We start from the raw sequence: 56364 nt of genomic DNA on the forward strand, positions 1-56364 counted from the left end.
GGGCGGGGCCGCCCGAAGGAAGCTGGGCGAGCTGGCCGGCGTCATAGGCCTTGCTCGTGGGCAGCACGGCCTGCGCGAACTCGCGGGACACGAGGCAGCGCCAGAAGCACAGCCAGGCGAGCCAGAAGCGGGCGAAGAACGACAGGGAGGCGGGCTGGTCGGTCATCGGCACCGGATAACAAAGCCCGGATGCTTTGCAATTCGGCAGTTCACCGGGATGCCCCAAATGCAAAGGGCCTCACGGTTTCCCGTGAGGCCCTTCGTTTGTTGCATGGTGGAGGTGGACGGGATCGAACCGACGACCTTCGCATTGCGAACGCGACGCTCTCCCAACTGAGCTACACCCCCACAACTGGACTGCCTGCTGCGCCTCCGCGGTTTGGGGCCGCCGAAGTGGGATGGGCTAGTACCGGAGGCCCTTCACCGTGTCAAGCGCAAGCTGCGAACATGGATTCCGGCGATTGACGTGCTGCGTACCGGGTGCCATAAAAACCCCCCTTGTCAGGCGTATCCTTCCCGCCCGTTTAGCTGCCCCCCGTTAATGTCTATCTCCTCTTCGAAGACGTTGAGCCCGGCCGAGCTCGCGAAGCTTGAACACGCCTTTGCTTCCGACCCTTCGTCGGCGGCCTACAAGCCTCTCGCAGAAGCGTACCTGAGCATGGGCCGCTTCATGGAGGCGATGGTCGTCTGCAAGAAGGGGGTGAAGGCCCACCCGAATGCGGCGGACCCCCGCCTCCTGCTTGCCCGCGTCTATGCGGAGCAGGGCAAGGACAAGAAGGCGCTGGAGGAGGCGCTCGGCGCCCTCCAGGTGCAGCCTGAGGACAAGGCCGCGCTGCGCATGGCCGGCGCGCTTCAGCTGAAGACCGGCGAAGCGGAGCCCGGCAAGGCGAACCTCCTCAAGGCCTACACCGCGGACCCGGGCGACCCGGACACCGTCACGCTGCTCCAGCAGCACAAGATTGAGCCGCCGCGGCCCGCCGCGCCGGCTCCGGTCGCCGCGCCAGCTGCTCCGGTTGCGCCCGCGACGCCGGGTCCGTCCGCCACCCAGCAGTCCGCCGCCGCGCTCTCCAGCGTCGCGGCGACGGCGGGGACGGAAGCGCCCGCTGCGAAGCCCGCCGCCACCCAGAGCGCGAAGCCCGCGCCCACCGCGCGCGCGGAGGCTCCCGCGCCGCGTCCCGCCCCTCAGCCGCGCCGGCCCCAGGTCGTCGTGGAAGAGGTGGATGAGGACGAGGACGACGAGCCGGTGTCCCGCCGCCCCCCCTCCTCGGGCAGCAAGGGCAGCAAGATGGTGACGCTAGGCCTGCTGGTCGCCATCCCGCTGTTCGCCATCGGCTATGGCTGGTACTCGGCCAACGCCCGCACGAAGTCCCGCGAGCTGAAGAAGAGCCTGGATGCGGCCAGCGAGCTGCTCAAGCGCGACTCCTTCGACAGCTACAAGAAGGCCGTCGAGGCGGCGGACCAGGCGCTGGAGGTGGACTCCGACTCCGCCGTGGCGCACGGCTACCTCGCCTACGCCTGGGCCATCCGTTGGGGTGAGCACGGCGGTGGTGACGATGCGCGCCGCCAGGCCGAGGAGCATCTGGCCGTGGGCAAGAAGAGCGGCGACCTCAGCTCGCACCTCATCGCGTCCGAGGCGCTCATCCATACCTACGGCGGCAAGGGCAAGGACGCGCTGGGGCAGCTGGAGGAGAAGGTGAAGGACCTGGACGCGCAGGGCCGCTCCAGCTCGCTGCTGTACCTCACGCTGGGCCTCATCCAGATGAACGCGGGCGACCTGGAGCGCGGCCGCGACAGCCTGGACCGCGCGCAGGTGCTGTCTCCGGATGATCCTCGCACCTACGCGAGCCTGGGCGCGGTGTACCGCCGCATGGGGCAGGACGCCGCCGCCTGGCGGAACTACGACTCCGCCCTCCGGTACGCGAAGGACCACCCGGAGTCGCTGCTGGGACGCTCCCTGCTGATGCTGGAGCAGGACTCGCCCAACTTCGAGCTGGCCCACACCATGCTCAAGAAGCTGCTGGAGTCCGACCCGCCGCCGTCTCCGCGGCAGCTGGCCGCGGCGCACCTGGCGCGCTCGCTGCTCATCAGCCGCGTGTCCACGGCCATGGTGGACCTGAAGCCGGACATGCAGCAGAAGCTGGCCGAGGCGACCGCTGTCCCTCAGGACAAGGACAAGGCCCGCTCGGAGATGCTCAAGAGCGAGGAGACCGGCTTCTCGCTCGACAAGCAGAACCCGGAGCTGCACCTCATCAAGGGGCGCCGCCTGCTGGCGGAGGGCAACTACGACGCGGCGGCGGAGGAGATTCGCAAGGCCATCCGCATGGACGCCTCGCGCGCCCAGTTCTACGTCGAGCTGGCCAAGTCGCTCATGGGCAAGCAGGGCGGCGAGAAGGACGCCGCCGACGCGCTGCAGACGGCCCTGAAGACGATGGGCGACAGCCCGAAGCTGGTGGTGATGCTGGGCAACGCGTACCGCCGTCAGGGCAAGCTGGATGAGGCCCTGGCCCAGTACCAGCGCGCGGTGAAGGACCCGAAGGCCAAGAACCCGGAGGCCCGGCTGGCCATGGGCGCCATCTACCGCGAGCGGTCCAAGTGGGACCTGGCGCAGGAGCAGCTGGAGAAGGCGAGCCAGGAGTTCCTGGGGCAGTCGGACCGCGCGGCCATCGCGCTCACCGAGCTGGGGCGCGTGTTCCAGAGCAAGGGCGACACGGCGAAGGCGGACGAGACCTACCAGCGCGCCCTCAACGCGGACGAGGCGTACTCGCCGGCCTACTACTTCTACGCCACGCTGCTCTCGAAGGACTCGAAGCAGGGCGCGAAGGCGAAGATGCTGGCCCAGGAGTACCTGAAGCGCGACCCGAGCGGCGAGCACGCGTCCGCGGCCCGTTCGCTGGCGGGCGGCTGAAACACCACGGCGGCCTTCCAGGCGCCGGACAAGCGGGGCTGATGCGCGCGGGCAGTTGAACGCGCGGTCAGCCCCGTTGTCGTGGTTGCTGCCCCCGCGCCCTGACGCTATGCCCGGGTCGTTTGTCTTCCCCCGACGCGCCTGGGTGGGTGGCGGGAGTCCGGTGTCGCCCTGGTGTCTCACGTGGGCCAGCCGGGCGTCCGTCCGCCGGAGTCTCCCGGGGGCGCCGTGTCCTTGCCCACCCCCGGGTGGTGCCTGTATGGGGAAGGCCGTTACCGCGCCGGCAGCGTGTCTGTCGTGCCTACCTCTGGAGTCTGTGTGAACGCGCGTGCCGAGTCCTTGCCGACAATCGCGTCCGACCTGATCTCCCTCACCAAGCCGCGCCTCTCCTCCCTGGTGCTCGTCACCGCGGCGGGGGGCATGTGGCTGGCGCCCGGCCACATGGGCGCCGTCAACGCGCTGGTGACGCTGCTGGCCACGGCGGGAACCGTGGGCGCGGCCAATGCCCTCAACTGCTACTGGGAGCGGCACAGCGACCAGTTCATGGACCGCACCCGCAACCGGCCGCTGCCCTCCGGGCGCATGGAGCCGGCGGTGGCGCTGTGGTTCGGCATCTCCCTGGCGGCCGTGTCGCTTCCGGCGCTGGCCCTGGGCGCCAACGTGCTCACCGCCGCGCTGGGGCTGGTGGCGCTGCTGAGCTACGTGCTGGCCTACACGCCGCTGAAGGCGCGCACGTCCGCGGCCATGCTGGTGGGTGGGGTGCCCGGCGCACTGCCTCCGCTGATGGGCTGGACGGCGGTGACCAACCAGATGGACGTGGGGGGCTTCTCGCTCTTCGCCATCATGTTCCTCTGGCAGATGCCGCACTTCATCGCCATCGCGCTCTTCCGCAAGGAGGAGTACCGGGCGGCGGGCCTCACGTCGGTCCCCCTGGAGCGGGGTGACGAGTCCAGCCGCGCGCAGGTGGTGCTCTACCTGGTGGCGCTGATTCCGATGACGCTCCTGCCCTTCCAACTCCACATCGCCGGCGCGTGGTACCTGGCCGCGGCGGTGCTCCTGGGGCTGAGCTTCCTCGGGCTGGGGGCGTGGGGCTTCTTCCGGCGGCTGGGAAACACCTGGGCCCGCCAGACGTTCTTCTTCTCACTCATCTACCTCACCGGCCTGTTCGCCGCGCTGGCGCTGGACCGAGTTCCTCGCGAATAGCGTCCGGGGCGAACGGGGGACGCCCGCTCATGCCCGAAGTCCTGCTTTCCACTGCCACCTCTCAACCGCTGCTCCAGTTGGAGGGGCTCACGCGTCGCTTCAAGGGGCGCACAGCCGTGGATGGCCTGTCCCTGTCGGTGCGGCCGGGGGAGATTCTGGGCCTGCTGGGCCCCAACGGTGCGGGCAAGTCCACCACGTTCCAGGTGCTGGCCGGGCTGCTGTCCCCCGATGCGGGCCTCGTTCGCTTCGAGGGCCGGGAGCTGTCGCTGAGCGACCCGTCGCTGCGCCGGCAGATGGGCATCATCTTCCAGCGCAGCAGCCTGGATGACCTGCTGACCGCGCGGGAGAACCTGATGCTCGGCGCCCGGCTGTATGGCCTGGGCGGAGAGCGGGCCCGCGAGCGGGTGGAGGCGATGTTGTCGCTCATCGGCTTGGCTGACCGTGGCGACGAACGGGTGTCCACGTGGTCCGGTGGCATGCGCCGGCGCCTGGAGCTGGCGCGGGCCCTGGTGCACCAGCCGCGCGTCCTGCTCATGGACGAGCCCACGCAGGGCCTGGACGAGGCGGCCTTCCGTACCTTCTGGGCGCACCTGAAGCGCCTGCGCGACAGCGAGGGCCTCACGGTGCTGCTCACCACGCACCGCGCGGACGAGGCCGACGTCTGCGACCGGCTGGCGGTGTTGGACGCCGGCAGGCTGGTGGCGTGTGACACGCCGCAGGCGCTGGCCTCGCGCATGGGCGGGGACATCCTCTCCGTGGAGGCGCCCGAGCCGGAGGCGCTGGCGGCCGAGCTGCGCGAGCGGCTGGGGCTGGACGCGAAGGTGGTGGAGGGGCGGGTGCAGGTGGAGGCGCCGCAGGGGCACGCGCTGGTGCCCCGGTTGGTGGAGGCCTTCCCCGCCGGGCGGCTGACCTCCGTGGCGCTGCGCCGGCCGACGCTGGCGGACGTGTTCCTCCAATTGACGGGGCGCGCGCTGGGCGCGGACGTGCCCACCGCTGAATCCGCGCCGAGGAGACGTCGATGAGCGCCGAGCTGTCCGCCGCCCCCGAACCGATGAACACCGGGGCTCCGGCCGTGTCGTCGCCGCCCGGAACGCTCGCGCTCCAGTGGGCGACGGTGCGGGTGCTGATGATGCGCGATATCGTCCGCTTCTTCCGCCAGCCCTCCCGGGTGGTGGGGGCGCTCGCGCAGCCCGTCCTCTTCTGGTTCGTCATCGGCTCCGGCTTCGCGGGCTCCTTCCGCGTGGAGGGCGCGCAGGGCCTGGGCTACCAGCAGTTCTTCTTCCCGGGCGTCGTCACCATGGTGCTGCTGTTCAGCGCCATCTTCGCGACGATTACCGTCATCGAGGACCGCAAGGAGGGCTTCCTCCAGGCGGTGCTCGCCGGGCCAGGCTCGCGGCTGGCGGTGGTGCTGGGCAAGGCGCTGGGCTCGTCCGCCATCGCGCTGCTGCAGGCGTCGCTGTTCCTGTTGCTGGCGCCGCTGGCGGGGGTGAGCGCGGCCACGCTGAACGTGCCGCTGCTGCTGTCCGTCATGGTGCTGTCGGCGCTGGCGCTGACGGGCATGGGCATGTCGCTGGCGTGGTGGGTGCGCTCCAGTGCGGGCTACCACGCGGTGATGAGCATCGTCATGCTGCCCATGTGGGTGTTGTCCGGCGCCGTGTTCCCGCTCAAGGGCGCGGACACCTGGCTGGCCTGGGTGATGCGGCTCAACCCGATGCGCTACTCCGTGGAGGGCGTGCGGCGGGCGCTGCACGGCGCGGAGGCGTCGGTGGCGCTGGGCGCGTCGTCGTCCTCGGCGGGGTTGGAAGTGCCGGTGCTGGTGGCGTTCGCCGCGGTGTTCATCGGGCTGGCGGCCTTCAGCGTCAGCCGCCGGGAGTAGACCGCAGTCGTTCGCGGTGTCCCGGTGGGTTGGACATGCGCTGCCCCTTTCGCTACGAGGTGGGCAGACGCATCACCTGACTTCCCGAGGAGACTGCACGATGACGCTGCGCACGCTCGGCTTGACGCTGCTGGGGACCGCGGGGCTGCTGACCTTTTCCGCCTGTAAGAAGGAGGAGCCGGCCGCCGCGCCGCCCGCTGCCGCTCCCGCCGCGAAGAAGGAGCCTCACGCGGCCTCGCCCATCCAGGCGCCGGAAGGTGCCGCCGCCGCGCCCGTGGCTCCAGCGGGCAAGGGCGTGGTGAAGGGCACGGTGAAGTTCACTGGCATGCCGCCCGAGGCCGCGGACATCCCCGCGAGCAATGACCCGGCGTGCGAGGGCATGGCGACGAAGGATGCGTCCGTCCTGGTGAAGGACGGCAACCTCCAGAACGTGCTGGTGCGCGTGAAGGGCAAGGTGCCCGGCGTGCCTCCCGCGCCTGCCACGCCGGTGGTGGTGGACCAGTCGAAGTGCACCTACGTCCCGCGCGTGCAGGGCGCGATGGCGGGGCAACAGGTGGCGTTCAAGAACAGCGACGGCACGCTGCACAACGTGCGAGGCGTCGCGGGCACGAAGCCTGTGTTCAACGTCGCGCAGCCTCCGTCCGGCGCCCCGGTGGAGCGCCCGCTGCCCGCGGACGCGGACGTGCTGAAGCTCAAGTGTGACGTGCACCCGTGGATGTCCGCCTTCGTCGTCAGCAACGAGAACCCGTACTTCGCGACGACGGGCGCGGACGGTGCCTTCGCACTCGAAGGACTGCCCGCGGGCACGTACACGGTGGAGGCCTGGCACGAGACGCTCGGCACGAAGACGGCCGAAGTCACGGTGAAGGATGACGCGCCGGCCGAGGCCGCGTTCTCCTTCTCCGCGGAGGACGCGTCCGCCCAGAAGTGACGAACGCGCTACGCGGCGGGGCGGCTCTCTGACGTCGGAGGGCCGTTCTTCCGCACGGTGAAGCCCACCCGTGCGCCGCCGCCGGGGCGGTTCTCCGCGAAGACTTCTCCGCCGTGGACGTGCGCGATGCGCTGGACCAGCGCCAGACCCAGGCCCAGGGAGCCCGCCTCGCGCGCTTCGGTGCCTTGGTCCCTGCGGTAGAAGGGCCGGAAGATGCGCTCGTCCTCGCCGGGCTGCAGCCCGGGGCCCCGGTCTTCCACGCAGAAGGCCAGGTGTTCGCCTCGCTCCTGGATGCGCAGTGCCTCGGCGCCGGCGCCGTGCTTGCGCGCATTCTCCAGGAGGTTGGCCAGGGCGCGGCCCAGCAGCGTCGCGTCTCCCACGAGCCCGGCGCGCTCAACCTCCATGCCCAGCAGGGAGTTCGCCAGCCCCGCGCGCTCCAGTGCCTGCGTGGCCAGCGTCTGGCCATCGAGGACACGCGGGGTGAGCTGGCCGAAGTCCAGCCGGGAGCTGGCCAGCAGCTCCCCCACCAGCGCATCCAGCTCCACCACCTCACGGTCCACCTGGTCCAGTGTCTTCGGGTTGCCGCCTCCGTCGCGGAGCAGCTCCGTCAGCACGCGCAGCCGGGCCAGCGGGGTGCGCAGCTCGTGGGACACGGCGGCGAGCAGCTCGCGCTGGTCCGCCACCTGTTTCTCGATGCGCCCCGCCATGTCGTTGAAGGCATCCGCCAGCACGGCGAACTCCCCGGTGACATGGGGCGCGACGTCCGCGCGCGAGTCCAGCCGACCCGAGCCCAGCGCTCGCGTGGCCCGCACCAGCTCATCCATGGGCCGTGCGAGCCGACGCGCGAGCTTCCCCGCGGCCATCCACAGCACCATGCACGACAGCGCCAGCGGCAGCACCATCCGCAGCGGGCTCTTCGGACGGAAGCTGGCGTAGCAGGCGCGCACCGAGCCCAGGGTGACGCCATCGCGAATCACGGGCAGGTTGAACTCGGGCCGCCGGCACGGCACCTGGGTCTGCGTCAGCATCGCGCCGGATGCGTCCCGCAGCTCCACGCCCACCTGCAAGTCCTTCTCGATGGACGCCACCAGCGCGTCCCGCCGGGCGGGCTCGTCCCAGACCTCCTCGAAGCGGTGGCCCACGAAGGCGCGCACGCGGTCGCTTTCCTGTCTCCAGGTGCCTCCGCCCACCAGACTCATCACGGTGGCCACCACGGCGCCGGTGGCGAGGATGGACAGGCCGAACCACATGAACAGGCGCCGGTGCAGGCGTGCGCGCACGAAGCCGCCCAGGCGGCCCATATGCCAGTAGCCGTGCGGCGGATGCCGGTGTCCCCAGGGGCCGCATTCGTGCGGCTCGCCCCACGCGTCCCAGCCGCGCTTGTGGGCCTGGGGCCTGCCGCGTTTCACGGGCCCTCCTTGGCGAACACGTAGCCCACGCCGCGCACTGTCTTGATGAGGCGGGTGCCCACGTCTCCGAGCTTCTGTCGCAGGTGGGAGATGTGCACGTCGACGGTGCGCTCGCCCACCACCGTGTCACTGCGGCCCGCCTCGCCCAGCAGGGCGTCGCGCGGAACGACGCGTCCGGCCCTGCGCACCAGCGCGACGAGCAAATCGAACTCCAGGCCCGTCAACTCCACGGTGCGCTCCTCCACGCGTACCTCGCGCCCGGCCACGTCGATGGACACGCCGCCCGACTCCAGCCGGTCCGCGACCGCCGAGGGTTGCGAGCGGCGGAGCACGGCCCGCAGCCGCGCCAGCAGTTCGCGGGGACTGAAGGGTTTGGGGAGGTAGTCGTCCGCGCCCAGCTCCAGGCCCACCACGCGGTCCGTCTCGTCGCCCTTCGCGGTGAGCATGATGACGGGGATGCGGCTCCTGGCGCGGATGCGCTTGCAGACCTCCAGGCCGTCCATGCCGGGCATCATCACGTCGAGCAGCACCGCGTCGAAGGCGCTGGCCTCCAGCGCCGCCAGCCCCCGCCCGCCATCCGCCGCGTGGGTGACGCTGAGGCCGTTCTGCCCGAGGTACTGCGCGAGCAATTCGTACATCCGGGTGTCGTCGTCGATGAGCAGGACGCGCGTGGACATGAACCGCCTTCTACTTCAGGGGGAGGCCGCGTGGATGGACACGCGAGTCGCCGGCGGGGGAGTCACCCCTCGCTGGCCGGAAGGCTCCCACCTGCCGTGGGGGCTCCATCCGTGTTCCCAGGCGCCGTGGTGACAGTGGCGCAGGTGATGGCGGTGGCGGGCCACGCTGGCGAAGCCGGACGCATAGCCTCCAACGGTGCCCAGGGCGAGCAGGACGATGAGCAGACGGCGGCGCATGGAGTCTCTCCTTTAAAGGACGACGAGAGGGGGCGTTGGTTCGAGGCTCACACCCCACGCGCGTCATCGCGACCCCAAGGGCCATGGCCGTCTTCGTGGCGATGGCCGCCGTGGCCGAATGCGCCGCCTCGCCAGCCGCCGTGGCCGCCACAGCGGCGATGCCAGCCGCAATGGCCGCCGCGCCAGCCGTGGGCGGAGCCGAAGCCGTGCTCGAGGAGGTCCGCGAGCTCACGGCGCTGGCGCGGGTCCAGCGCCTCGTGGACCTGGGCGAGCGACCCCTGCACCGTGCGGCGCACATTGTCGATGGCGACATCGTGACGGGCGAAGAGCTCGCGCAGCGCGGCGCCGTCGAAGTGCTCACCGCGCAGCGCGGCGCCCAGGGCGGTGCGGCTGGGGCCTGCCTCATCACGGGCCTTGGCGAAGGACTCCAGGACATCGTCAGCGGCCTTGAGGAGGACCTTCTCCTGGCCGGGCGATGTATCCAGCCGCTCGAAGAGCCAGCGGAGGCGTCCGCGCGAACTCCAGCGGCCTCCGCGGCGATACCCGTGGCGTCCGCCACGGACCGTGTAGATGAGCCCGGCGAGACAGGCGGTTCCGAAGAGAAACCCGAACATGGCTCCACGCTCCCAATGAGGCCGTCCCCTGGGGGCGGCGCTGGTGGTGACGAGCGGGAAGGTAGAGGGCGGGTGTGAAGGCCACGCCCGCGCGCGGTGAAGAAGTGTGAAGACGGCCCCGGGAGAGGGGAGGGGGAATGAGGGGAAGAAGACGGCTTGCCGCCCTGGCGGGAGGGGCGGGGGGAAGTCGAGTGTCCGGTGGCGGACGGCTGCTTGCCCGGGAGGCGGTTGCCCGGTGGACAGGCGCCGCCAGGAAGTTTGTCGTTAGGGGGCCGGGGCGGTGTCCGCTCCGCACACGTCGATCGGGCAGCCCTTGGCGGCGGCCTCGAAGCAGAAGGAAGAAGGTCACATGGCAATCGGTACCGTGAAGTGGTTCAACGACGCCAAGGGGTTCGGCTTCATCGCGCAGGACAACGGTGAGGACGTGTTCTGCCACCACACTGCCATCAACATGGATGGCTTCCGCACCCTCCAGGAGGGGCAGCAGGTGGAGTTCGAGGTCACGCGTGGCCCCAAGGGCCTGCAGGCGCAGAACGTCCGCGCCGTCTGACGCACCCGCAGGCCACTTCTGAGTGAGCCCGAGGCCCGGCCTCCCAGCAGGGAGGCGGGGCCTTCGCATGTCCGGCTCCTGGCGCGCCGGGCTGGCGGCCCGCGCCGAGTGCCCGTCGGCACCTGGATGCCTTCCTTACCTTTTCCGGCAGACGCGCGGCACATCCGCCGCCATCCAACGGAGACGAAGGCATGGGCGACACCAGCGTGAAGAAGGTGGAGAGTCGGCACTCTCCCAAGGGCGAAATGGGGCAGAAGTACCTGGCGTCTGGCGTCCGCCTGTCGATGCGGCTGTGGGAGGACGAACCGCCCGGAGAGGCGGCGCCCGCCACCGCGAGGGACTACGAAACGGTGGGCTTCGTCCTGAAGGGCCGCGCGGAGCTGCGCATCGAGGGACAGGTCATCCTGCTCAACCCTGGTGACTCCTGGCTGGTGCCTCGTGGCTCCAGTCACACGTACAAGGTGCTGGAGACCTTCTCCGCCGTCGAAGCCACCAGTCCGCCCGCGGCCGTGCATGGCCGGGATGAGGGCAAGGACGCGGGGACGAAGCCGCCCGCGAAGGCGTGAGCCCGGAGGCTCGGCGCTTTCGTCCGGAGGGCGCCGGTGCTCATTCCGCCTGCGTTGGGTTCGGGTCCTTCTGGACGGTGCAGGTGTACCTGGACGCGTGCCCTGCTTCGGGCCGGCAGACCAGCAGCGGGGAGGTCTGCGCGTTCTCTGGGAGGGGAACGCGGGGGCCGGTGAAGGTGCAATGGGCCCGGTCGGGGGTTCGCCAGTGGCACTGGACCGCGGCGAGTGCTTCCGGTGGCTCCCACTTCGACGTGCACTTCTTGTTTTCTTCGCACGGCTCGCCAGGCCCGGACTCGCGCTGGACCGCGGCCGGAATGGAAGGGAGCTTCCCCGTGGTGAGCCAGACCCACTCCGCATCCTCCAGTGAGGGCATCGGCCGGGTGCGGGAGCAGTGCCAGATCAACCTGGGGTTATTGGGTTCGGCGTAGATGAGATACATCGCGTCGCCCTGGTACCGGACACGGCAATCGCCACCGCCCCCCTGGGGGAGAATGAACTTCTCGCCCGTGACGACAGGGCCCTTGATGACCTCCAGGACCTCGACATTCACGGTTCCCAAGTAGGGGCCAACGGGAGCCGGGACGACGCGAGCTCGATAGATGGCGCTCGCACGCTCCCGTGCCACCTTGAGGTCGTGGTGAAGGTTGCCCCCGCCCGCGACGCAAACACACGCCTGCGCTGTCGTTGGCCACAGGTAGAGCGTGATTGCCGCGGTGAGAATGATGAAGAGGATTCTCATTCTCGGCAGTCTATCGGGAATGAGCAGCGTGTTGGGGTGGGGGCAGGGGTTGGCGCTGTGCCATGCTCAGGTCAGTCTGCTCAATCCACTGCACCCAGGTGTCCCAGGGCGGCCCATTTTCGGCATCGAAGTACCCGTGAGAGGACAGCTCCGCTGCTCGGCAAGCGCCTGCTGGAACCCAGCAAGAGCCAAAGTGCAGTCGGGGGCGCTACGAACAAGCGACCTGCCATTCGCATCTCGCGCGTACTCTCGCCATGTGGCTCCGCGTTACTTCCGCCCGCCGGACCACGCCATGTTCATGTACTTCGTCCCGCCGGCCAGTTCATCCAGCATCTGGTCGAGCCGCTTCTGCCTCGTCGGCTCGAGCTTGGCCCTCGCAATCCACCCGAGATAGTCGTTCTGCTGGTATGGCGGACGCGCCTTGTACGCGTCCATGAGCCCGCGCTGGACCAACGCCGCCCGGACATTCGCGGGCATCGGGTTGACGGCGCGCTTGAGCGTGGGTCGCTTCGCCGTGGCCATGGTCATGTCCCAGCCTTCACCGGTGCCAGTCGCTCGAACATGAGCGAGGGCTCTCCCTTGTAGTGCCCCTGTCCCGTCTGCCGGAAGCCGCACTTGTCGGCGACTCGGATGGACGCTGCATTCTCGGGCGCGATGATGCACACCACGCGCTCGGGGCTGAGCTGGGCATCCGCCCAGGCCAGCGCCGCGCGTACCGCCTCTGTGGCGTAACCCTTGCCGTGGAAGCCGGGGGCCAGGATCCAGCCGGCCTCGGGGCCGGCGCCCGGGGACGGTTCCATGTCGCGGTGGAAGTCGCCCAGGCCCACTTCGCCCACGAGGCGGCCCGTTGCCTTCTCACGCACCACCCAGAACCCAAAGCCCAGCAGGTTCCAATGGCCCACGTAACGCAGGAGCCGGGACCACATCTCTTCGCGTGTGGACGGCTTGCCGCTGATGTAGCGGACCACCGTGGGGTCGCTCCACAGCGCGAGGCACTCCTCGTAGTCCTCGAGGCTGTGACCCTTCATGACGAGGCGCTCGGTCTCGATGGTGGGGATGGTCGCTGCGGGCACGGACGCTCCTCCTGGGGCCTGGAGCCCCGCCGCGCCTGCCACACGATGCGGTGGCGCGGATGTTCCGATTCAACCGCTCCCGGGCCTCTCATGCCAGAGGACAACGGTCCATGTCCGGGAGCGGGGGCCCGGGCGGTCAATTTGCGCGGCGCGGCGTGGAAGGAGCGTTCATTCCACGGACGGCCCCAGCCTTCACAGGTTCCGCTGCAAGCGCTCCTGAGCCTTGACGATGGCGGCGGTGCGCGTGGTGACGTCCAGCTTGGCGAACACGTTCCGCAGGTGCCACTTGGTCGTGGAGAGCGCGACGTTGGAGCGCTCGCTGATCTCCTGATTGCTCAGCCCCTGTGCGAGCAGCTTGAGCATCTGGAGCTCGCGCTCGGTGAGTGGCTCCAGGGGCGCGGAGGGGGGCGCCGCGAACTCCCGAGGCACGCGGGCTCCCGCGGACAGCAGGTCCTGGTACCGCCTGGCGTACCGGTCCGGAAACGCGTAGCTCAGCTTCCGCTGCCGGGCGGCCGCGATGACGACCTCCTGCAGGCCCGGCGTCTCGTCGAAAACGCTGCGCCCGAAGCCGAAGCGCTGCGCCAGCGCGAAGCCCCGGTTCAAGGCTGCGAATGCGGCCATCGCGTCACCCGCGCGCCAGTGGCACACCGCGATGGTGGCCAGCAGCGCCGTCTCGCGTGACACATAGCCCACCTCGTGCGCGCTGGCCCGCAGCACCTCCAGAATCGCGTGCGCCTTGTCGTGACGGCCGCGCACCATCATCACCCACGCCTGCGCGAGCCCGAGCCGCTCCCACGTCTCGTCGTAGAAGCGCTTTTCGCTCCACTCGCCCCGGCGCATGCGCTCGCCAAGGCCGAACTCCTGGGCCACCACCCGCATTCGCGCGGGCGCCTGCTCCACCAGGTAGAGGCGAATCTTCTCCCCGCAGACATGGGCCAGGAAGCGCGTCTGGTGGCCGCACTCGAGCACTCCGTGGAGGTAGTCCAGGAGCCGGTACGCCTCCGCGTACTTCCCGCGTACCGTCTTGATGCGGGCCAGCATGAGGTAGGCGAGCGCGAACGTCTCGAACACGGAGGCCTGTGGAAGCAGTGGAAGCACCTCGACGCAGAGCGCCTCGGCTTCGTCGAGCCGGTTCTGCTCGTAGCGAGCGTTGGCCAGTGCCGTGGCCGCATTCGCCCAGACGGGGTTGCGCGGTCCACGACTCGCGCGCTCGAAGGCTCCCTCGCAACGCGCCGCGGCGTCCTTCATGTTCCCCTGCGCCCGGTCCGCCAGCGCGACGAGGACGTCCGTGTAGCCGACCAGGAACGGGTTGTTGTGCCCCTGCAACGTCTCCCGGGCGCTCAGCGCGAGCCGGCGCATCGCGTCGAAGCGGTTCAGCCGGAGCGCCCGGTAGGCCTTCGCCGCCAGCACGGCGCCCGCCATGAAGACGTCCGACTCCTCGGAGCCCGGAGACGCGTCCAGGTCCATGCCGGTGTCCGGAGCCGAATCGGACAGCACGGCATGAAGCAGCGTGAGGTGTGCGAGCCGCTTCGTCAGCCGCTCGCGTTCGTGCACGGACACCTCATCGGCCGTGTCGAGGTGATGCTGGGCATCCCTCAGCGCCGCGGTCGCATGCGCGAAGCGACGGGACAGGATGAGGCAGGCGATGTGTCCCACGCAGATGGCGGGCGACCGGATGACCTCCTGAGCCGTCAGCTTCGCGGTCCAGTGGAGGACGGAGGCGAGCTCGCCCTCGCGCATCCACGCCTCCATGCAGCGCGCGGTGAGCGCGAGACACCAATCCCTGTCTCCCGAGGCGAACGCATGGGTCAACGCCTCGTCCGGCATCTGGTTCTCCGCGAACCACGCGCTCGCCGCACGGTGCAGCCGAGGGACGCGGTCCGCGTAGTCACAGGCGAGCTGGGCGCGCAGCACATCGAGGAACAGTGGATGGTACCGGTACCACTGCCGCTCGGTGTCGAGCGCCTGGATGAACAACTGCGACCGCTCGAGCTGCCCCAGCAGCGCGTGTCCTCGGGTGGTTCCGAGCAGCGCGTTGCAGAGCGCGCCGTGGAGTTGCTCCACCACGGAACTCAGCACCAGGAACTCGCGGACCTCCTCCGGCTGCTCGCGCAGCACCGCGTCCGCCAGGTACCGGGCCACGTCGTGATTGGAGCCCATGGCCTTCCTCAGCGCATCGCTCACGCTCGCGTGCTCACCCGCCGACAGCAGCGCCAGCTTGACGCCAGCGACCCAGCCCTCCGTCCGCGTGCGGAGGGAGTCGATGTCCTCCGGCGTGAGCACCGCGCCGCACAGGCGCAGGCCCAGCTCGCGGATGGCCTCGCCGTCCAGGTTCAGGTCTCGGCCGTCGAGCGTCACCAGTTGCTCGGCGAGCTTCAGCTTGGCCAGGTCCAGCTCGGGGATGTTGCGCGACGACACGACCCAATGCACGTGCGGTGGCGAGTGGTCCAGCAGGTACGAGAAGGCCCGCACCAGTGGGCGCTCGCGCAGGACATGGAAGTCGTCCAGCACCACGACGAGCTCGCGGCCCAGGCTCCACAGGCTTTGCAGGATGACGGCCGTCGCGTGCTCGGGTTGGCTCGTGCTGTACGCGTCGAAGTCTGGAGCGGCCCGGCGAATCGCCCCGACCAGGTATGCGAAGAACCGCTCGGGAGCGTTGTCCTGCTCGTCCAGCGACAGCCAGGCAAGCAGGTGCGGCACGCGTGCTTCCCGGTACCACTGCGTCAGCAGCGTCGTCTTGCCGGAGCCGAGCGGGGCCGTCACCAGCACCAGCTTCCCGCTCACCCCATGGTCGATTCTCCGCAGTGCGGCGCCACACGGCACCAGCACGGACGCCGCCCGGGGAGGGGAGAGCTTCGTGGGTAGCAGATCCAGAGCGCTTCGAAGGCTCGGCATGAGCACGTCCCTCTATGGCCGGTTGCGTCAGTCACTAAACCACGGAAAACGGGTGAGCCGGGCTGGGGGGCGCGAAGGCAACCCCACAATGAGTGTCATGAAATGGACACTGCAATGTGTTGCACACGCGGTTTCGCGGCTTTGCGGCGCCGGGTGCTCGCGAGGAAAGCCTGACGCGCCGTGTTGGTGGCTGCCTTTGGGGGCGGGGAGGGGCCGGTCCCCCTCCCTTCGGTGGGGGCGTTGTCGCGAAGTCCACTGCTAATCCCTGGACGGCAATGCTTCCCCGTCTCGCGAGGTGGTCCCTATGGTGGGTACTCAGCAAGTGGGCGTGCGCTGGAACTGGTGGCGCGCCCGCGCCGTTTCGTTGTGCGCCGTGGTGTCCTTGTTGGCCGCATTCACCGCGGCGGCCCAGGTGCCCTCGTTCATCACGTTCGACAGCGCGCACGTGCGTCCCCTGGCGCTCTCCCCGGACGGGACGCGGTTGTTCGCCGTCAACACGCCGGACAACCGCCTGGAGGTCTTTTCCATCAGCAGCGCGGGGCTCTCGCTCATCGGGGCGGTGCCCGTGGGCCTGGAGCCCGTCGCTGTCGCCGCGCGCAGCAACACGGAAGTCTGGGTCGTCAACCACCTGTCGGACAGCGTCAGCGTGGTGAGTCTGGTGGGCACGCCGCGGGTGGTGCGCACCCTGCTCGTGGGCGATGAGCCGCGCGACATCGTCTTCGCCGGCACCAACGGCCACGCCTTCATCACCACCGCGCACCGGGGCCAGCACCGCACCGACCCGTCCATCGCCGCCGTTTCGGGGGCGGGGGACCCGAAGCTGACCACGCCTGGCGTGGGGCGCGCGGACGTCTGGGTCTTCAATCCGGCGTCCCTGGGCGCGACGCTGGGCGGCACGCCCCTGCGCATCGTGACGCTCTTCGGCGACACGCCGCGCGGGCTCGCCACCAGCCCGGACAAGAAGACTGTCTATGCGGCCATTGCCCAGTCCGGCAATCAGACGACCTCCGTCAGCCTGGGGAGCGTGTGCGACGGGTTCAAGGAGCGCGACATGTGCCTCGTCTTCCCCGACACCCCGCCATTCGGCAACAACCTCATGCCAGGCGGCTTGCCTGGGCCCGCGACGAACTTCGAGGGCGCGAAGGCGCCGGAGACCGCCCTCATCGTGAAGTGGAACGGCGCCGCCGGGCAGTGGCAGGACGCGCTGGGCCGCAACTTCAACAACGGCGTGCGCCTGCGTCTGCCGGACAAGGACGTCTTCGCCATCGACGCGGACACCCTCCAGGAGACGGCTTCCTTTTCGGGCGTGGGTACCACCATCTTCAACCTGGTCACCAACCCGAAGTCGGGCGTGGTGTATGCGTCCAACAGCGAGGCCAACAACCTGACCCGCTTCGAGGGCGCCGGTGAATACGGCGGCAGCACGGTGCAGGGCAACCTCGCGCAGATGCGCATCACCGTCATCTCCGGGGGCACGGCCTACCCGCGGCACCTCAACAAGCACATCGACTACTCGAAGCTGGCGGGGAAGCCCGGCTTCGACCCCTCGGTGAAGAACCACAGCCTCTCCACGCCGACGGAGATGGTCGTCTCCCAGGATGGCACGAAGCTGTACGTGGCCGCGTTCAGCTCCAGCAAAATTGGCGTCTACGACACGGCGTCGCTGGAGAGCAATGCGTTCGACCCGCGCACCGCGAGCGCCAACCACATCCCGGTGAGTGGCGGCGGCCCCAGCGGTCTGGTGCTGGACGAGGCGCGCAACCGCCTCTACGTGATGACCCGCTTCGACAACGCGGTGAAGGTCATCGACCTGGCCACCAAGGCGCAGCTGTCCTCGGTGTCGCTCTACAATCCGGAGCCCGCCTCCGTCGTCCAGGGCCGCCCGTTCCTCTACGACGCCAACTTCTCATCGGCCAATGGTGAGTCGTCGTGCGCCAGTTGCCACATCTTCGGTGACAAGGACGAGCTCGCCTGGGACCTGGGCAACCCGGATGCGACGGTGACGGCCAATCCCATCAACATGCGCCTCGCGAGCGACCTCGAGATTGGCGTCTTCCGTTCCTTCACCGGCCACCCGAGCTCACCCATCAACGGAACGGGGAAGCAGAACGAGTTCCACCCGATGAAGGGGCCCATGACGACGCAGACCCTGCGTGGCATGACGAACCAGGGCGCCATGCACTGGCGGGGTGACCGTTCAAATGGCTTCTTCGGTGTCGATGCCGGCGGGGAGGAGATGTCCTTCAAGAACTTCATCGTCGCCTTCCCGGACCTGCTGGGCCGCGCGTCGATGCCGACCGAGGCGGAGATGGACAAGTTCACGACCTTCCAGCTCCAGGTGCAGTTGCCGCCCAACCCCATTCGCAGGTTGGACAACGCACTCACGGCTTCGCAGAAGGCGGCGAGCGATTTCTACTTCGGAAGCCGCCGGGTGGACGGCATCGCGATTGGCGATGACAACGGGTTCAATTGCAATGGCTGTCACACGATTGACGGTGCGCGGGGCTTCTTTGGCACGGATACCCGTTCCAGCTTCGAGGGCATCAGTCAGATCATGAAGATTCCCCACGTGCGGAACATGTACACGAAGGTTGGTATGTTCGGCTTCCCGGACAGCAGCTTCTTCCTGCATCCGGAGACGGGGCAGTTGGGTGACCAGGTTCGCGGCTTCGGCTTCACGCATGACGGCGCGGTGGACACCCTGTTCCGCTTCTTCAGCGCCATCGTGTTCTCCAACACCAGCATCGGTGGGCCCCTCGTGGGCTTCCGGAGCGACACCGAGCGGCGCCAGATGGAGGACTTCATGCTAGCGGCGGATACCGACCTGGCGCCGATTGTCGGCCAGCAGGTGACGCTCACGGCATCGAATGCCGCCAACGTGGGGGCGCGCATCGACCTGCTGATTGCGCGAGCCCGAGCGCAGTTCGCGTCGCAGGTGCTCGGCGGCGCGACCTACGAGGCCGACGTGGTTGCGAAGGTGGCCGTGGGCAGCCGGGTGAAGGGGTTCCTGTACGAACGGGGGCCTGGGACCTGGAAGCCCGATGACGGCAGCGCGAACATCTCCACGGCGGCGCTCCGAGCGCTGGCGAACACCGCGGGGCAGGAGGTGACCTTCACCGCGGTCCCTCCTGGCTCCGGTACGCGCATCGCGCTCGACCGGAACCTGGACGGCAGGCTCGACGGCCAGTAACCGGAGAGCCCGCCGCCCCCGGCTCCGTGTCACCCCAGGCATCGGTCATTCATCCTACGGACGGATGGCCGATGTCTGTATTCGTGCGTGTCCCATAATGTCCTTTGTCATGGACACACGCGCCCTGACGGAACGCCTCACCATCGCGACGCCCTGCGAGATGCGCTGGGAGGACATGAAAGGGGATGCACGTGTCCGGCACTGTGGTGCCTGCAGGCTCTCCGTCCACAACCTGAGTGAGATGACCACGCTGGAGGTGGAGTCCCTGCTCCAGCCCGGTGGACGCGTCTGTGTCCGGCTCTACCGCCGACCGGATGGGACCGTCGTCACGGGGGATTGCCGTCGCATCTGGAGCCAGCAGCGAGAGGAGGCGGTCACGCTCCTGGGGACGGCGGCGACCGTGGTGGCCGCGTTTTCATTCCTCGTCTTGATTGGCGTGCTGACGATCACCCTCTACGGCGACCACATCCGGCGCATGTTCGGCAGTGCCACCGCGGGAGCCTTGCCGGCCACGTTGCCGCCCGCCGTGAGCGCGCCTTCTCCCCTTGGGGGGCACAAGGCGCCATGATTGGCGCGCAGCCGAGGCGGCCGGCTGTCAGGGCCGTTGAGGCGGCACTCTGCACGCGGCATGTCCCATGATGATGTCGCCGTCGACGGTGCTCGTGGGCGTCGGCGTCCATCCGGATGCAAGCCGGGCATCGAGGAGTTCATCTGCGCTGGGGCGGTGGTCCCACACGGAGACCGAAGTGACTCCGCCCAGTCAGGTCGTGTCAAAGACGAGGTACCTGTCTCCCATCCACGGCATCACCACGTCGTGGGTGAACTCGTCCTGGACGATGACCTCCGTGACATCGCGCGGCGGCGAACTCGCGAAGCCCCAGCGCACGACGTCCTGGAGCAGCGTGAGGGACGCCACCTCCTGTTCCAGGGCGGAGCGCGCTTCCTGAGGCAGCGAAGCCCGGTCGGTCAGAGGCACCATGGTGTCAACCTACCGCGGAATCGCATCAGCGGGCAGTCCGCCGGACTGCTCCTCGGGGTCCACGGCGCGGTAGGGGAAGCGGGTCGGTGTGGGAGGGGCGCCGTGCCCCTGTTTCAGCTTCTCCAGCCCCGCCGCGCTCCCCAGGTGCTTGCGTGACGGGGCCAGCGTGTACTTCCAGCCACCGAAGTCGCGCAGGGCCTTGTCGGACGCCTGTTTGTCGCTGGGGACGAACTAGAACCGGTGTACCGCCGTGAGCCTCACGACAGGGTGCAGCGTCTGCGTTGTCTCGACGGTGCGCTCGGGCTGCGAAAGCAGACACCAGGAGAACAGGGTGCAGGTCGCGGAGCGGGGCAGCTCGGTCTCTTGTCGGAGGTGGCTGAACCCAGCGCCGCCCGCCAGGGCGATGTGCCACTGCTTGCCCAACTGCTGTGAATACCCGACCAGTCCGCTGACGGAGGCGCGGAGCTTCGATACATCCTCATCCGAGTCGAAGAAGGTCCCATCGCCCTGGACGGACAGGAAGGGGCCCTGGAAGGGTTTCCCAGTCAGGTAGATGCGGCCGCCAGCCTGGAGGCCCGTCGCCTTCAGGTTCACGCCCACGTGCCCGCCTGCGAACACCGAGATGAACGGTGACAGGGGCTGCTCGATGTCCACGATGAAGGCCATCGACGCAGGGGAGACGGAGTCCACCGAGAGCGAATGCACGCCCAGGGCCGCCGCGCTGCTCAACCGCTGGGTTCCCCCATGGACGGCGGGAGGCGCGGAATGGGGGGCGACAGGGGGGACTGCCTGGGCGTGCGCGAGCATCGGCGCGGACACGAGGCCAGCAAGAGCACGGACGCGACGGGCGCTGAGATTCATGTGCCCATATCCATCAAGGGGCATGCCAACGCGAAACCCCACGAAATGACAGAAGGCCGTGTCAGCCGCTGTGCATGCAGTTGCACAAGTGCGAAGCCGTGCTCGCGGCTTCAGGGGCGCTGTCGGAGGTGCTGGTCCAGGAAGGAGAGGATCCTGACGGAGGTCTCCGCTTCGCTCTTCGTGCTGCTGAAGCCATGGCCGTCGTTGGGGAGGACGAGGTAGTCGACGGGCACGCCGTTCTTCCGGACGGCCTCGACGAGCGCGTCCGTCTTGGCCTTGGGCACGCGCGGGTCGTTGGCGCCCTGGATGACGAGCAGGGGGCTGCGTATCTTCTCCGCATGGAACAGCGGGGAGATTTCTCGAAGCATCGCCTCCTGCGTCTGGGGGTTGCCCAGTTCCTGGTAGAGCGCCTCGCGCAGGGCCTCCTTGTGGGGCGGCAGCGCCTGGCCCAGCGTGTCCGTCAGCCGGGTGAGCTTCTTCGTCTCGAAGTCGTAGACGTACAGGTTGCCGGGCGAGCGGTCTCCGTCGACGTGGAAGGCCATGCGCTTCTCTCCGCGGGACAGGCTCACTCCGGAGATCGCTCCCTCTGGAATCCCTGGCAGGGACACGCGCCTGCCGGCCTTCACGTCGTGGACTCGAATCGTGGTGCGGCCATCCTCGTTGACGCGGGTGATGCGCCACAAGCCACGTCGCGAGAACTCCGTGGAGAGCACGTCCCACTCCAACTGCTCCACCAACTCGCGCTTCCCGGAGGCGAGCACGTGGCGCTCCACGCGAATGAACTCGGAGCCCTCGTTGGTGAGCAGGTACAGCGCGGAGGACGCCGGGTCGAAGGTCGCCGCCTTCCAACTGGCCGAGCCCTCGTGCGCGGTGAGGTTCCGACGCTGCTGTGTGGCGAACTCGTAGAGGTGGACGTCGCTGTCGGACAGCGTCCGTGACTTCTCCAGCGCCAGCCACTTCTCGTCCGGGGAGAGGGCGCCGGGCACATGCTCGCCATCGCCCGCGTAGAGCAGGGTGCGGGCATATGTCTTGGCGTCGTATCGGTAGAGGTCCTGGAAGCGTGCGTCGCGCTCGTTGGTGAGGACGTAGAAGGCGGCGCCGTCCCGGCTCCAGCCGAAGAAGGACGCGCGGTGCTCGTCGCCCGGCGTGAGGTCCTTCTCCTGGCCGTCCAGCGTGCGCACGGAGAGGTGGGCGAGTTCGTTGCCTCCCGAGTCTCGCGTGAAGAGGACGCGGTCGTCGGTGGGGAAGTAGGCGACGGCGATGGAGGCGTCCTGGGTGGAGCGGGTGAGCTGCGTGGGCTTTCCGCCCGTCATCGGGACGGAGAAGACATTGAAGACGCCGGTCTCGTTCGACGAGTACAGCACCCGCTGCTCATCCGCGGAGAAGGACGCACCACGCACGGAGGTCGCCTTCATGAACTGCTCCACGGTGTAACGCTTGGCCGGGCTTCTGGGCCGGGTCGTCCCGGCGCGGAGACGAGTTTCCAGATGGAAGGCGTGGCACCGCGCAAGGCCAAGGGCTCAGGGCACACCCCTTGCCTGCGACGGGGGCGAGGTTGGAAGGCGCTGCGAAGCGGCGGTGGCACCCGCGTAGGTGGCGCGCCAGGACGCCACTGTCAGGAATGGACTGGCCCCGGGCGCTCGTCCTCAGAGGAGGCGGGCCTCTGCACCGGTTTTGCAGTGACACCCATGCTCACCGGTGGAGGAGGTTCCCATGCGATGGATGCGCACGTTGACGTTGGGTGTGTTGGCGATGTCGGGCGGCTGTACCGAGAGCAAGGTGGCGGAGGACCAGGACATCGTCCTGAGTGGGCGACTCGTTGACGAGGCGGGCGCGCCGCTCCCGGACGCGCTGATGAAGCTCTACCGCAGTGAGAACTCCGCGTGCGCGTTCGCTGCCTTCTCGTCGAGCTGGAGGTCGGTGAAGACTCGCGCCGATGGCACCTTCGAGGTCGACCTGCTGGGGGCGGACACCCGCAACGGGAGCATCGCGCGCTGCTTCGTGGCCCGCTCGCCCGAGCAGTCCCAGGGAAGGCGCGTTTCGGCCTTCTTCCTCATCCAGCAGTCGGAGGTCGCGCTGCCCGTCGTCCAGGAGTGGACCGGCACGCTGAAGGCCACCGCGGAGGCGCAGGGGGTGAGCGTGGGCTTCCGGCCGCTGTCCGCCACCCACGGTGCCGGGAGCGATGAGCACGTGCTGTACCTCCACCCGTCGAGCGCCAGAGAAGCCTGGCAGGTGCTCAAGGCCACCTCGCCGGTCCTCCTGAGCGACTACGTCCTCGAGGACGCGGAGGGGCTCAAGGCCTCCATCATCACGACGCGCGATGTGAATGCGGGGGGCGTGACGGTCGGCCTCACCTATTCCAGCGATGACGTTGTCCTGCCTCGCCGCGCCCTCGTCCCGGCAAGCCGTGGCGCGGCGTGCACCTACCTGAACGCCGAGACGCCCTGCCGCGTCACCAACGGCGACCTCGGCGGGATTGTGCTCTTCCAAGAGGGCGTCCGTGAAGTCGCCGTGCAGCTCTCGCGGCCCGTGGTGCCTCGCAAGGCCGTGCTGCGCAACTTCGGGGTGACGGGCACCATGAGCGAGCTGGTGCTGGAGGGAAGCGCCGACGGCGCCCAGTGGATGCCCCTGGCCAACTTGCTCGATGGCGCCGGTGTGCAGTCCTTCATGGAAGTGGACCTCACGGGCACGACACCGGTGTCGCAGGTCCGTGTTCGGGCAACTCCGCGAGAGGCGGTGGGCGCGTTGCGCTCGCTGGGGCAGCTCTCGCTCTTCGAGGAGTGACAGGACCGCGGCCAGGGTTCTTCGTTTCTCGGTGAGGGAAATCGGGGCTCGGCTCCGTTCAGGGGAGTGACGGCGAATGTGCGCCGTCCTTCCTCACGGAGTTCCCGCTATGATGTCGCCCCGTTCATTCCGAGCGCTGGCCTGCACTGGTGCCCTCTCCCTCCTGGGGGCATTCCCCGTATGGGCGGCGCCCATCGAGTCGCCCGGACCGCGCGAGATTGCCCGTATCGGGACTTCTGACAGCCATGTGCTCTGGCTTGAGGGAGAGGGGGGCGCGGTCAACGTGGCCGTCATCGCCCAGTATCCGCAGCGTCCACTCGTGGCCCCTCGTTTCTTCCAGACGCACTCGGCGGCGGAGGTGTTCCTGGCCGTGGCACCCGAGGGGCACGCGCTGCCCCCGGCCCTGGCGGACCACGCGCTCGTCGCGATGGATGAGGGCGAAAGAGCGCAGCTCCGGCGGCAGAACGAGGCAGAGCTCTCCGCCCTACCGACCACCTTCCCCGATGAGCCTCGCTCGCTCACCGGGAGCTGCTCGGCCTCGAACCGCGCCTGGGCTGCCTCCGTCTATGGGGACCCCACCTGCGGGGACCCAAGCCAGGAGGTCATCCACACGGCCTTCACGAGCGACTCCTACTGCAATTCCCCGGACTGTGACTTCCCACTCGGCAGTGAGGACGGCTATCAGTGCTCCCCTCAATTGCTCGCCTGCGACAGGGTTCGTGGCACCGCGACGCGAGTCCGTCTGCGCGCCACCCACTGGAACGGGGCCCTGTCATTCAATCATCCAGGGCACTCCATGCACTTCGCCGTGCTGAACTGCGCAGGCAATGGGCCGGTGACCTTCAACTTCAGCCGAGGCACGGGGGCCGACAGCTTGCAGCTCAACCCTGGACAGATGGGGAACGTCAAGCTCGGGGCGCACATCGCTCCGGCCGTCGCAGCAAAGCGCGTCACCATGGGCCGGTGGACCGAGGGCCTGCCCGCGAGCGGCGACTCGTACGTCTCCAACGCCATGTCGGTGGCCGACAATTCTGGCACGGCGGACGCCGTGCTTGCCTGCGGAGACATCATCACTCGTTACACCATGTCGGACCTGACCGTCCCCGCCTGTCACAACTACGCTGACCTCGCGCTCTGCAACGGCACGAACTGCAGCAACGCCTGCTATTACACTTGGTAACGGGCGGGTTGCTCCGCCCTCGCTTCCGGACGGACTTGCTCCGGGCGAGGGCGAGCTGCTAGGGCACGCGCCCGTCAATGACCAAGACCTCCTTCGGGCGCGCACTCCTCCCGCTGTTGCTGTGCTGTTTGTTCACCACCGCTTGTTCCTCTGAGGGGCCCGTGGGCCCCCAGGGGCCGGCGGGACCGCAAGGGCCGCAGGGCCCCGCGGGCGGACCTCCAGGGCCGCAGGGCCCCGTGGGGCCGCGCGGAGAGCAGGGCCTGACGGGCCCACGAGGCCCGATGGGCGTGGAAGGCCCGCGCGGCGTCATGGGGCCCCAGGGCTCGCAGGGGCCCAAGGGCGACACGGGCGAACAGGGCCCGCCTGGCGCGACGGGCGCGCAGGGCCCCCAAGGCCCCCGGGGCGACACCGGCCCGGCGGGCCCCATGGGCCCTGTGGGGGAGTCGCCGGAGATCTGCACGCCCGGAGAGTTCTTCTGCGAGGGAACAAGGCTGTGGGCCTGCACACGCTCGGGCACCGACGCCGTGCTGAACATGAAGTGTGCGGGGGGCACGACGACGAATCCCATGGGGTGCTTTACGAGCGCCTGCGCCCCCGGCGACGCCGCGTGCTGCCGCACTGAGAGGCCCACGTGTCGGTGGACCATGAGCCGCCCCATCACCAGCACGGGTGCGGGTTACGAGAACACATATGGCGGCTTCGTTTCGCCTGATCACTTCTACTGCTACGCGCCCTCGAGCTGCCTCTCGGCGGATTCCTTCACCGTGCAGATGGGAATCACGGGCAATGAGAGCGTCACCTGTGGCGCGGTCTTCTCGACGTTGATCATCCGGTTGACCCGGCCCATGACGACGCCGGGGCAGGTCTTCAGCCTGCCCAATTCCAGGGTGTCGCTCTCCCTGTTCGCGGAGGAAAACGCCCGGGCCTGTTCGAACTGGACGGGCACTGTGACCTGGCATTCCGAGGTCCCGGCCTGGAGCGTCAGCGTCAACGCGACCTGCTCGGAGACGGGCAAGAGCCACATCCAGCTTGTGGGCTCCTACAGCGGCGACACCTGAGCCGCCCACGTCCTGTCCTCACCCGACGGGGCGTGGCTGCTGGACGCTGGAGCCGCGCCGGTCCGGACGTGATGCAAGGCCAGGACCGCACGGGGCGCTTTCGCCGGGATTCCGAGCTCGCGGGCGGACCTTGCCTCCACGCCGCAATCATCTCTCGCCTCAATAAGGGAATCAGGGCGTCCGGCCGCTTGAGTCATGGCCCCCACGTTCGTGGGAGGCCTTTGCTCGCGAGGTCCACGATGCCGTCTGTGTTGCGTCCGTCCTGGGTGCTGCTCTCCTCCTGCGTCCTGTCGCTGTCCACGCTCTCCGCCTGCGACGAATCCGGCCCCACTCCAGATGCAGGCACCTGGCTTCCCGAGGACTCGGGGGCGCCGGACTCCGGCGCTCCTGATGCGAGCGCGGAGACGCCGTGGGATGGCGGCTACACCGTGCTGGAGGAACGCGGTGATTGGATTGACCGGGGCCGCTACTCGCCATGCGACTTCAATCAGCAGGGAGACCCCACCACCATCCGGTGTGATGACCTGTCGCGCTACGACGTTTCGCAGTGCTCACCGGAGGCGCTCTCCCAGGTGGCGCAGCACGGCATCTACCTGGCGGACATGCGAGGTGAGCGCCTGCTGTCTGACGGAGGGACCCAGATTGCCCCCGACTTCACCACCTACCAGCTCTTCTCCGACGGAGGGACGGACACGCTCAACGGCCAGCCGTTGCTGACGCGGAACACGGACGGCGGGAGCTTCTTCGTCGTTGGCAGCCGCACCAATCCCTTCAATGGGGCCGTCACTGTCACCGCGCTCGCCGGCTGCCAGGTGCCCTCACCCGGCATCATCACGGGCTGCTACGCCCGTTGCACCAACGGAAGGTTCAGCCGGGCCGGCACCTTCGAAGCGTGGCGCATGCCCTCGCAGCGAGGGGAGGGCGAGTCCTCGGGCGGGCTGCGCCTCATCTCCGAGTCCCCCGTCGCACTGGGGGATGCCGTGGACGTCTATGTCACGAAGAACCACGCCTACGTCGTCTCCATCGACGACCTCGGCGGCACCGGCAACGGCGGGCTCACCGTCTTCGACGTGAGTGACAGGGCGCGCCCCATCTTCAAGGCCTCCATCAGTCTGCCGGGGGACTCGAGCTGGAATGGCGTGTGGGCCAAGGAGGATGCCCTCTACATCGCCGGCAACCGCGCGGGCGTCGTCGTGTATGACATCTCCAACCCCGCGCAGCCAGAGTACGTGCGCCACCTGCCCGCGGGCCAGGGGGCGCACACCGTGCTGGTGGACGGAAACCGGCTCTATGCGATGTCACCCGGCGAGGTGACCTATGTGCACGACGTCACCTCGCCGCTGGCGCCTGTCCTGCTCCAGCTCATCACCGTGCCGTCCGAGTTCTCGTCGGGGGGCGCGCACGATGCCTTCGCGTACGAGGGCCGGCTCTACGTCAGCAATGGCTTCGGTGGTTACTCCATCATGGATGTCACCGACCTCGGCAACGTGCGGCACCTGGGCCAGTACGTGCACGGCTTCAACGCCTATGCGCACCACAGCGCCGTGGGGACCTTCGCCGGGCGCACCATCGCCTTCGAGGGCACTGAATTCAATGGCAGCCACCTGCGCGTGCTGGACGTCACCGACCCGGCGAACATCGTCAAGATGGGGGAGTTCCGCCTCAGCCCCGTCACGTCCATCCACAACCTGATTCTGAAGGGCCACCTGCTCTACGTCGCCTGGTACCACGAGGGCGTGCGCGTGCTGGATGTGTCCAACCCCACGAAGCCGCGCCAGGTGGCGCACTACAACACCTTTCGTGAGGGCGACCCCGGCCGCACGGACAACCTCTTCGAGGGCACCTTCGGCATCCGAGTGCCCGGCGACGGGTACGTGTACGCCGCCGACTCCGTGCGCGGCCTGCTCATCGTCAACGAACTCTGAGCGTCCCACGGCGTCGCTGGCGCAGTGGGGCTGAGAGGTTGCGCCTCAGCGGGCCGCGGCCTTGGCGCGCTCGACCTGGCGCGCCCGGGCACAGCCTTCGTTGACGCCCAGGTCACACGCCTTCTTCAGGTCGGACAGCGCGGACTCGAGGTCCCGCAGGTGGTAGTGCGTCCCGCTGCGCTCCATGTAGGCCAGCCCGTGGTCGGGATTGCGTTCGATGAAGGCCTCCCAGAGCGGGAGGATTTCCTTGAAGCGCCGCTCGCGCGCCAGGGCGTAGTCCCGTTGCTGCACGGTGCGGAAGTCCTCCGCCCCCTCGCCTTGCTCCTCCTCGGCCAGTGCCTCCGCCTGCTGTGGAGATTGGACGACCCATGCACGCCGCCGCGCCACCTCGGGGTTGCCTGGAGCGAGCTCCCCAGCCAGTTCCAGCAGGCTCAACGCTTCCTCGCGGCGTCCGGCCTTGTGCGCCTCCCAGGCGTCGTAGATGACCCCCTTCACCACGTGGTCCCGCAGGGCCCGTCCGTCCGAGTCCGTCGCGTCCAACCGCAAGGCGTGCAGGAGGTCCTTGCCCGCGGGTTCCCACTTCCGGCTGTTGGAGAAGATCCGAGCCCGTTCGAAATAGACGGACGCACGAGCGGGCCGCAGGGCCACGGCCCGGTTCGCCTCCTCCAGCGCGGCGTCCAGGGCCTTGGTGCGGCGCAGTTGCTTCGCCCGAGCCAGCCTGAACTCCCAGTAGTCGCCAGCTGACAGTGCCTGGGCGAGCAGGACCAGTCCCTGGTCGTGCTTGCCCTGGACCGCCATGTCGTGTGCGCGGTCAAAATCGGCGAAGCCGCGCAGGAAGCCCACCTTGGGGTGAGCAAGGCTCTGCGCCTCGGCGAAGGCGTCCATCTTCTCGTAGGTGCCACCCCAGCGTGGGGCGAGTCCGTGGAGATAGACGGCCCGGACGTCCGCACACGTGGGGCACTGCTCCATGGCGCGGGTGTAGGCGCGCTCGCGAGCCTCATCGTCGCCCAGCGCGTTCGCCACGTAGATGAGCGGCCGCGCCGCCGCGACCGCCTTCGGCTGGAGTGACCACGCTCGGACGAGATCGGGCACCGCGCGTTCGAAGGCTTCATGCATCCCGGCGAATTCCTCCTTCGCCGTTGCGCCCACGGTCTTCCCCCCGCGGCGCAGGTATCCCACCGACACCCAGTGGGTCCCCCTCGCGAGGTAGGGCGCGAAGGAGCGCGGTGACGCTTCCACCCAGGCGTCGAGGAGCTCCGTCGATTCGGAGGAGCCGTTGCCGAGCGCCAGGATGCCGTCCGTCATCCAATGCTCGTCCTGGGGGTTCGACTCCATGCCCCACTGGAGCTGCTCGACCGCCAGCGTCAGCTCCTCGAACTGGCGTCGGAGCAGGAGCGAGCGCAGTGCCACCCCGTCCACATGCCCTTGGGGGACTTTGCCCCCCTCGCGCCCGGCAGGCGTCACGATGGGGAGCCCTTGCGGCGCGGGGCCGGGGGCGGGTGTCAGGACGGGCTCCTGGCGCGCCGCGATGCGCGCTTCGACTTCGGCGCTTCGCGTTGCCCGTGAAGCGGTCACGGCAAGTCCGGCGCCCAGGCCTATAACGAGGACTCCCGCGCCGAGCGCGGTACGAAGAGATGGCATTGAGCCTGGCATCCTACTCAAGACAGGCCGCTGCGTGCCTTCCTGGCCGTCTTCTGGACAGGGAGCGTGGACCGGGGCAGATGTGTGCATACCGATGGCCTCCCGTCCGCCCTCCGTCCGTGCCTCCTCCCCCCGGACGCAGAAGACGAAGCAGCTCCCTGCCAGCGCCCGGCGCGCCGTGAGGAAGGATTCCAGCCCGGGCTGGGGCCGCTGGATGTTTGGCGCGTGGCTGCTGTTCGTCGTCTGGCTCAGCGTGGAGTACGTGCGGCTGCCCGACGTCCGCGTGCTTCAGACGCAGAACCCGCGCACCACCGCGCTCATCACGCAGCGGGCCGAGGAGGCGCTGGCGGAGGGGAAGAAGCCCCGTGTGCGGCAGGCCTGGGTGCCTCTGGAGGCGGTGGCGCCGCACGCGGTGGACGCCGTGCTGAGCTCCGAGGACGCGCGCTTCTACAAGCACGAGGGCGTGGATTGGATCGAGGTGGAGAACGCCCTCGAGCAGTCCGTGCGGAAGGCGCGCCTGGGCCGCGGCGCGTCCACGCTCACCCAGCAGTTGGCCAAGAACCTCTACCTCTCCACGGACCGCAGCCTCCTGCGCAAGGGCAAGGAGTTGCTGCTCGCCCGCCAACTGGAGACCCATCTGTCCAAGCAGCACATCCTCACGCTGTATGTGAATGTGGTGGAGTGGGGCGAGGGCGTGTATGGCATCGAGGCTGCGGCGCGTGAGCACTTCGGTACCTCGGCGCGGGCGCTCTCCGTGGCACAGGGGGCGATGCTCGCGGGCATGCTGCCCGCCCCACGCCGTTGGCTGCCCGCCCAGAAGCCCGAGACGCTGCGCATCCGGGCAGGCGCCATCATCGGGAGGCTGCAGCGCGAGGGCCGCATCACCGCGGCGCAGGCCCGCGAGGCGCAGGCCGAACTCTCTCGCTTCTTCGGCGAAACCTCCGTGCCCGGCTCCGTGGTGGAGGCCATCTCCCGGCTGTCCTCGGAGAGCTGAGCCGCGGACCCGGCCAGGTTTGCCTCGACCAATGGGGACCGTGCCGCCGGGGCCTCCCACTACCTCGGCGTGTTGATGAGCGTCAGCCGGTGGGGCTCCGGCGTCGCCCAGTTCTGGGGGCTGTTTCCAGACAGCAAAACCCCGTCGAGGATCACGTTGCTGTCGAAGAAGTAGAGTGCCCCGCCCTCCGGTGCCCTGTTGTTACGGAACTCGCCGCCGCGGAACGTCCATTGGTTGCTGGCCGGGAGGTGCGCGGTGTTGACCGCGCCGCCCACGCCTCCGAACTGGGTCCGCGGACCGGTGCATTCGTTGCCGTGGAAGATGTTCCCGGTGGCGACACCCGAGCTGGTCGGCGCAATCAACATCAGCGCGCCGCCGAACGCGGGCGCCTTGTTGAAGCGGAACTCGTTGTGGTTCAGGTTCACGTTCGCGCGTGAGCCAATCCAAAGCGCGCCACCGGCGTTCTCGGAATAGGAGCCCTCCGCGCCCGCGCCGTTCTCGCCGTCGATCTTGTTGCCGTACTCCAAGATGCAGTGTTCCAGGAAGTCCGACCCGGCGTCCGACGTCGCCGCCAGGCGAAGTCCAGCCCAGCCTCGGGCGGGATTGTTGGCGGTGAAGACAATGGGGCTGGCCGCGGTGCCCTGCGCGGTGATTCGCCCATGCACGGCGAGCTTGTGGTGTCCCATGAAAATGAGGTGGACGCCGGGCTCGATGGTGAGCCGGCTCCCCGCGGGAACTGTCAAGTCACCCGTCACGTGATATGGCGAACCCGCGCGCGTCAGGGTGCGCGTCGTGAGGCTTCCGGAGATATCCGTCCCATTGGACGTGCTCACCGCGACCGTGGTGCTCGCGGTGGTGCTGCCGCTCTCGTTGGTTGCCGTGAGCGTGTACGTCGTCGTTGCTGTCGGGCGGACCTGCACCGACGTTCCGGTCACCTCACCCACGCCGTAATCGATGGAGAGCTCCTGCGCGCCGGTGACCTCCCAGGACAACTCGGCGGACTCGCCCGGAGCGATGGTCGCCGGGTTTGCTTCGAAGCGAAGGATGTTGGGGCGGTCCGGGATTGGATCCGGCGAACTGCAGGCGGTGGCGACCGCGACTACGGACAAGAGGGCCAGGACGAAACGACGCGAGTGGAGCATGCGCCCGTTCTATCTCAACAGGGGAGGCCCGATAATCCAAGTGCCAGCGGGTACTCCTGGCGTGCCTACATCCACGTCGCGTCACACCGGGGGCACATCGTGGCGCGCTCATACTCCTCTCGTGGGCCCTCGAAGCCGCAGGCGTAGCAGGTCCGCAGCGTCTTCAAGACATGCGCTGCCATGGCAGGCGTGGACTCCGTGCTCCAACTGGGCGCGGCGCTGGCGGCGGGGAGGGCCATCCCCGGCTCCCAGACGAGCTCGCATTGCAGGTCGGACAGTGGCTCCAGGGGACCGTCGACCACGGCTGCGATGAAGGCTGTTGGTAGTGTGGCCGCCGCGTGGCGCTTCACAGCCAGGCTGCCCGGTGAAACCTGGGGGCCTATCTTCATGTAGGCGGTGACGCTCAGGCCCCCAGACATCACGGTGTTGAGCAGTGATTCACCGAGGTCGATTCCCATGGAGACCTCGCTTGACACCGCCTTCATGTCACTCTCCTTGGGAATCTCCAGGGTGTCGAAGAGCTTCCACGCGGGCCGCACGCGCCCGGCGTTGGGGTGAAGACTCGACTCCACCTGGAAGTGGACTTCATCGAACTCCGGGGGCAGTTCGAGCGGAAGGCGCCACCGCACCACGCGGCCTCCCGTCAGAGGTGGCAGCGGGAACTGGCCCAGCGTCCGGTGCGCGGAGCCCTGCTTCTGCCTGCCCATCACCAGCACGGACGACGGGGTGGTGGCGAGGGGCTCGAAGGCGGCCTGGAGCCACACGACGGCGGTGGCCTGCCCGAGTGGATTGCGAATCACGGGCTCCACGTGCAGGTGGACGGAGCCGAACTCTCGGGGGGTACGTCCGACGTGGTCGAGGACGTCCGCGTAGAAGTCATCCATGCCGCGCATCCTCGTCGAGCCAGCGGCGTATGGACAAACGGGAATCTCTTGGCCACACCCGCTTCCGTCACTCGTGCAGGCGGGCGGACTTCCAGGACGTGCATCAAATCGCCGGCGTATGGCAGCGGGTGAGCGGGCGCGTGGAGGCGTTCGCGCCTTGAGCGGCATGGCGCTCGCTGGGCGCATGCATTGAGGCGCTGTCATTCGTGGGGGATAATCGCGCCGATGCTCATCGGGATTCCCGCACTCGACGCGACGGACTGGTCACGGCTGGTACACGCCTATGGCCGCGCCACTGATACGCCTGAACACCTTCGTGCCCTGCTCGCCGAAGACACGCGGGCCCGCCACGCAGCCATGGCGCACCTGTGGTCGGCCATCATCCATCAGGGCACCGTCTTCCCCGCGACGGCTCCAGTTGCACTCGTCATCCTCGGGCTGCTTGACGACGCGAGGCTGGATGCGGGCGAGGAGCCCGTTCGCGCGGAATTGCTCTTGTTCCTGACGCGTGTGGTGGATGCCTTCGAGCGGAGCGGCGCGACGATGGAGGAACTGGAGTCGATGGCCCGGTTCGACCTGGGGCCGCTCCTGGACGCGGACGACGATGATGCCATCTACGAGGACGAGGACGCCTCGAACGCGCTCCATGCGCAGTCCGTTCTTGCGTGTGCCCGGGTGGCGCCGCTCCTGACCCGCTCGCTGCTGGCCAACCTGGACCATCCGGATGCCCGGGTGCGGATGCACGCGGCGATGGCCGCCACCGGGCACGCCGCGTCACCGGCGTCGGACGTACGACCGGACACACTGGCGGAACGGCTGACGGAGATGGCGAAGCGGACGGGGGATGTGGCGGAGCGTTGCTCCCTGCTCCTGGCGCTGGGAGAACTCAACGTGTCCCTGGAGAACTTCCTGTCGGATGCGGAGCCCTCGGTGCGCCTCTGCGCGGCGATGGCGCCGTCCCTGGCGCGGAGCGAGGTCGCGACACGCGAGCTACGCACCGCGCTGGAGCAGCATGCCGCGCACATCAACGACTGGTTCCCGGTGAAGCCGCCGCAGCTTCCGATGCAGCCGCGCTTCACGGTCGTCCAGCGACTCTTGGAGCGCGTCCCTGACTTCGACCTCGTGGTGGACGCGGCCGTGGCGGTCGCGCGGACCACCAAGAAGTCCTGGGTGGACTTCGAGTGGGGGCCCCTCCTCGTCCACGCCTTTCCGAGTGGAGATGGCGTGGTGAGGACAGACGCACAGCGGCGCTTCCTCGCCGCGCTCGTGGACGCCTCGCACCTCTGGGACCCGCGCTTCGGCAACGCCGGGGGGCACTTCCGGAAGGCGGGGCTCCCCTATGAGCGCGAGGCGTGCGCGAGGCTCGTGAGCACGGCGTGAAGGGGCGGGCTTCCTCGCTGTGTCCGAAGTAACGGCGCTCTCCCGGGTTTCAGAGGACGCCAAACGGCTCCTCTGGCCGGTGGAGGAGGGAGGGGGCGATATGTCAGTACACGCCGCAAGCGCTCATGGTAACGCTTTCAGTCCCGACGAATCCGGCAGAGGATATGTGACTGTCGCGTACAATCCGGAGTCCTACCCGATTCTGCACAGGCATTGGGCGTACGTGCTGGCGCCTGGCGGGGAACTCCTTGGTCCCCGATTCGTCGGTCGCTAGAATCTCCAGGGGCCAGCAGCAACAGCGTTTGGGATTAGACAGTGTCAGGCGGTGTGTGGGTTTCCACGAGTCCGCCTGCGGAGTGTTTGCCCTAGAGTGCCTCCAACTCGTATGCGTTGGGGTACGCCATGGCTATCACGACCCGACAGCCTGTCTTTCATGCAATGCGAAGTCTGCTGGGCATGGGCTCCGCCTCCAATGCAAAAAGCGCGGCACCGAGCACGACGACCGCGACGAAGGCATCTGACGTAGCTCCGGATTGGAGGGCGACGTCGGCAAACCTCATGGAGTCCTTCATCCAGTCCGGATACGTGATTGGAATCAACAAACCCGGCATCGCGAATCTCGAAAAGAAGATCATGGGTGAGATGGAGGCGTTCATTCGCGACAACCCGAAGCTGTCGGCGGACGAGCTCGACAAGGCTGCGAAGCGGGTCACGATGCGTCATCTGTCCATGGCGAGGACGGATGGCCAACGGGAGGCGAAAATCAAGGCTCGCCTTCAGGAGCTCCAGCAAGACCGCTGGGGCTGATGGCTGTCCACCTCAGCGTCTCGAACGGCGGCCGACGTGGTGGCTTCCCTCCAAGGGAAGGGGACCGGTGCTCTCGCCGTCGGCTGGCGGCGCAACGCTTCGGTGAGCCCAGGCCCCTGTGTCAGGGGCCTGGGCAGGTCCGACTCACCGTCAGGTGAGTTGGACCGCGGTTACTTCCTGCCCTTGAAGGAGTCGAGCGAGGGGCAGTAGGTGGCGTACCCGTGGCCGGTGATGGCGCCATCTTCGTAGAGGCCATTCAAGTCGAAGGCCACGAAGTGCGATTCGGGAGGGGTCCCGCTCTGGACGCAGGTGGGGCAGAGCGAGGCCGCCACAGGTGTGAAGGTGAGGCTCGTGCTGTGCAGGAAGTACGCGGTAGTGAGCACGCCCTCGAAGTCGACGAGCGTCGCTGTCGGCTCGCCCGACATGGAGCCTACCTGCGGCGTTGCGTCCACCGGCATTCTCACCTTGTGAACGTTGACCAGCTGCGGCGGGAGTGGTGAATCCTCGGAGGGGCACTCACCCGGCGCGCCGTTGTTGAGCTCGATCCAAAGCTCCCACGGTGCCTCCGGGTTGTCCGTCTCTTCGTATCCGAAGTAGGCGCTGGTCAAGACACGCTGGTTCTCGCCCAGTCGAACCGTGGTCGCGGTTTCCTGGCACTCGCCTTCGCAAACGGTGAACGGATCCGGGTTGGTGCCGGCGTCGGGGTCGGTGCCGGCGTCCGGGTCAGTGCCTGCATCCGGGTCGGTGCCTGCATCCGGGGCGGTGCCTGCATCCAGGTCGGTGCCTGCATCCGGGTCGGTGCCTGCATCCGGGTCGGTGCCTGCGTCGGGCTCAGTGCCCGCGTCCGGCTCGGTGCCCGCGTCGGGCTCAGTGCCCGCGTCCGGCTCGGTGCCCGCGTCGGGCTCAGTGCCCGCGTCGGGCTCGGTGCCCGCGTCCGGCTCGGGCTCAATGCCGGCGTCCGGCTCGGGCTCAATGCCGGCGTCCGGCTCGGGCTCAATGCCGGCGTCCGGCTCAATGCCGGCGTCCGGCTGAACACCCGCATCAAATCCCGCGTCCGGTGTCGGATCGACGTCATCGGAACCACAGCCGGAAAGTGCGGGAGCGACTGTGAGGGAGAGTATCAACAGGGAGCGTATCGAGAGTCGCAGGTTCATTTCGTTGATTGTCACGGATTTGTCGCGGAGATGCGAGGGGGCCCGGCCTTCTGCGTCACAGCTTTGTTTCATTGAGGCGGACGTGTCCACATGCCGCGAACACGGTTTCTGGCCGTCTCCAGCGCTTCACGCCGAGCTTTCACGATGTTTCCGGGACTGGCCTGGATGCCCAGCATCATCCAGGCGCCAAGACGGACGCGCAGACCGGAACACATGAAGGGGCACGAGTGGAAATGCACCAAGTCGAGCACGTCGGTGCGTGAGCGCATGAGGGCCTGCTCCACGCCACGGGGGATGCACTCGGGCGCCACCCACGTGTCCGGCGCCAAAGCCGAGCATGGACACCTGCCGTCTCGTCCGGCCCAGGGGCGACGCTTCATGAAACCTCTTCGCATGGCCTGATGGAGCCCCGCATCAGCTGGGTTCACTGGATGTCACAGGGGCGTTGACTCGGCGGCGCGATGCACCACGGTCTCCAGGGAAGGTCGCCGGCGGGCGAACCCGCTCGCCTGTGTTTCCCTCGCGTCCGGCACCGTCTGCCTGGCTCCTCTTCGGTTCATCACGAGTGTTCGGTGCCATCGGAAACAGTTCTCAACTTGCGCTGGATTCGTGGCTCGCTCCGCGCCTGTCGCGGTTGGTGCGTGCAGTCGCTCCCCAAAGCAATTAGAGCCCGATACACGCCATGAACCCGTTCTCCGTGCATCGCGTCTCAGGCCTGCTCCTTGTTTTCTCGCTCGTCTCAGGAGGCGACGCAGGCGCGGCGCCCGCGGATGCCCCCCTGGTGTCCGAGGCGTGCGTCGATGCGATTCCCGCGGAGCCCCGGCTCCTCGTGCCGGAGCTCGTGCACCCGCCTCGCCGCGCCATCTGGAACGCGCCGGACGGAGGAGGGCGCAATTTCGTTGTGCCCATCGTGGAGATGGGCGCCCTCCACGGCATCTTCTGGGGGACGGCGAAGCTCCTCGGCAAGCCCTACGCGGACATCTCGCTGGAGACCATGCGTCGCAACGTCGCCGAAGGCTGGGAGTGGGACGAGGATGCGTTCGCGACCAATGCGCTCGGGCACCCCTACCAGGGCTCGCTGGCCTACACCGCGGCGCGCTCGAGCGGCTTCGGCTTCTGGGGCTCGGTCCCGTTCACGGTCGCGTCAAGCGTGTTGTGGGAGCTGTTCATGGAGTCTGAGACTCCATCCACGAACGATCTCATTACAACGTCCATCGGGGGCGTCGTGCTGGGCGAGGTCCTGCATCGCACCGCGCTCGCGATTCTCGACGAAGGCGAACCCACGCTGGTGCGCTCGGTGCTCTCGCTGCTCGTCGAACCCGTGGGCGGCATCAACCGTTACCTCTTTGGCCGCCGCAAGAACGACTTCCTCCCGGTGCAGGGGAACTTCCTCCAGTTGATGGCCGGCTTCACGAGCAACGTCGACAACTACAACGACATCGACGGCACGCGCTTCGATGTTCCCAACAAGATGGAGGGGCACCTCGGCGTCGAAATGGTCTACGGCCCCCCGCAGCTCACCACCGGCGGCTATGACCAACCCTTCGACTACTTCACGCTCTCCGCGCGCATGGGCTTTTCGCGTGACACGCTGACGGTGGGATTCTTCAGCCGGGGGCTTCTCTATGGCGACCGCTTCAAGTTCCGCTCCATATCGGGGCTCTGGGGCTTGATGGCGGGCTACGATTTCGCCAATCCGAACACGCTGCGCGTTTCCACGGTCAGCCTCGGCATCGGCGGCGTGGCGCAGGTTCCTCTCACGTCGCAGCTCACCCTGGATGTCACCGCGAACATGGCCGGGGTGCCCTTTGGCCATGGCGGCGGTCTCACCTCGCCGGAGTCCGCTCGTGACTACCACTTCGGGCCTGGGGCGCAGTCGGCCTTCGAGCTGGGCCTGGTGCGGCGGGGTGTCGGGCGCGTCGGCGTGTCCGTGCGCAACTATCTCATCTCGGGCGCCTTCCTTGGCGAGGGCGTGGAGCTCATCACCTATGCCACCGCGCGCGCCGAGCTCCTGCTCGCCGGCCAACACGGCGTGGCGCTCGAAGCCTTCGTCGCCAACCGCGCGGGTGAGTTCGGCAGCGTTTCCGACTCCATCCGCCAGCGTGCAACGCAAATCCGTCTGCTGTGGACGGTCTCGAAGGGCTCGGGCTTCGGAACCCGCTGAGGACCCGCGGGAGCGAATTCCAGCCCGGGCGCGACTTCCACTGCTCGCGCTAACGGCTCGGCTTTGGAGCTGGAGCGCAGGTGGTCGTACTTCAGTCGTACGCACGCGCGGCGCGACACGCGGCATCGACTCGCGCATCGGTGGCATCGGGACGATGCTCGCACCGATGTGCGCGCCATCGCCGCGGCCGTTGGTGCGCAGAGCGTGTGCATCATGGCGCGTGCTGTGAGCGAATCATGCGAGTTGTTCGCATGACTCTCAATGCCCAAGTCCAGTGCCCGTGACAGAGCTTTCTGACTACGGCTCCGTGCCGATGTCCCCCGTGTCCACGCACATCCAGGGGCATTCCGCGAGACAGGCTGCAGAGGCCTGTTGGTGCGTGTGGATTCCGACGGCGCAGGTCGCCGGCCAGGCGTAGGGATACTGGTGGCCGCGATAGCCACACTCGAAATAAGCATACACGCAGGATTGCTCGAGGCCCTCGGCTGCCACGTCCGTGCCCGGCGCATCCTGCGTCTGGCCACCACAGCCCACCACGGACACGAGACCGGCCACGAAGCCCACTGCGATGCGTCCCATCTTCATTTGTGCCTCCTTGGAGAGGGGAAAGGATGACTGAATTGGTGGCTTTCGGTCTATTCTTGATTGGCGCAGGTGGCCGCTCCGATGGCATCGCCACGAGCCTGGGGAAGGACTTCAACTGGAACCAGCAGCACGTGATTGGCTCACCCCTCCGGGTGCGGACCTGGGGTAATGGCGGATGGGCAGGGTGCCGCCAGGGCAAGAATCGCGTGGGCTCCAACATGAACGTGGTCCAGGAGCTGTTGTCTCCCCAGACGCTGGGCCCGGGAGTGTGTGTCCTCCAAGGTCAACCTCACGTTGCAGTCCGATGGGCGTGCGGACCGCGTGGTGGCGCTCCCGGGGAGCACGGCGCTGGTTGACCTGGTGGAGCGCGTCATCGCGAACGAGGTGCCAGGCATCACGGGTACGACGTCGCAGAAGCTGAACGTGCTCTTCAGCGACAACGTCCACCTGACGAACCTGGGGGCGTACTACATGGCCTCGGTCCACCATGCGTCCATGTTCCGGGAGTCGCCAGAGGGCGCCCCGGGGCCTGCTGGCGCGAACGCGGCGACGGTCCAGGCCCTCCAGCGGCCCCGGGCTCAGCTGGGAACCCCTTCGTCTGGCCCGACCCGAACTGGCAGCCGCTGCCTCTTCCGTGGTCATGGGCTGCCAGGCGCAAGGGGGGAATCCATCCCAGGGGTCCGAGTATCAACAGGGCTCCTGCCCGTCGGATGCGCGTGCGAGCGTCGGTTGTCCAACTGGCGTGACTTGCCGTGGCGGGAGTCCAGTCGTGGCCTCCAGTTTATCGCGTGCGAACACCTGTGCGATGAGCGCCGCCCGCGACTGGACGCCGAAGCGGCGGTAGAGGGTTTTCGTGTACTGATTCACGGTGAAACGACTGATGCCGAGCCGAGCTGCGATCTGCTTGTCTCCGAGTCCCTGCAGCAGCAACTCCAACGTTTGTCGTTCACGAGGCGCCAGCCAGCCTGACGGCGTTCCCTCCTTCGAGGACCCTGGCGGGTCGAGCATGGCTCCGCACTCGGCGTGGAACAGATGCAGCAGCTCCCGGTCCGCGGTGTCGAAGGGGCGGCCGCCCCGCTCACGGTAGAGCCCGATACCCCGCACCACCCCCGGGAGCCCGGACCACTGGCTCGAGTACATTGAGTCATCGAGCCCCGTGGGGCGCAGATGATGCTCGACATAGGGGGCGCCATACCAGCTCCAGTCCTCCACCAGTTCCCGGCGCATCGCCGTGACGACGGTGCCGGGCGCCGAGCCGCGCTCCATCAATGCGCGAATGGCGGGGTTGCAGGCACTTCCCCTCCTCCGGAGCGCCTCGAGCGCGGACACCGCGCTCCCGCTCCATCCTTCCAGAACGATCTCCGTGAATCCGACGTGTCCTCCCGGTCTGAAGTCGCGCTCCAAGACGCACGCTCCGGCTTCCGCGCCCAGAATGCGAAACAGTCCGACGAGGAGATGCCGGGACCGTGTCGCCACTCGCGCTGGCAGCTCATGTGCCTCGTTGATGAGCCTCACGAGCGCATGAACCTGTGGGCTTCGAAGGGTGCCACCGCTCATGGGACCTCCCGGTTCGCGCCGGACCGAGCATCTCCCTAATTTTAGTGAATTACAAGAAATGCGTGTTCAGGTCAGGATTTGCGCGGAACGTTGGCGGCGCATCGTTTGGAAACCGGAGTCAAGGAGGATACATCATGAAGAGCAAGTGCACGTTTCGGCTGGGGATTCTGCTGATGACCGGCCTGATGTCAGCAGGGTGCGGTGACGGATTCGGGGAGGCCCAGGAGCCAATCGATCTCAGCCCGTCCTCGCTGAATGCAGCGCGACTGTCGTTCCAGCACATCGACCGTCTCTATGAGTCCGATCCAGCGGCCGCGGTGGAGGCCTCGCGGCGACTGCGGCCAAAGCTCGATGAGCTCAATCAGCTGCTTGCTCGTGTCGAGGTGTCGCGGGAGCACTTCATCGAATTCTACGATTTGCAGCCCGGCGGCATCCTCGTCGTGGAGCGTGGCCCTGTCGCGGATGGACGTGTTTTGAGTGACGGCGATGTTGCCAGGCACTCCGCCGTCGAGCTCTATCGCCAGTTGACGCAAGGCGCCACGCCGCCCACGGCGTTGGTCAGCGCCGAATCGCGCCGTGCTGTCCCTGATGATGCCCATGTCATCGTGCCGGATGAAGCGGCTCCCCATCTGGAGTCATCAGGGGGATTCGCACCGGACCTTGGGGAGCAGGGGAGAGACGGTTTCTCGTCCGTGACTCAACCCCTGACGAGCGCGGACGGCCCCTTCTGGAGGGACAGCGTCTGTTACAAGGGTGGGGACTTCTTCGACTGCTGGTCCAATGTGACCGGCAACGGTTGGGCGGCCGCGGATGCCAAGACATCCTTCACCCAACTCGCGCCCTATCGGGGGACTGTCGGGCTTTGGGTGTCCTACGAGTCTTCTGTGAAAGCTGCCTGGAACGTTGCCGCCGGAGAGTGGTTTTCGTTCCACCAATACAGCGGAACCTACTGGACGTGTCCTCCACTCGTTGCCTGCGGCAGCACCGATTACTACATCCGCAACCATCGATGGGACGTCACGGACGCGGTCGGCGACGGATATCACTTCACTTATGCGTTCAGGCGGAACTGCAGCGGCGGCTTGTGTACGTTCAGCCCTTGATGTCCGCGTAGGTGGGGCCCGTCGATGCCTGCTTGGCGCAGGCACAGGCAAAAAGCCGACCCTCGTGGTGTCGAGGGCCGGCTTCGTTACCGACAGTTCAGCGAACTTCGAACTCGTAGATTCGCGTCGCTGGGGCGCTGTTCTGGGTCGGCGTCGTCACGTTGAGCCGGATGTAACGCGCCGACGTCGCCGTGAGCGCATGGGTCGAAGTGTCGCCAGTGTTGTTGCTCACCGTGACGGGCGTGCTCCAAGTGGAGCCGTTGCTCGACGTCTGGGGCGGCTGCACCGTGGCCGGGCTGTCGCCCGACGCGCAGCCGGTGCCGTTCCTGGACCACAACTCGGGGGCGACGGTCATGCCCATGGCGGTGTTCCAACTCGCCGGGATGTTGCCGGCGCCGCCGGCGTACACTTGCAGGTAGATTCGATCGACGGCGCTGCCGAGGTGCCTCCAGAACGTCTGCTGCGTGTACGGCGCGAAGGTGATCTTGTCGCCCATCCCGATGAGCATCTGGATGAAGGTCGTGGTTGGGGCCAGGTCGTAGGCACTTTCGTCGTCGAAGTTCACGGCGTCGGCGCCGGTGGCGACCTTCAGCGCCTGGAAGTTCCTGTTCAGGATGCGGTTGCTTCCGGTCCCGCAGACGATGGTGGTGCCGCAGCCGGGCGCGGTGCCATTGACCAGTCGACTCCTGCGTTCGAAGTCTGGAACACCCCAGGCGCCGATCGACACCTCGATGCGATTGACCCTGCCGATTGGGCAGCTGCTATCGCAAGGCGTGAAGGAGAAGTGGCTCCGGACGTGCGTTGTGTGTCGCCATCTGGCGGCGCATACCGGGACGCGCACCCAAGACGTCGAGCTGGTGTATGCCGAGCCTCATTGGGGCGAGGCAAAGGACCGTGCGTCGTCGGTTGAGTGGTGTCGTGTGTGCGTTGAACGTGAGTCGAGCAGTCCCTGATGCGGCTCACTCCAGCGCGCTGCTGAAGGGCTCATGCGAGGGGGGGATCGACGACGCCCTCCCCGAATGCGCCCGACCGGCCCTTGTCCACCGTGTAGCGGCGTGCACAGGTGTGCTGTGACCGCGCCACCCATTGCATGCCCGAGGCTTCTCGGTGGGGCCAACGGCGCTGGCATTCTCGGTGCATTGCCGACGACACTCGTGAGACTGGGGGCACGTCGCCGCGGACTCTCGAAAGGGTTGGCCATGGCCGCAGTGTCTGTGATTCTCGTTGTCCTCCTGTTCGCGGGGGCTTTCGTGGGGGGACTCATCCTCATGCTCCAGAAGCACCAGCCCCGGGTCATGAGGGTCCTCGGGGGCGTCATGGCACTCGGCACCGCTGTGACGGTGGGGGGCCTGGCTTGGCTCGTCCACCTGATCAGCTCCACCAACTTTTCGAAGGGGCGGGTCCTTCGCCTGCGTGGACGAACGCGCGTGGCTCGTCGGGCGCTGGGGGCGGGCTGGGCGGATGACGCCGTTCCGGATGTTTCGGGACTCACGCCCTGGCAGCGAACGGTGCTCGGGGAGGTATGGATGTACTCAGCGAGCCTGGAGCATGCGTCCGTTCCCGCCTTCTCGAAGTTGTCGCTCAAGCTGTCCGCGCTGGGGGCGCCCTCGGAGCTTCTGGAGGACTGTCACCTGGCGGCGCTGGATGAGATTCGTCATGCCAGGCGGTGCTTCGCGCTCGCCAGCGCCTACTCGGGGGTAGGCTGGACGGCGGGAACGATTCCGGAGCTTGGACAGGGAAGTACGCAGCCTTCCCCGATGGATTCGGGAGATACCTGGGCCCGGCTGGTGCGCGGTTCGCTGCTGGATGGATGTCTGGCCGAGGGGATGGCCTCCCTGGTCGCGGGCGAAGGCGCGAGGCGAGCCTCAGACCCTGTCGTACGTGAGACCTTGTCGGTCATCTCCGAGGACGAGGGGCGGCACGCGGACCTGGCCTGGGATGTCATCGCTTTCGCCCTGAGTCGGGGCGGCCGGAGCGCGAAGGACGCGTTGCGCCAAGCCCTCTCGGGGCTGGAGTCGCAGCAGACGCCTGCGCTCCCTCGCATCCCGGGCGTCGACGAGGACTTCCTCGCGCGAAACGGCGTCCTCCCCCAGGTGGAACTGGGGCGACTGATGGCGGTGTGCATCGAGCGGACGCGCGCCCGGGCGGAGGCGCTGCTGGCGCCGTCGAACCTCTCGATGCGGCACCGCCCCAGTGACTTGCAGGGGGCGCCCGCTTCATCTTCGTGCGACGCGGTGTCCGTGGAGGCCGCGCCGCGCGGCTGACCGGTGTGCGACGTCCCGTGTCCCTCACGCTCTCAGCTGGCCAGTTCCCGGGATTGAACTGGGGGGCTCTTGGGCTCACCGAAGGACATCAGCCGACGGTGTAGCGGCGTGAGGAGTCCGAGGACGACCACCAGCACGCCAGTGACCTGCAGGAGCTGCTCGATGGAGACCACTTCTGCCAGGGGGCCGAAGAACAGCATGGATAGCGGCATCAGCGCGGTGGAGAGCATGGTCATCACGCTGAAGACTCGTCCCAGGTAGGCCGGCTCCACGCGCTCCTGAAGCATCACCGTGGCGGGCGTGTTGTAGAGCGGCAGCGCCACGCCGAAGATCCCCATGGCCGCCAGGTACACTCCGAAGTGCGGCACCACGCCGAGGGCCACGGTGCACGCACCCATGATGAGGTTGGATGCGACCATTGTCCGCATGCGGCTGTTGAAGCCGCCCCACACCGCGAGCGCGGCGCCCCCCAACATCATGCCCACCGAGAAGACCATTTCGATGGCCGTCAGCCTCCACACCTCTTCCCCGAAGCTGCGCGCCGTCTGCAGCGGCGTGAGGAATGCGGCCGGAGTGATGAGGACCATGGTGAATCCCAGGTAGCCGAAGAATGGCACCAGGTGCGTGTGGCCGCGGATGTAGCGGAAGCCGTCTCGGATCTCCGTCAGCTGTGAGGCCCCCTCCTGCTCCGGCGCGCGGGGGCGCGGCGCTACCTGCACGAAGAGCGTCACCAGGGCGATGGCCAGGGCCGCTGTCACCACGTCGATGTAGAAGAGCACCTGCAGGGGGGCCACGGACATGAGGAAGCCGGCGAGCGCGGGCGCCCCCAACATGTTGACCGAGTGGAGGGTGCCCTGGATGCTGTTGACCCGCATCAACTGGTCCTCGGGCACCAACTGCGGCAGCAGCGCGCCCACCGCCGGCTGTTGAACGGCCGTCCCCACGGAGCGGATCGCCGCGGCCAGGAAGAAGAGCCACAGTTCCGTGCCGCGCAAGGTGAACACCACGGCCAGCGCCAGGGTCACCAGCGCAATCAGCGCGTCGGCGAGGACGATGAGCTTGCGGCGGTCGTACCGGTCGGCCCAGACGCCCGCGAAAGGTGAGAGGAGGAACGTGGGCAGGAAGCCGGCCACGATGTAGAGCGTCATCATGACGCTCGAGCGTGTCTGCAGCGTCACCTGCCACAGGAGCGCGTACTGCACCAGGGAGGAGCCGAGTAAAGAGAGGGCCTGGCTGCCCAGGAAAAGGGCTGTGTTGCGCTTCCAGGAGGCGTGCATGGCGCGCACTGTAATCGCTGGCCGGGGAGCCGGGGTGGGGCGGATTGACAGGGGCTCGACTTCGACCTGGTCCCGGGTTCCGTAGGGCGCTCGCCTGATTCTCCGCGAAGGCGCCCTTGGGGTGTCCGGGCGGCTTCGCGCCATTCCTGGAGCGGGCGAATCAGGCTCCGGGCAGCACGAGAATTCGCACGAGCCCGGAGTTGTCGTTGACAGGTCCGTCCGCGAAGCGCACCTGCAGGGGCGCGTCCTCCCCCGTCAGGTCATAGGTGTACTTGTGCTCGCCCAATGGGCGGTGGCTGGGCCGCGCGGATGGAACTGGCTTCTCGTCGGTCGAAGTCCTCGGGCTCCAGGGCTGGGTGAGCGCGTCGCTCCCGCGCGGCTTCGCCTCTGCGTTTTCGCCCGACAGCTCCGTGCTGGCCCTGGAGAATGTCGAGTCCGAGGTGCTGTTGTGGATGTCCTCCGACTTCACGGTTCGCGAGCGGTTGTCGGGGCTGGTGGCCGCTGGTGTCGCCCCCCTCGGACTACGCCGAGGAGGCGGCCGAGTATCCGCGGCTGCTGCGCGCCGCGGCGATGAAGCCCTTGGAGACGGTGCTCGCGCTGGGCAGTGGTGGTGGCAACGCGAGCCACCTCCCGTGTGGTTCTCCATCCTCCCCCACGAGGAGCTGGCCCCGGACATGGTCAAAGCGGTGAAGGTGCTCTGATTCACATCCGGGGCCGCGAGGCGGCTACTTCGCTTCGAGGTTCAGTTCGAGGTCGAACGCCACGTCGCTCGACTCCGCGTTGGCCTGCTTCACCATCACCGCGATGATGTTCTCCCCCACGACGAAGGCAGAGCCGTCGAAGCTGGCCGTGCTGATGACGGCGTTCTTCAACACGCGGCTGGCGAAGGTGCCATGGCCGAGGCCGTTGTCGGCGTACCGCGAGTAGACGAGCGTCCCGTTCACCCAGATGGCCACGCCGTCGTCATGCAGTACGCGGAGGCTGGCGGTGCGGATGGCCTCGCCGAGCGTGAGCTTCTTGCGGAAGTAGACGCTCGGCTGGAGCGGTGTCGTCTTGTTGAGCACGGTGTGCTCGTCCCCGTCCCCATAGCCGAGCTTCGCGGGGCCCGAGCGCCATGCGTCGTCGTCGAAGTTGACCGACGTCCACCGCATGCCCGGGTTCACGTTGCTGTCATCGAACTTCCAGTACTCGCCGAAGGCGATGGCCTTGAACCGGGGCGTCCGGGAGATGGTGAAGGGCAGGTCCGTGCGGTCGTCGATGTCCGGACGCGAGGCGTCCGAGATTCGCAGCACGCCCTTGGACGTCTCGATGTTCGGCACCGTCCACTCATAGAAGCCGATGTTGGGGACACCCTGGTCGACCAGGGTCCAGTTGGCCCCGTCGTCGGGCGAGAACTGCACCCGCACGTTGTCGACACCCGAGCCGTGGGTCATCCACTGGAGCATCTGGACGTTGCCCGGGCGCAGCGTCTCGCCGCCGTTGGGGCTCTCCATGAAGAGGGCATCGTGCTGCATGCCGTCGGTGATCACCTTCAGCTCCAGGTCGAAGGACAGGTCACTGGAGGTGGCGTTCGCCTGCTTCACCATGACGGCCAGCGTGTTCTCTCCCATCACGAAGCGGGCACCGGAGATGGTCGTCTGGCTCAAGGTGTTGTCGGAAGCTGTGCCGGAGGCATAGGCCGAGTGCGCGGTAGCTCCGACATGCTTGGAGAACACCTGGGTGCCATTGAGGAACACCGCCACGCCGTCGTCGTGAATCACCTGGAGCGTGGCCTGCTCCACCATGCCGTGGACGGTGAACTTGCGGCGGAAGTAGACGGTGGGCTGCGCCGGCGTCGTCTTCGTCATCACCGTCTCCTCGTCCGTCTCGCCATAGCCGAGCTGGGCCGGGCCCTTCTTCCAGGACGCGTCGCTGAAGCCAGAAGACGTCCAGGCGGGGCCCGGGTCGACGTTGCGGTCGTCGTACTTCCACTCGGAGCCGAAGGCCACCGCGGTGAAGCCGGTGTTGGGAGGAGGGTCAGTCGGGAGTGGCGTCGTGGTTCCTCCGCCGATGCGGATGATCTTCGCGACCGACGGCACCTTCTTCGAGTTGAGCAGGAACAGCATGTAGTGGCCGGGCGGCGCCACGTTCGGGTTGGGCGGCGCGACGACGTTGAGGCCCCCGCCGCTGGCGGTGAAGCGCAGCTTCATGAAGCGCTGGTTCTCGTCGAAGGCGTGGGTGACGGAGCCCAGGCGAACCCAGGACGCCATGGTGATGCTGGCCGCCTCGGGGGTGTTGACGCGGAAGGTCTCTCCATAGGCGATGGACGCGGGCGCGGAGGTGATGGTGGGGCGCGGGCCTTTGAAGAGATACGGCGGGGAGAAGACCTGCATCGTCTTGACGTAGCGGCTGCCCGCGGACAGCACGCGTCCGTCCGGCAACAGCACGGTGGTGGAGTGATAGCCGCGGTAGGCCGACGCGGGCGCCAGCAGCGACCACTGCTCGGTGACGGGGTTCCACAGCTCCGTCTCCAGGCGAGGGAACTTGGGGTTGTCGGTGCCGGGGCCGCTGTGGCCGCCCGTGACGAGCACCGTGCCGTCCGGGAGCACGGTGCTGTTGTGCTGGCGGCGCACGTAGCGCATGGGCGGCACGGAGCGCCAGACGGGCTTCGCGGCGTTGAGGTCGAGAATCTCCACGTTGTTGGTGGGGGGATTGTCGCCACCGGTGATCAGCACCTTGCCGTCGTCATACATCACCGCGCTGCCCGCGTTGCGGCTGCGGGCGTAGTTGGTGCGAGGCCCGGTGGTCCAGGCGCCGGTGCCAGCCGTGTCGAGGTACCGCGCGGGTTTCCAGTACCCCGCCATGAGCGTCTTTCCCGTGCTCGTCACGAACATCCACGGGTAGTACATGAGCTCCAGGCTCGCGCCCGTCAGGTTGCGCCAGGAGTTCTTCGACGTCTGCCAGACTTGGGGAATCAGGTTCTTGGTCCTGTCTTCCTTGGCGCCGCCAATCACCAGCATGTCCCCATTGGGGAGCGTGGTGACGGTGGGGTACCAGCGGCCTGCGTTCATGTTCGGCAGCCGCGTCCAGGTGAGCTTGAAGGGGTCGAAGATGGCGGCGTAGGGCAGGCCGGAGTCATCCGTGATGTGGCCACCGGCCACGAACAGCCGGCCATCCGGCATGAAGGCATGGCCCGCGCAGAAGATGTTGAAGCCCGCCTTGGGCAGTGTGGTGAGGACGTTGGTCTGCGGGTCCCAGAGCGTGGGGGTGTCGCCGTCCTCGAACTCGGAGAAGAACATCACCTTCCCGGTGGGGAGCACGTGGGTGTGGACCGCGGAGTACGGCCACTTCTGGACGGGGGTCCATTGTCCCACGGAGGCCGGTTGTGCCTGGGCGGCCGATAACGAGGCCCAGGCAGCGAGAATGGCAAGACGCCACGGATGGAACATCAGGCTGCCCCTTTGTTGGTCGAAAGGTCGCGCAACGGTAGGCACGGCCCTTGCGAGCCACATCGTTCCGACGTGCGTGGACAATGACGCGGGGTGGACGGCGCCCCTGCGCCTTCGTCGGGGCAAGGTTCGGGACTTGACCTCACACGAGCCTGGAGCGGTCACCTCGCGCACCCACTCGCGAGGACATCAAGGGGGGCTCCAGCGTGAGAACACCCCGGAGGCGAGTCATCGAAGCGCCAGTCCATCTGGACCCGTCCAGTTCTCAATTCTGGAGCATGTCACGGGTCTTGCGACAGGGTAATAGCCCCCACCGTGGAAGGTTCGATTCCCGCAGGCGGGCGATGAGGGCGATGCCCGGCATCGCGTGCCTTCACGTTTGGAATTGACGACAGCCAACGACAAGGAGCACTGGAGTGAGCGAGAAGAATCACATGGTCATTCGCCCCGTCGAGCGGGGCGACTTTGAACAATGGCTTCCGTATTGGAAGAGCTACCTGGAGTTCTACAAAATCACTTTGCCGGAGGAAGTGACCCAGGTGACCTGGGAGCGATTCTTCGACGACCGCGAGCAGATGCACTCGGCCGTCGCTGTGGACGGCGAACGGATCGTTGGATTTGTCAACTATCTCTTCCACCGTTCGACGTGGGCGCAGAATGACTTCTGCTACCTCGAAGACCTCTTCGTCAATCCAGAGACACGGGGACGCCATGTCGGGAAGATGCTCATCGAGTTCGTACAGCAGCGCGCTCGCGCAAAGGCCTGCGGGCGTCTCTATTGGCATACTCAAGAAGCCAATCTCACGGCGCAACGGCTCTATGATTGGATTGGAGAGAAGCCTGGTGTGATTGAATATCGGATGTCGCTCGCTTGAACGACAGATGACCGTCGAAGTGTGTCTCGGCGATGTTTGAAGCCCTCGGCATGGATGAGGCGGGGCTTCGGCGGTCGTCACGGCGTGTGGTCTGAGGTCGCGCTCGGCTCAGGCCAATAGTGGCTGTCGGGCAGCTCGCGGGGGCCGAAGATCGCCTGCCCCACGCGTACGATGGTCGCTCCCTCCTCGACAGCCAACTCGAAGTCGCCGGACATCCCCATTGAGAGTTCGTTCATCGTGATGCCTGCCGGCGCCTCCTCACGCAGCCGCGCGCGCAGCTCCCGAAGCAGCGTGAAGCACGGCCGCACACGCGTCGGATCGGCCGACAGCAGCGCGAGAGTCATCAGCCCACGGACGCGCAGCGAGGAGAAGGCGGGCAGCTCGCGGACGAAGCGGGCGACCTCATCTGGCGGCAGGCCGAACTTGCTGGCCTCACCGGACGTGTTGACCTGCACCAACACGTCGAGCGCGCGCCCCTCCACCTGTAAGCGCCGATCGAGCGCCGCCGCGACGCGAACGCTGTCCAGCGCTTGAAACTCGCTGGCGAAGCGCGCGACGACCTTCGCTTTGTTCGTCTGGAGGTGCCCAATCACCGACCACCGCAGGTCGGTGAGATCTGCCATCGCCTCGGCCTTACCCGACGCCTCCTGGACCTTGTTCTCGCCGAGTTCGCGGCAGCCAGCCGCGTAGGCCATGCGGATGCGGGCCTCGGGCATGGTCTTGCTGACCGGCAGGAGACGGACCTCGGCCGGATCGCGACCGATTCGCGCGCACGCAGCGGCGATGCGCCCGCGAACCGTCGCCAGGTTACGCCGAAAGTCCTCGACGCTGTACGCAGGTGAATATGCCGGGGTGCTGATGGCTGCCTCCTGGAGTGCGCGCGTCCTTGCGCGCGTTCGTAAATGGCAAGAGACTGGTCCCATGGACAGCTCCAGAATCAAGAATGATGAGGGTCCAGTCAGGCGGCCGTGGCGCTTCGACTTCACCCTCGAGCGGGACACGTCCGTGTCGCAGCAGACGCAGCTCACTCGAGCGCTCATCCGCGAGATCCAGCGCGGGAGGCTCCCTCCGGGCTCGATGCTACCGGGCAGCCGAACCCTCGCGGACCAGCTCGGGGTGAATCGGAAGGTGGTCGTCGCAGCGGTGGACGAGCTCGTCGCCCAGGGGTGGCTCGAGACGCGCCCCGCCTCTGGAACGCGCGTGGCCGCCTCCCTACCGCGCTCGGCGATCGCTGACGTCGAGTGGCCCACGCAGCGCAAGTCGGTCAGGCCCCGTCGGGACACCTCCCTCGTGTCGATCACCGATGGGTTGCCGGACCCTCGGCTCGCACCGCAGGCGGAGTTGGCGCGCGCATACGCGCGAGCGCTTCGCTCGCTCAGCCGAACGGCGGCGGGCTACGGCGACGCAGCAGGAGACCCGAGCCTCCGCGAAGTGATTTCGAGCTTCGTCAATCAGGCGCGCGGGCTCTCCACGACCATCGATGAGATCTTCCTCGCTCGTGGAGCACAGGGCGCGCTCGGTCTCTACGCGCTGGCGATGCTCGAACGTGGCGACGTGGTCGCTGTGGAGGTGCCCGGTTATGCACCTGCGTGGCGCGCGTTCGAGTTCGCGGGGGCCAAGGTCTCGTACATCCCCATCGACGGCGAGGGCTTGAGGACCGACGTCCTCGAGAAGATGGCACGGAGGCTGTCGGGCAAGCTGAAGGCCGTCTACGTGACGCCGCATCATCAGTACCCGACGTCGGTCTCCATGACGCCGGAACGGCGGATAAAGCTGTTGCAGCTCGCCGAGCACTTCGACTTCACCATCGTCGAGGACGACTACGACTACGAATATCACTTCGAAGGTGAGCCGCTGCTACCGCTCCACGCGACCGGAGGATCGCGGCGCGTCGTCTACATCGCGTCGCTGTCCAAGTTGCTCGCGCCGACCGTGAGGCTTGGCTACCTCGTCGCGTCGGAGGAGTGCATTCGCAAGCTGAAGGAAACGCGTGAGCTGCTCGAACGACAAGGTGACGTCGTCCTCGAGCATGCCATCGCGGAGCTCTTCGAAGACGGGACGCTCCAGCGGCACGCGAGGCGAGCCCGCCGAGAATACAAAGCACGCCGAGATCACCTCCTCTCGCGGCTCCGCGCGACGCCTGCGCTCGACGAGTGCTTCGACTACTCCGTGCCGGCGGGTGGGTTGGCGCTGTGGCTGACCCTGCGCAAGGGGAGCATCGACTCGTTGGTGGCAAGGGCGCGTGAGGAGCACCTGCTGATGGCTCCAGGCTCCAGCTATCTTCCCAAGGGGCGCCTGGACGCCGTTCGGCTCGGGTTCGCCTCGCACACGCCGGACGAGCTCACGCGAATCTGCGACACGCTCGCCCGTTGTATTCCACGCTGACCGCCTGCTGTCCCCCACCTGCCTCCCGGGCGGCTTTGCCCCCGAGGCGGCTCCCCAAGCAGGAGAGGCGGGGGCACCCCAGGCAGCGGCCAGGAAGGACCCGATGAGGGAGCGGACGACGCGTGTGGAATGGGCAGAACAGCAGGGGAGGACCTTGGACTTCGACGTATGCGCCTGCGTGAGGTGTGGAGGCAGGGGGCGGGAGCGAGGGCCAGCCCCCGTCAACTGCCCTCATCGTCCACTCTGCTCCTGCCCGTCACCCTCTGCTGGGTCCCTATTCCTCTTATGCGCCGGAGGATATTGGTGGAAGGCGACGCACCGGCCCGCGTGATTGATACCGACGAGCCATGGCACTCATGAAAATCAGCGACTTTCGCGCTCAGTTCGCTCGCTTTGATGCCCATCCAGTTGTGCTCCCGCCGACTTGAGCCACGTCCAGGTACTTGCAAGTTCGAGGGGGCGTCTCAGCTTGATGCTGAACGACAACGCTCGAGATGACGAGACAGCTCGGACGTCATGACGGGCAGGCATTCATGAGCGAGCAGGCGTGGTGAGCACGGCCAAGGACGAACGCTCTTGGAGAGAACTGCTCCTTGCCGCAATCGTGAAGAGACCTGGCTGTGATGAGCAGGCCCCGGGGTAGTTGTTCTTACCAGCCTCTGCGCATCGCTTCCCGCCGGGCCTCATCTCGTCGTGCGTCCTCGCGCTGCTGGCGGCGCCGCTCTTCCTGTCGTGCTTCCTCGCGGCGCGCATCCTCGCGTTGCTGGCGGCGGAGCTCTTCCTGTCGCTGTGCCTCCTTTCCCCAGTGCACCTCGCGCCAGATGGCCGCCTCACCTTTCTCCGGCGTGCGTCGGCCAGGGGGGCGGTGAACCGCTGCCACCTGCTTCCTCGCTGCTCTCCTGCTGGCGTTGACGCTGCTCGTGCAGCGCGACGTTGGAGACGCACGTGCCGCTGACGCAGGTGTTCCCCAGGTAGCAGGGCTGCCGGGGGCCGCATACCGGCTCCTGGCCTGGAGCGGGGGCAGAGCGCTGTCCCCCGGCCTCCGCTCCAAGCAGAGGCCGGGGCTTCACGCCCGTGGGCAGCGCGGCCGGCTCCGGGCTGCCGCGTCAGGCGGGCTCGAACGCGAGCTGGCAGCAACCCGTGAGCGCCCCCTCCTCCACCTGGAGCGTGATGTGCTCGATGCCGAACTCGTCATGGAGCCGCCGCTTCACGTCGCCGAGGAAGGCGTCATCCAGCCGCGGCTCCCGCATGACGAGGTGCGCGGTGAGCGCGGCCTCGGTGGTGCTCATGGCCCAGACGTGCAGGTCATGGACCTCGGACACCCCTGGCGTCTGCGCGAGCCGCTCGCGCACCTGTCGCACGTCGATGTGTCCCGGCACCGCCTGGAGCGCGAGGTTGACGGAGTCCTTGAGCAGCCCCCACGTCCCCAGGAAGATGAGGCCCGCGATGGCCAGCGTCACCACCGGGTCCAGCCACGCCCAACCCGTGTAGTAGATGAGGAGACCCGCCAGGACGACGCCCAGCGACACAGCCGCGTCAGCGGCCAGGTGGAGGAAGGCGCCTCGGATGTTGAGGTCGCGCTCGCGGCCCTTCCAGAAGAGCAGCGCCGTGGCCGCGTTGACGACGATGCCCATGCCCGCCACCGACATGATGGTGATGCTGGACACGGTGGCGGGCTGTCCCAGCCGCCGCACCGCCTCCCAGCCCATGCCGCCCACCGCGACCAGCAGCAGCAAGGCGTTGAGCAGCGCGGCCAGGATGGTGGCGCTCCGGAAGCCGTAGGTATGGCGCTCCGTCGCCTTGCGCCGGCCCAGGACGCTTGCCCCCCAGGCGAGGACGAGCCCCAGCACGTCACTCAGGTTATGCCCCGCATCCGCCAGCAGGGCGAGCGAGCCGGACAGGATGCCATACGTGGCTTCGACGCCGACGAAGGCCAGGTTGAGACCGATGCCGAGCATGAAGGCACGGCTGTGCGAGTCGGGCGCGGCGTGCGCGTGCCCGTGAGAGTGCGAGTGGGAGTGCGAGTGTCCCGCCATGGAGAACGGCTCCTTCGTTCCAGTTCGTCCTCCTGACGACGCGCCTGGGCCCCCGGTTACAGTCCACCCGGCTCCTCGCAGGGGCAGTCCACGCAGCCCTTTCGGCAGCAAGTGGTTCCGCACGCCTGTTCCAGCCTCCGGCCCAGCGCCTGCCGGGCCCGGTGGAGGCGCACCTTCGCGTTGGTGCGGGTGATGCCGGCCGCCTCCGCGAACTCCGCCAGGGTCTGCCCGTCCAGGTCCACCCGCTGGAGCGCGTCGGCGTACTCCGGCTTCAGGGTGGTGGTGAGCGTGGAGACACAGGCACAGACGGTCCGCTCCAGTTCGGCCGCGTCCTCGGTGGACAGGGGGCTCTCCTCGGCGAAGGCCCGCAGGGCGCGCCCCTGGCGCTGCTCGTGCCGGTAGCGGTCGATGAGCGCGTTGCGAAGCAGGCGGTAGAACCAGGCCACCGCCCGCTCCTCCTCACGCAGGGTGCTCCCGCGCTCCACGCTCTTGAGCAGCGCGGCCTGGAGTACTTCCTCCGCCGCCTCGACGCTCCCGACGTGGGGTGTCAGGAATGCGAGGAAGCGCTGGCGGTTCTGGAGCAGGAGCGCGAGGACCTCCGGGGACATGGCCCCAGCCTCGCACATCGCGGTGCATCAGCGGGCGTGGACTTCCTGCGTGGGACAGGCCACGGTGACGGGCCTGGCCCACAGCGCGTCGCCTCGCGTGTCAGAGCGGGCCCGGAAGAAGAGGGTGCTGCCCACCTGGGTGAAGGCCTGTGGGTTGGAGCCCCCCAACGGAGAGAGGTCCGCGACCAATCCCGTCCCGCCGACATCCGCGCTGAAGAGCAGCGTCCCGACACCGGTGTCGAAGAGCGGCGAGGAGTTCTCGTCGCCGGGTGCGCGCGACGACCTCGAGAGCTCCGTGCTCCTCTCGTCCAGGAGCAGCGTTCCGCTGAGCGCGCCGCCGCGGCTGATGGACTTCCCTGAGTGAGAAGCGCGGCTCGTCGGCTGTACGGGGCACGCACGCTCCCGGGAGGCCAGTCGAACGGGCTCCGCGCATAGAGCCGCGTGCTCACCTACCCGGACGCTTCGCCGCCCCCCGTTCGGGATGATCTCGTCACCGCACTCGGTTTTTGCCGCCCATGACGATCCCAAACTTCTTCAGAGCTTCGTTCATCTCCGCGCTTGTCATTGGCACCGCCGCTCCGGCGCTCGCCGCCCCGGCCACACCTCCCGCTCCCGTGGCGGAGGTCGGTCCGGACGGAGTGGGGATGCTGTACCCCTCCGAGCCCTCGGGCAGCAGTTTCTACCTCGGCGACGGCGACCCCTCCGACTCCGAGCCATACTTCAACATGAAAGGCGACGAGGCCACGCCCGGCCTCGAATCCGGCGTCCGCTACTGGTCGACCACCGGCCACCGCGTCACGTACGCGAGCGGCAAGCCCGCCGGAAAGACGGTGCGGCTCCACCTCCGTCCCGGCGGCGGCGAGCAGTCCTTCACCTGGCGTGACGGCGCCATCGAGAACGGCTTCATCGGCAGCCCCGACGATCTCCTGAACTTCGAGGCCACCATCTACGTGCGCGTCCACGAGGACAACGGCACGCACCACTCCATGTCCTGGAAGATGCGCGGCGGCCAGCACACGAAGCCCGAGGTGGCGCGCTCGAGCTGCGTCGGCATGGATGTCCCGTTCGGCGGCGCCTCGCCCCAGGCCTACCGCGAGCTCGACCACCCGACCTACGACCACCTCTCGCTCACGCCCTACTTTGACTACCAGCTGCAGGAAGGTCGCTGGCTCGGCGTGAAGGTGGTCTCGTATCTGGTTGAGGGCGGCACCCGGAACCTGCTGTTCCTCGACACCAATCCCTTCGACGCCTCCGGAAAGCCGCGTAACGAGTTCCGCCTCTTCACCGAATGGCACGACCGCGACGGCGAGAGCACTGGCCACTACGATCGGGCGGCCACCTGGGCCGGCTTGGAGACGACGTTCCGCGTGGACGGCTGGCGGCGGGTCGACTTCGCCTACCCCTCGGCACGCGAGATCGTGCCGCCGACCCTGTAAGCGCCCTGGCGCTACGCGCGCTCGCGGTCGCAGGGCTGCTCGTCCCTGCCGATCGCGAGCGCGACGCGTCCGGCCGACGGTGCAGCGAGCGATTCGCGATATGTGCTCGGCAGAGAAGTGACAAAGAAAACCACCTCTCATGCTGTCGCAAGCCATCGGTGATTTCGTAGGAGTCGACCTTTTCTTCGACGAAGTCGTGCATCTTCACCGTCACGTTGTCCGCGCAGTGAGCCGGTAGCGCGGAACGTCGGTCGACACGAACACGTGCCCCTGAGTCTCCCCGGGTTTGTCGCTCCACCTCGCCTTGCGAGGAGGGGAGGGGGCTCTAGGCAGCGGCCAGGAGCGTGAACCGCATTGCGCGAGCGGGCCGACAAGTCAGGCAGCCGCTTCCGAAGGCCCTCGTGAGTCGGCCGCTCCAGCGCCGCGCGCAACTTCGAGCCTGGCGACGTCTCATGTCATGAACAGCATCACGACAGACGGGGTGTGTCTTGCTGGTGCCGGGACGAGAGACGCAACGTCCAGGGCCCGGCGTGCCAGCCAACTCACTTCGCATCGTCTGCTTGGATGCCACGGGCCGAGCATCCCGTGTGCTCCGAAGCAATACCGCATTCCGGAGTCCTTGGACGTGAGCACATGCAAGGGAACATCCCGGCGGGCACGGCCGACCCAGGCGGAGGTCACGGGCCGCGGTTCGAAGTCACCGGCAAGGCCCGGGATGTCCACTCCGCCGTCTCAGCGCGCCCCGAGGCCAGCGCATCACCAGCAGGAACGCCGATGGTCCCGCGGCGTGACGGAGCGAAGCAACGCGCTCGACCTCGAAGAGGGAGTCTTCACGCGGGACCCGAAAGACATGGCCCGCTCACTGAAACGCTCGGCGGAACAAAGCCGCCGACGGAAGGCTTCACCCTTCCAGTCCGCCATGTCGATGCTCTCGTTCTTCGAAAACCGAGCGGGCCGTGGCCTGACGCCGGAAAGGCGGCACGCCGTCGAGC

Annotated in this window: 48 protein-coding genes, 1 tRNA gene and 1 pseudogene (1 of these 50 only partly in view); 25 read left to right on the forward strand and 25 right to left on the reverse strand. The window is 67.8% G+C overall.

Going from position 1 to position 56364, the window contains the following annotated elements:
• Positions 1–272: 272 nt before the first annotated feature.
• A tRNA-Ala gene (locus tag HNV26_RS09545) sits at positions 273–348 on the reverse strand.
• Positions 349–541: 193 nt separating this feature from the next.
• On the opposite strand from HNV26_RS09545, the gene HNV26_RS09550 reads away from it, so the two are divergent.
• The 5 genes from HNV26_RS09550 (at position 542) to HNV26_RS09570 (ending at position 6915) form a co-directional block, all read left to right on the forward strand.
• A complete protein-coding gene (locus tag HNV26_RS09550; protein ID WP_171445310.1) occupies positions 542–2905 on the forward strand; it encodes a tetratricopeptide repeat protein in 2364 nt (787 codons plus the stop codon).
• A gap of 318 nt (positions 2906–3223) precedes the next feature.
• Positions 3224–4108 (forward strand): heme o synthase, encoded by an 885-nt coding sequence (gene cyoE / locus HNV26_RS09555; RefSeq protein WP_171445309.1) that lies wholly within the window; start codon positions 3224–3226, stop codon positions 4106–4108.
• A gap of 29 nt (positions 4109–4137) precedes the next feature.
• The gene (locus tag HNV26_RS09560) at positions 4138–5130 is read left to right on the forward strand and encodes an ABC transporter ATP-binding protein (protein WP_171445308.1); all 993 of its coding nucleotides are present in this window, start codon (positions 4138–4140) and stop codon (positions 5128–5130) included.
• Positions 5127–5984, forward strand: a complete 858-nt coding sequence (locus HNV26_RS09565) for an ABC transporter permease (RefSeq protein WP_171445307.1) — start codon at positions 5127–5129, stop codon at positions 5982–5984. The genes HNV26_RS09560 and HNV26_RS09565 overlap by 4 nt, the downstream gene beginning before the upstream one ends.
• Positions 5985–6084: 100 nt before the next feature.
• Complete coding sequence (locus HNV26_RS09570) at positions 6085–6915, forward strand: carboxypeptidase regulatory-like domain-containing protein (protein ID WP_171445306.1); 831 nt, start codon at positions 6085–6087, stop codon at positions 6913–6915.
• 8 nt (positions 6916–6923) lie between these two features.
• Here HNV26_RS09570 and HNV26_RS09575 read toward each other — a convergent pair whose 3' ends face one another.
• The 4 genes from HNV26_RS09575 to HNV26_RS09590 are packed head-to-tail and all read right to left on the reverse strand — an operon-like array spanning position 6924 to position 9852.
• Positions 6924–8324, reverse strand: a complete 1401-nt coding sequence (locus HNV26_RS09575; protein WP_171445305.1) for a HAMP domain-containing sensor histidine kinase — start codon at positions 8322–8324, stop codon at positions 6924–6926.
• Positions 8321–9001, reverse strand: a complete 681-nt coding sequence (locus tag HNV26_RS09580) for a response regulator transcription factor (RefSeq protein ID WP_171445304.1) — start codon at positions 8999–9001, stop codon at positions 8321–8323. Before HNV26_RS09580 ends, HNV26_RS09575 begins: the two co-directional genes overlap by 4 nt.
• A 15-nt stretch (positions 9002–9016) precedes the next feature.
• Positions 9017–9238: a hypothetical protein gene (locus tag HNV26_RS09585; protein WP_171445303.1), complete on the reverse strand. Its 222-nt coding sequence runs from the start codon at positions 9236–9238 to the stop codon at positions 9017–9019.
• Positions 9239–9285: 47 nt separating this feature from the next.
• The gene (locus HNV26_RS09590) at positions 9286–9852 is read right to left on the reverse strand and encodes a periplasmic heavy metal sensor (protein ID WP_171445302.1); all 567 of its coding nucleotides are present in this window, start codon (positions 9850–9852) and stop codon (positions 9286–9288) included.
• 349 nt (positions 9853–10201) lie between these two features.
• Here HNV26_RS09590 and HNV26_RS09595 point away from each other — a divergent pair, with 349 nt between their 5' ends.
• Together HNV26_RS09595 and HNV26_RS09600 are read left to right on the forward strand one after the other, a co-directional pair.
• Positions 10202–10402: a cold-shock protein gene (locus HNV26_RS09595; RefSeq protein ID WP_011555276.1), complete on the forward strand. Its 201-nt coding sequence runs from the start codon at positions 10202–10204 to the stop codon at positions 10400–10402.
• Positions 10403–10593: 191 nt separating this feature from the next.
• Complete coding sequence (locus tag HNV26_RS09600; protein WP_171441918.1) at positions 10594–10968, forward strand: cupin domain-containing protein; 375 nt, start codon at positions 10594–10596, stop codon at positions 10966–10968.
• A 40-nt stretch (positions 10969–11008) separates the two neighbouring features.
• On the opposite strand, the gene HNV26_RS09605 is transcribed toward HNV26_RS09600, so the two are convergent.
• The 4 genes from HNV26_RS09605 to HNV26_RS09620 form a co-directional block, all read right to left on the reverse strand.
• The gene (locus HNV26_RS09605; RefSeq protein ID WP_171441917.1) at positions 11009–11707 is read right to left on the reverse strand and encodes a hypothetical protein; all 699 of its coding nucleotides are present in this window, start codon (positions 11705–11707) and stop codon (positions 11009–11011) included.
• Positions 11708–11974: 267 nt separating this feature from the next.
• Positions 11975–12235, reverse strand: coding sequence for a YdeI/OmpD-associated family protein (locus tag HNV26_RS09610; protein WP_171441916.1), 261 nt, complete (start codon positions 12233–12235; stop codon positions 11975–11977).
• Positions 12232–12780 carry a GNAT family N-acetyltransferase gene (locus tag HNV26_RS09615; RefSeq protein ID WP_171441915.1) on the reverse strand — a complete coding sequence of 183 codons (549 nt, stop codon included), beginning with the start codon at positions 12778–12780 and terminating at the stop codon, positions 12232–12234. The genes HNV26_RS09610 and HNV26_RS09615 overlap by 4 nt, the downstream gene beginning before the upstream one ends.
• Before the next feature lie 192 nt (positions 12781–12972).
• A complete protein-coding gene (locus HNV26_RS09620) occupies positions 12973–15675 on the reverse strand; it encodes a winged helix-turn-helix domain-containing protein (RefSeq protein WP_216611986.1) in 2703 nt (900 codons plus the stop codon).
• A 304-nt stretch (positions 15676–15979) separates the two neighbouring features.
• Here HNV26_RS09620 and HNV26_RS09625 point away from each other — a divergent pair, with 304 nt between their 5' ends.
• Together HNV26_RS09625 and HNV26_RS09630 are read left to right on the forward strand one after the other, a co-directional pair.
• Positions 15980–18865: a YncE family protein gene (locus HNV26_RS09625; RefSeq protein ID WP_171441913.1), complete on the forward strand. Its 2886-nt coding sequence runs from the start codon at positions 15980–15982 to the stop codon at positions 18863–18865.
• A gap of 109 nt (positions 18866–18974) precedes the next feature.
• Positions 18975–19433, forward strand: a complete 459-nt coding sequence (locus HNV26_RS09630; RefSeq protein WP_253816388.1) for a hypothetical protein — start codon at positions 18975–18977, stop codon at positions 19431–19433.
• 192 nt (positions 19434–19625) lie between these two features.
• On the opposite strand, the gene HNV26_RS09635 is transcribed toward HNV26_RS09630, so the two are convergent.
• The 3 genes from HNV26_RS09635 to HNV26_RS09645 form a co-directional block, all read right to left on the reverse strand.
• Entirely contained in the window at positions 19626–19844 is a 219-nt protein-coding gene (locus HNV26_RS09635; protein WP_171441911.1) for a hypothetical protein, read from the reverse strand.
• Positions 19845–20075: 231 nt separating this feature from the next.
• Positions 20076–20705, reverse strand: a complete 630-nt coding sequence (locus HNV26_RS09640) for a hypothetical protein (RefSeq protein ID WP_253816389.1) — start codon at positions 20703–20705, stop codon at positions 20076–20078.
• 110 nt (positions 20706–20815) lie between these two features.
• Positions 20816–22120, reverse strand: coding sequence for a S9 family peptidase (locus HNV26_RS09645; RefSeq protein WP_253816390.1), 1305 nt, complete (start codon positions 22118–22120; stop codon positions 20816–20818).
• 298 nt (positions 22121–22418) lie between these two features.
• On the opposite strand from HNV26_RS09645, the gene HNV26_RS09650 reads away from it, so the two are divergent.
• From HNV26_RS09650 to HNV26_RS09665, 4 genes are all read left to right on the forward strand, one after another.
• Positions 22419–23489, forward strand: coding sequence for a hypothetical protein (locus HNV26_RS09650; RefSeq protein ID WP_253816391.1), 1071 nt, complete (start codon positions 22419–22421; stop codon positions 23487–23489).
• Between the two features lie 112 nt (positions 23490–23601).
• Positions 23602–24669, forward strand: a complete 1068-nt coding sequence (locus HNV26_RS09655) for a hypothetical protein (RefSeq protein WP_253816392.1) — start codon at positions 23602–23604, stop codon at positions 24667–24669.
• 644 nt (positions 24670–25313) lie between these two features.
• Positions 25314–25727, forward strand: coding sequence for a hypothetical protein (locus tag HNV26_RS38295; RefSeq protein WP_253816398.1), 414 nt, complete (start codon positions 25314–25316; stop codon positions 25725–25727).
• Between the two features lie 239 nt (positions 25728–25966).
• Positions 25967–27652 (forward strand): LVIVD repeat-containing protein, encoded by a 1686-nt coding sequence (locus HNV26_RS09665; RefSeq protein ID WP_171441907.1) that lies wholly within the window; start codon positions 25967–25969, stop codon positions 27650–27652.
• A 45-nt stretch (positions 27653–27697) separates the two neighbouring features.
• On the opposite strand, the gene HNV26_RS09670 is transcribed toward HNV26_RS09665, so the two are convergent.
• Positions 27698–29062, reverse strand: coding sequence for a DUF4034 domain-containing protein (locus HNV26_RS09670; RefSeq protein WP_366816820.1), 1365 nt, complete (start codon positions 29060–29062; stop codon positions 27698–27700).
• A gap of 325 nt (positions 29063–29387) precedes the next feature.
• Here HNV26_RS09670 and mtgA point away from each other — a divergent pair, with 325 nt between their 5' ends.
• Complete coding sequence (gene mtgA, locus HNV26_RS09675; RefSeq protein ID WP_171441905.1) at positions 29388–30287, forward strand: monofunctional biosynthetic peptidoglycan transglycosylase; 900 nt, start codon at positions 29388–29390, stop codon at positions 30285–30287.
• A gap of 59 nt (positions 30288–30346) precedes the next feature.
• Here the strand turns inward: mtgA and HNV26_RS09680 are convergent, their stop codons facing one another.
• Positions 30347–31429, reverse strand: a complete 1083-nt coding sequence (locus tag HNV26_RS09680) for a beta-helix domain-containing protein (RefSeq protein WP_171441904.1) — start codon at positions 31427–31429, stop codon at positions 30347–30349.
• A 65-nt stretch (positions 31430–31494) separates the two neighbouring features.
• Positions 31495–32313 carry a hypothetical protein gene (locus tag HNV26_RS09685; RefSeq protein ID WP_171441903.1) on the reverse strand — a complete coding sequence of 273 codons (819 nt, stop codon included), beginning with the start codon at positions 32311–32313 and terminating at the stop codon, positions 31495–31497.
• A 225-nt stretch (positions 32314–32538) separates the two neighbouring features.
• Between HNV26_RS09685 and HNV26_RS09690 the strand changes: the two genes are divergently transcribed.
• On the forward strand, positions 32539–33693 hold the full coding sequence (locus tag HNV26_RS09690) for a hypothetical protein (protein ID WP_253816393.1): 1155 nt from the start codon (positions 32539–32541) through the stop codon (positions 33691–33693).
• A gap of 402 nt (positions 33694–34095) precedes the next feature.
• Positions 34096–34500: a hypothetical protein gene (locus tag HNV26_RS09695; protein ID WP_171441901.1), complete on the forward strand. Its 405-nt coding sequence runs from the start codon at positions 34096–34098 to the stop codon at positions 34498–34500.
• Between the two features lie 170 nt (positions 34501–34670).
• Here HNV26_RS09695 and HNV26_RS09700 read toward each other — a convergent pair whose 3' ends face one another.
• A complete protein-coding gene (locus HNV26_RS09700) occupies positions 34671–35654 on the reverse strand; it encodes a hypothetical protein (protein WP_216611988.1) in 984 nt (327 codons plus the stop codon).
• Positions 35655–36336: 682 nt separating this feature from the next.
• On the opposite strand from HNV26_RS09700, the gene HNV26_RS09710 reads away from it, so the two are divergent.
• Positions 36337–37818 carry a DUF3943 domain-containing protein gene (locus tag HNV26_RS09710; protein WP_216611990.1) on the forward strand — a complete coding sequence of 494 codons (1482 nt, stop codon included), beginning with the start codon at positions 36337–36339 and terminating at the stop codon, positions 37816–37818.
• Positions 37819–38115: 297 nt separating this feature from the next.
• Here HNV26_RS09710 and HNV26_RS09715 read toward each other — a convergent pair whose 3' ends face one another.
• Complete coding sequence (locus tag HNV26_RS09715) at positions 38116–38403, reverse strand: hypothetical protein (protein ID WP_171441899.1); 288 nt, start codon at positions 38401–38403, stop codon at positions 38116–38118.
• A 687-nt stretch (positions 38404–39090) separates the two neighbouring features.
• Positions 39091–39732, reverse strand: coding sequence for a helix-turn-helix transcriptional regulator (locus HNV26_RS39245; RefSeq protein WP_366816821.1), 642 nt, complete (start codon positions 39730–39732; stop codon positions 39091–39093).
• 362 nt (positions 39733–40094) lie between these two features.
• On the opposite strand from HNV26_RS39245, the gene HNV26_RS09725 reads away from it, so the two are divergent.
• Positions 40095–41063: a hypothetical protein gene (locus HNV26_RS09725; RefSeq protein WP_171441897.1), complete on the forward strand. Its 969-nt coding sequence runs from the start codon at positions 40095–40097 to the stop codon at positions 41061–41063.
• A 97-nt stretch (positions 41064–41160) separates the two neighbouring features.
• Here the strand turns inward: HNV26_RS09725 and HNV26_RS09730 are convergent.
• A pseudogene (locus tag HNV26_RS09730) lies at positions 41161–41805 on the reverse strand (hypothetical protein); the annotation flags it as partial.
• A 457-nt stretch (positions 41806–42262) separates the two neighbouring features.
• Between HNV26_RS09730 and HNV26_RS09735 the strand changes: the two are divergent.
• Positions 42263–43327 (forward strand): ferritin-like domain-containing protein, encoded by a 1065-nt coding sequence (locus HNV26_RS09735; protein ID WP_216611992.1) that lies wholly within the window; start codon positions 42263–42265, stop codon positions 43325–43327.
• 32 nt (positions 43328–43359) lie between these two features.
• Here the strand turns inward: HNV26_RS09735 and HNV26_RS09740 are convergent, their stop codons facing one another.
• Both HNV26_RS09740 and HNV26_RS09745 read right to left on the reverse strand, forming a co-directional pair.
• Entirely contained in the window at positions 43360–44604 is a 1245-nt protein-coding gene (locus HNV26_RS09740; RefSeq protein WP_216611994.1) for an MFS transporter, read from the reverse strand.
• A 160-nt stretch (positions 44605–44764) separates the two neighbouring features.
• Positions 44765–45073 carry a hypothetical protein gene (locus tag HNV26_RS09745; protein ID WP_171441873.1) on the reverse strand — a complete coding sequence of 103 codons (309 nt, stop codon included), beginning with the start codon at positions 45071–45073 and terminating at the stop codon, positions 44765–44767.
• A 35-nt stretch (positions 45074–45108) separates the two neighbouring features.
• Here HNV26_RS09745 and HNV26_RS09750 point away from each other — a divergent pair, with 35 nt between their 5' ends.
• Positions 45109–45294, forward strand: a complete 186-nt coding sequence (locus HNV26_RS09750; protein WP_171441895.1) for a hypothetical protein — start codon at positions 45109–45111, stop codon at positions 45292–45294.
• A gap of 35 nt (positions 45295–45329) precedes the next feature.
• Here the strand turns inward: HNV26_RS09750 and HNV26_RS09755 are convergent, their stop codons facing one another.
• Entirely contained in the window at positions 45330–47957 is a 2628-nt protein-coding gene (locus tag HNV26_RS09755; protein ID WP_366816822.1) for a galactose oxidase-like domain-containing protein, read from the reverse strand.
• A 491-nt stretch (positions 47958–48448) separates the two neighbouring features.
• Between HNV26_RS09755 and HNV26_RS09760 the strand changes: the two genes are divergently transcribed.
• On the forward strand, positions 48449–48907 hold the full coding sequence (locus tag HNV26_RS09760; RefSeq protein ID WP_366816823.1) for a GNAT family N-acetyltransferase: 459 nt from the start codon (positions 48449–48451) through the stop codon (positions 48905–48907).
• A gap of 77 nt (positions 48908–48984) precedes the next feature.
• Here the strand turns inward: HNV26_RS09760 and HNV26_RS09765 are convergent, their stop codons facing one another.
• Entirely contained in the window at positions 48985–49830 is an 846-nt protein-coding gene (locus HNV26_RS09765) for a YggS family pyridoxal phosphate-dependent enzyme (protein ID WP_216612005.1), read from the reverse strand.
• Between HNV26_RS09765 and pdxR the strand changes: the two genes are divergently transcribed.
• Positions 49829–51292 carry a MocR-like pyridoxine biosynthesis transcription factor PdxR gene (gene pdxR, locus HNV26_RS09770; RefSeq protein ID WP_171441894.1) on the forward strand — a complete coding sequence of 488 codons (1464 nt, stop codon included), beginning with the start codon at positions 49829–49831 and terminating at the stop codon, positions 51290–51292. The two genes, HNV26_RS09765 and pdxR, sit on opposite strands and share 2 nt — an antisense overlap.
• Positions 51293–52398: 1106 nt before the next feature.
• Here the strand turns inward: pdxR and HNV26_RS09775 are convergent.
• Both HNV26_RS09775 and HNV26_RS09780 read right to left on the reverse strand, forming a co-directional pair.
• On the reverse strand, positions 52399–53328 hold the full coding sequence (locus HNV26_RS09775; RefSeq protein ID WP_171441893.1) for a cation diffusion facilitator family transporter: 930 nt from the start codon (positions 53326–53328) through the stop codon (positions 52399–52401).
• Between the two features lie 56 nt (positions 53329–53384).
• Complete coding sequence (locus tag HNV26_RS09780) at positions 53385–53954, reverse strand: RNA polymerase sigma factor (protein WP_171441892.1); 570 nt, start codon at positions 53952–53954, stop codon at positions 53385–53387.
• Between HNV26_RS09780 and HNV26_RS09785 the strand changes: the two genes are divergently transcribed.
• From HNV26_RS09785 to HNV26_RS09795, 3 genes are all read left to right on the forward strand, one after another.
• On the forward strand, positions 53935–54300 hold the full coding sequence (locus tag HNV26_RS09785) for a hypothetical protein (RefSeq protein ID WP_171441891.1): 366 nt from the start codon (positions 53935–53937) through the stop codon (positions 54298–54300). The genes HNV26_RS09780 and HNV26_RS09785 overlap by 20 nt on opposite strands.
• Positions 54301–54451: 151 nt before the next feature.
• Positions 54452–55372: a hypothetical protein gene (locus HNV26_RS09790; RefSeq protein WP_171441890.1), complete on the forward strand. Its 921-nt coding sequence runs from the start codon at positions 54452–54454 to the stop codon at positions 55370–55372.
• 715 nt (positions 55373–56087) lie between these two features.
• Positions 56088–56364: the 5' portion of a DUF3175 domain-containing protein gene (locus tag HNV26_RS09795; RefSeq protein WP_171441889.1), read on the forward strand. The gene runs 62 nt beyond the window's last position; the window shows 277 of its 339 coding nt (coding positions 1–277); it begins with the start codon at positions 56088–56090; its stop codon lies beyond the right edge, outside the window.

This window comes from Myxococcus xanthus, from assembly GCF_013116825.1.
Lineage (GTDB): Bacteria > Myxococcota > Myxococcia > Myxococcales > Myxococcaceae > Myxococcus > Myxococcus xanthus_B.

Coding starts and splice junctions, on each gene's coding strand:
- HNV26_RS09585 (WP_171445303.1), bottom strand. CDS start 9,238: ATGCGCCGCCGTCTGCTCATCGTCCTGCTCGCCCTGGGCACCGTTGGA.
- HNV26_RS09610 (WP_171441916.1), bottom strand. CDS start 12,235: ATGACCATGGCCACGGCGAAGCGACCCACGCTCAAGCGCGCCGTCAAC.
- HNV26_RS09620 (WP_216611986.1), bottom strand. CDS start 15,675: ATGCCGAGCCTTCGAAGCGCTCTGGATCTGCTACCCACGAAGCTCTCC.
- HNV26_RS09590 (WP_171445302.1), bottom strand. CDS start 9,852: ATGTTCGGGTTTCTCTTCGGAACCGCCTGTCTCGCCGGGCTCATCTAC.
- HNV26_RS09690 (WP_253816393.1), top strand. CDS start 32,539: ATGCTCATCGGGATTCCCGCACTCGACGCGACGGACTGGTCACGGCTG.
- HNV26_RS09595 (WP_011555276.1), top strand. CDS start 10,202: ATGGCAATCGGTACCGTGAAGTGGTTCAACGACGCCAAGGGGTTCGGC.
- HNV26_RS09790 (WP_171441890.1), top strand. CDS start 54,452: ATGACGATCCCAAACTTCTTCAGAGCTTCGTTCATCTCCGCGCTTGTC.
- mtgA (WP_171441905.1), top strand. CDS start 29,388: ATGGCCTCCCGTCCGCCCTCCGTCCGTGCCTCCTCCCCCCGGACGCAG.
- HNV26_RS09775 (WP_171441893.1), bottom strand. CDS start 53,328: ATGGCGGGACACTCGCACTCCCACTCGCACTCTCACGGGCACGCGCAC.
- HNV26_RS09765 (WP_216612005.1), bottom strand. CDS start 49,830: ATGGGACCAGTCTCTTGCCATTTACGAACGCGCGCAAGGACGCGCGCA.
- HNV26_RS09600 (WP_171441918.1), top strand. CDS start 10,594: ATGGGCGACACCAGCGTGAAGAAGGTGGAGAGTCGGCACTCTCCCAAG.
- HNV26_RS09725 (WP_171441897.1), top strand. CDS start 40,095: ATGAAGAGCAAGTGCACGTTTCGGCTGGGGATTCTGCTGATGACCGGC.
- HNV26_RS09550 (WP_171445310.1), top strand. CDS start 542: ATGTCTATCTCCTCTTCGAAGACGTTGAGCCCGGCCGAGCTCGCGAAG.
- HNV26_RS09785 (WP_171441891.1), top strand. CDS start 53,935: ATGGCCCCAGCCTCGCACATCGCGGTGCATCAGCGGGCGTGGACTTCC.
- HNV26_RS09640 (WP_253816389.1), bottom strand. CDS start 20,705: ATGAATCTCAGCGCCCGTCGCGTCCGTGCTCTTGCTGGCCTCGTGTCC.
- HNV26_RS09700 (WP_216611988.1), bottom strand. CDS start 35,654: ATGAACCTGCGACTCTCGATACGCTCCCTGTTGATACTCTCCCTCACA.
- HNV26_RS09630 (WP_253816388.1), top strand. CDS start 18,975: ATGGACACACGCGCCCTGACGGAACGCCTCACCATCGCGACGCCCTGC.
- HNV26_RS09645 (WP_253816390.1), bottom strand. CDS start 22,120: ATGAAGGCGACCTCCGTGCGTGGTGCGTCCTTCTCCGCGGATGAGCAG.
- HNV26_RS09780 (WP_171441892.1), bottom strand. CDS start 53,954: ATGTGCGAGGCTGGGGCCATGTCCCCGGAGGTCCTCGCGCTCCTGCTC.
- HNV26_RS09580 (WP_171445304.1), bottom strand. CDS start 9,001: ATGTCCACGCGCGTCCTGCTCATCGACGACGACACCCGGATGTACGAA.
- HNV26_RS09665 (WP_171441907.1), top strand. CDS start 25,967: ATGCCGTCTGTGTTGCGTCCGTCCTGGGTGCTGCTCTCCTCCTGCGTC.
- HNV26_RS09635 (WP_171441911.1), bottom strand. CDS start 19,844: ATGGTGCCTCTGACCGACCGGGCTTCGCTGCCTCAGGAAGCGCGCTCC.
- HNV26_RS38295 (WP_253816398.1), top strand. CDS start 25,314: ATGAGCCGCCCCATCACCAGCACGGGTGCGGGTTACGAGAACACATAT.
- HNV26_RS09625 (WP_171441913.1), top strand. CDS start 15,980: ATGGTGGGTACTCAGCAAGTGGGCGTGCGCTGGAACTGGTGGCGCGCC.
- HNV26_RS09680 (WP_171441904.1), bottom strand. CDS start 31,429: ATGCTCCACTCGCGTCGTTTCGTCCTGGCCCTCTTGTCCGTAGTCGCG.
- HNV26_RS09605 (WP_171441917.1), bottom strand. CDS start 11,707: ATGAGAATCCTCTTCATCATTCTCACCGCGGCAATCACGCTCTACCTG.
- HNV26_RS09565 (WP_171445307.1), top strand. CDS start 5,127: ATGAGCGCCGAGCTGTCCGCCGCCCCCGAACCGATGAACACCGGGGCT.
- HNV26_RS09710 (WP_216611990.1), top strand. CDS start 36,337: ATGAACCCGTTCTCCGTGCATCGCGTCTCAGGCCTGCTCCTTGTTTTC.
- HNV26_RS09655 (WP_253816392.1), top strand. CDS start 23,602: ATGTCGCCCCGTTCATTCCGAGCGCTGGCCTGCACTGGTGCCCTCTCC.
- HNV26_RS09740 (WP_216611994.1), bottom strand. CDS start 44,604: ATGCACGCCTCCTGGAAGCGCAACACAGCCCTTTTCCTGGGCAGCCAG.
- HNV26_RS09715 (WP_171441899.1), bottom strand. CDS start 38,403: ATGAAGATGGGACGCATCGCAGTGGGCTTCGTGGCCGGTCTCGTGTCC.
- HNV26_RS09650 (WP_253816391.1), top strand. CDS start 22,419: ATGCGATGGATGCGCACGTTGACGTTGGGTGTGTTGGCGATGTCGGGC.
- HNV26_RS09685 (WP_171441903.1), bottom strand. CDS start 32,313: ATGGATGACTTCTACGCGGACGTCCTCGACCACGTCGGACGTACCCCC.
- pdxR (WP_171441894.1), top strand. CDS start 49,829: ATGGACAGCTCCAGAATCAAGAATGATGAGGGTCCAGTCAGGCGGCCG.
- HNV26_RS09695 (WP_171441901.1), top strand. CDS start 34,096: ATGGCTATCACGACCCGACAGCCTGTCTTTCATGCAATGCGAAGTCTG.
- HNV26_RS09570 (WP_171445306.1), top strand. CDS start 6,085: ATGACGCTGCGCACGCTCGGCTTGACGCTGCTGGGGACCGCGGGGCTG.
- HNV26_RS09560 (WP_171445308.1), top strand. CDS start 4,138: ATGCCCGAAGTCCTGCTTTCCACTGCCACCTCTCAACCGCTGCTCCAG.
- HNV26_RS09735 (WP_216611992.1), top strand. CDS start 42,263: ATGGCCGCAGTGTCTGTGATTCTCGTTGTCCTCCTGTTCGCGGGGGCT.